The 57,671-nt window shown below is 46.9% G+C and carries 43 protein-coding genes and 1 tRNA gene (1 of these 44 running past the window's edge); 21 read left to right on the top strand and 23 right to left on the bottom strand.

From position 1 onward, the window contains the following. The coding region annotated (locus tag DESPODRAFT_RS07280) for an IS66 family transposase (RefSeq protein WP_004072469.1) crosses the window boundary (this coding region is incomplete at its 5' end): on the top strand, positions 1-624 show 624 of its 1,011 nt. The annotated region extends 387 nt beyond the left edge of the window. A gap of 479 nt (positions 625-1,103) precedes the next feature. Here the strand turns inward: DESPODRAFT_RS07280 and DESPODRAFT_RS07275 are convergent. From DESPODRAFT_RS07275 to DESPODRAFT_RS07250, 4 genes are all read right to left on the bottom strand, one after another. After that, a complete protein-coding gene (locus tag DESPODRAFT_RS07275; protein ID WP_216594046.1) occupies positions 1,104-1,349 on the bottom strand; it encodes a DUF2442 domain-containing protein in 246 nt (81 codons plus the stop codon). 41 nt (positions 1,350-1,390) lie between these two features. After that, positions 1,391-1,651 (bottom strand): DUF4160 domain-containing protein, encoded by a 261-nt coding sequence (locus DESPODRAFT_RS07270; RefSeq protein ID WP_004072467.1) that lies wholly within the window; start codon positions 1,649-1,651, stop codon positions 1,391-1,393. 1,929 nt (positions 1,652-3,580) lie between these two features. Continuing rightward, positions 3,581-6,304 (bottom strand): beta strand repeat-containing protein, encoded by a 2,724-nt coding sequence (locus DESPODRAFT_RS07255; protein ID WP_004072464.1) that lies wholly within the window; start codon positions 6,302-6,304, stop codon positions 3,581-3,583. 102 nt (positions 6,305-6,406) lie between these two features. Then, on the bottom strand, positions 6,407-10,384 hold the full coding sequence (locus DESPODRAFT_RS07250; protein ID WP_004072463.1) for a DUF4214 domain-containing protein: 3,978 nt from the start codon (positions 10,382-10,384) through the stop codon (positions 6,407-6,409). 489 nt (positions 10,385-10,873) lie between these two features. Here DESPODRAFT_RS07250 and DESPODRAFT_RS07240 point away from each other — a divergent pair, with 489 nt between their 5' ends. After that, positions 10,874-11,743, top strand: coding sequence for a class I SAM-dependent methyltransferase (locus DESPODRAFT_RS07240; RefSeq protein ID WP_004072462.1), 870 nt, complete (start codon positions 10,874-10,876; stop codon positions 11,741-11,743). A 41-nt stretch (positions 11,744-11,784) separates the two neighbouring features. On the opposite strand, the gene DESPODRAFT_RS07235 is transcribed toward DESPODRAFT_RS07240, so the two are convergent. The 8 genes from DESPODRAFT_RS07235 to DESPODRAFT_RS07200 form a co-directional block, all read right to left on the bottom strand. Beyond that, the gene (locus DESPODRAFT_RS07235; protein ID WP_004072461.1) at positions 11,785-12,156 is read right to left on the bottom strand and encodes a GxxExxY protein; all 372 of its coding nucleotides are present in this window, start codon (positions 12,154-12,156) and stop codon (positions 11,785-11,787) included. Between the two features lie 42 nt (positions 12,157-12,198). Further along, positions 12,199-13,557, bottom strand: a complete 1,359-nt coding sequence (locus DESPODRAFT_RS07230) for a hypothetical protein (protein ID WP_157488438.1) — start codon at positions 13,555-13,557, stop codon at positions 12,199-12,201. 315 nt (positions 13,558-13,872) lie between these two features. Then, complete coding sequence (locus DESPODRAFT_RS07225; RefSeq protein ID WP_004072459.1) at positions 13,873-14,982, bottom strand: glycosyltransferase; 1,110 nt, start codon at positions 14,980-14,982, stop codon at positions 13,873-13,875. Positions 14,983-15,129: 147 nt separating this feature from the next. After that, on the bottom strand, positions 15,130-16,437 hold the full coding sequence (locus DESPODRAFT_RS07220; RefSeq protein WP_004072458.1) for an HlyD family type I secretion periplasmic adaptor subunit: 1,308 nt from the start codon (positions 16,435-16,437) through the stop codon (positions 15,130-15,132). Between the two features lie 2 nt (positions 16,438-16,439). Further along, entirely contained in the window at positions 16,440-18,110 is a 1,671-nt protein-coding gene (locus DESPODRAFT_RS07215) for a type I secretion system permease/ATPase (RefSeq protein ID WP_004072457.1), read from the bottom strand. Continuing rightward, on the bottom strand, positions 18,094-19,752 hold the full coding sequence (locus DESPODRAFT_RS07210; protein ID WP_004072456.1) for a type I secretion system permease/ATPase: 1,659 nt from the start codon (positions 19,750-19,752) through the stop codon (positions 18,094-18,096). Before DESPODRAFT_RS07210 ends, DESPODRAFT_RS07215 begins: the two co-directional genes overlap by 17 nt. Continuing rightward, the gene (locus DESPODRAFT_RS07205; RefSeq protein WP_004072455.1) at positions 19,749-21,413 is read right to left on the bottom strand and encodes a type I secretion system permease/ATPase; all 1,665 of its coding nucleotides are present in this window, start codon (positions 21,411-21,413) and stop codon (positions 19,749-19,751) included. Before DESPODRAFT_RS07205 ends, DESPODRAFT_RS07210 begins: the two co-directional genes overlap by 4 nt. Before the next feature lie 3 nt (positions 21,414-21,416). Beyond that, a complete protein-coding gene (locus DESPODRAFT_RS07200) occupies positions 21,417-21,641 on the bottom strand; it encodes a hypothetical protein (RefSeq protein WP_004072454.1) in 225 nt (74 codons plus the stop codon). A gap of 232 nt (positions 21,642-21,873) precedes the next feature. Here DESPODRAFT_RS07200 and guaA point away from each other — a divergent pair, with 232 nt between their 5' ends. From guaA to DESPODRAFT_RS07185, 3 genes are read left to right on the top strand one after another with little or no spacing between them, the layout of a single operon-like run. Continuing rightward, positions 21,874-23,403: a glutamine-hydrolyzing GMP synthase gene (gene guaA / locus DESPODRAFT_RS07195; RefSeq protein WP_004072453.1), complete on the top strand. Its 1,530-nt coding sequence runs from the start codon at positions 21,874-21,876 to the stop codon at positions 23,401-23,403. Positions 23,404-23,416: 13 nt separating this feature from the next. Next, positions 23,417-24,475, top strand: coding sequence for a hypothetical protein (locus DESPODRAFT_RS07190; RefSeq protein WP_004072452.1), 1,059 nt, complete (start codon positions 23,417-23,419; stop codon positions 24,473-24,475). 3 nt (positions 24,476-24,478) lie between these two features. Next, positions 24,479-26,071 (top strand): SidJ-related pseudokinase, encoded by a 1,593-nt coding sequence (locus DESPODRAFT_RS07185; protein ID WP_004072451.1) that lies wholly within the window; start codon positions 24,479-24,481, stop codon positions 26,069-26,071. Here the strand turns inward: DESPODRAFT_RS07185 and DESPODRAFT_RS07180 are convergent. Further along, positions 26,041-27,195 carry a lytic transglycosylase domain-containing protein gene (locus DESPODRAFT_RS07180; RefSeq protein ID WP_157488437.1) on the bottom strand — a complete coding sequence of 385 codons (1,155 nt, stop codon included), beginning with the start codon at positions 27,193-27,195 and terminating at the stop codon, positions 26,041-26,043. The two genes, DESPODRAFT_RS07185 and DESPODRAFT_RS07180, sit on opposite strands and share 31 nt — an antisense overlap. Before the next feature lie 313 nt (positions 27,196-27,508). On the opposite strand from DESPODRAFT_RS07180, the gene DESPODRAFT_RS07175 reads away from it, so the two are divergent. The 7 genes from DESPODRAFT_RS07175 to DESPODRAFT_RS07145 all read left to right on the top strand — a co-directional run bounded on the left by DESPODRAFT_RS07175 (position 27,509) and on the right by DESPODRAFT_RS07145 (position 35,876). After that, a complete protein-coding gene (locus DESPODRAFT_RS07175; RefSeq protein WP_004072449.1) occupies positions 27,509-28,285 on the top strand; it encodes an inositol monophosphatase family protein in 777 nt (258 codons plus the stop codon). A 22-nt stretch (positions 28,286-28,307) separates the two neighbouring features. Continuing rightward, positions 28,308-28,556 (top strand): hypothetical protein, encoded by a 249-nt coding sequence (locus tag DESPODRAFT_RS07170; protein ID WP_004072448.1) that lies wholly within the window; start codon positions 28,308-28,310, stop codon positions 28,554-28,556. Continuing rightward, positions 28,553-29,407: a ribosome biogenesis GTPase YlqF gene (gene ylqF, locus DESPODRAFT_RS07165; RefSeq protein ID WP_004072447.1), complete on the top strand. Its 855-nt coding sequence runs from the start codon at positions 28,553-28,555 to the stop codon at positions 29,405-29,407. Before DESPODRAFT_RS07170 ends, ylqF begins: the two co-directional genes overlap by 4 nt. Next, entirely contained in the window at positions 29,388-31,445 is a 2,058-nt protein-coding gene (locus tag DESPODRAFT_RS07160) for a carboxy terminal-processing peptidase (protein WP_004072446.1), read from the top strand. The genes ylqF and DESPODRAFT_RS07160 overlap by 20 nt, the downstream gene beginning before the upstream one ends. A 31-nt stretch (positions 31,446-31,476) precedes the next feature. Next, on the top strand, positions 31,477-34,713 hold the full coding sequence (locus DESPODRAFT_RS07155; RefSeq protein ID WP_004072445.1) for an AsmA-like C-terminal region-containing protein: 3,237 nt from the start codon (positions 31,477-31,479) through the stop codon (positions 34,711-34,713). 19 nt (positions 34,714-34,732) lie between these two features. Further along, a complete protein-coding gene (locus tag DESPODRAFT_RS07150) occupies positions 34,733-35,185 on the top strand; it encodes a regulatory protein RecX (RefSeq protein WP_004072444.1) in 453 nt (150 codons plus the stop codon). A 274-nt stretch (positions 35,186-35,459) separates the two neighbouring features. Then, complete coding sequence (locus tag DESPODRAFT_RS07145) at positions 35,460-35,876, top strand: PilZ domain-containing protein (protein ID WP_004072443.1); 417 nt, start codon at positions 35,460-35,462, stop codon at positions 35,874-35,876. 61 nt (positions 35,877-35,937) lie between these two features. Here DESPODRAFT_RS07145 and DESPODRAFT_RS07140 read toward each other — a convergent pair whose 3' ends face one another. Continuing rightward, entirely contained in the window at positions 35,938-37,848 is a 1,911-nt protein-coding gene (locus tag DESPODRAFT_RS07140) for a peptidylprolyl isomerase (RefSeq protein ID WP_004072442.1), read from the bottom strand. Positions 37,849-38,020: 172 nt separating this feature from the next. Between DESPODRAFT_RS07140 and DESPODRAFT_RS07135 the strand changes: the two genes are divergently transcribed. After that, a tRNA-Ala gene (locus DESPODRAFT_RS07135) sits at positions 38,021-38,096 on the top strand. Between the two features lie 470 nt (positions 38,097-38,566). Here DESPODRAFT_RS07135 and DESPODRAFT_RS07130 read toward each other — a convergent pair. The 4 genes from DESPODRAFT_RS07130 to DESPODRAFT_RS07115 all read right to left on the bottom strand — a co-directional run bounded on the left by DESPODRAFT_RS07130 (position 38,567) and on the right by DESPODRAFT_RS07115 (position 42,446). Beyond that, positions 38,567-38,827, bottom strand: coding sequence for a glutaredoxin family protein (locus DESPODRAFT_RS07130; protein ID WP_004072441.1), 261 nt, complete (start codon positions 38,825-38,827; stop codon positions 38,567-38,569). Between the two features lie 12 nt (positions 38,828-38,839). Continuing rightward, the gene (locus DESPODRAFT_RS07125; RefSeq protein ID WP_004072440.1) at positions 38,840-40,258 is read right to left on the bottom strand and encodes a Do family serine endopeptidase; all 1,419 of its coding nucleotides are present in this window, start codon (positions 40,256-40,258) and stop codon (positions 38,840-38,842) included. Positions 40,259-40,345: 87 nt separating this feature from the next. After that, on the bottom strand, positions 40,346-41,773 hold the full coding sequence (locus DESPODRAFT_RS07120; protein WP_004072439.1) for a sensor histidine kinase: 1,428 nt from the start codon (positions 41,771-41,773) through the stop codon (positions 40,346-40,348). Next, a complete protein-coding gene (locus DESPODRAFT_RS07115; protein ID WP_004072438.1) occupies positions 41,766-42,446 on the bottom strand; it encodes a response regulator in 681 nt (226 codons plus the stop codon). Before DESPODRAFT_RS07115 ends, DESPODRAFT_RS07120 begins: the two co-directional genes overlap by 8 nt. 309 nt (positions 42,447-42,755) lie before the next feature. Here DESPODRAFT_RS07115 and aspA point away from each other — a divergent pair, with 309 nt between their 5' ends. Further along, on the top strand, positions 42,756-44,618 hold the full coding sequence (gene aspA, locus DESPODRAFT_RS07105; RefSeq protein WP_004072437.1) for an aspartate ammonia-lyase: 1,863 nt from the start codon (positions 42,756-42,758) through the stop codon (positions 44,616-44,618). A gap of 91 nt (positions 44,619-44,709) precedes the next feature. Here the strand turns inward: aspA and DESPODRAFT_RS07100 are convergent, their stop codons facing one another. After that, the gene (locus DESPODRAFT_RS07100; RefSeq protein WP_280985112.1) at positions 44,710-45,714 is read right to left on the bottom strand and encodes a YhdH/YhfP family quinone oxidoreductase; all 1,005 of its coding nucleotides are present in this window, start codon (positions 45,712-45,714) and stop codon (positions 44,710-44,712) included. 362 nt (positions 45,715-46,076) lie between these two features. Here DESPODRAFT_RS07100 and truA point away from each other — a divergent pair, with 362 nt between their 5' ends. Continuing rightward, the gene (gene truA / locus DESPODRAFT_RS07095; RefSeq protein WP_245532036.1) at positions 46,077-46,850 is read left to right on the top strand and encodes a tRNA pseudouridine(38-40) synthase TruA; all 774 of its coding nucleotides are present in this window, start codon (positions 46,077-46,079) and stop codon (positions 46,848-46,850) included. Positions 46,851-46,852: 2 nt separating this feature from the next. Here truA and DESPODRAFT_RS07090 read toward each other — a convergent pair whose 3' ends face one another. Both DESPODRAFT_RS07090 and DESPODRAFT_RS07085 read right to left on the bottom strand, forming a co-directional pair. Continuing rightward, positions 46,853-48,166, bottom strand: a complete 1,314-nt coding sequence (locus DESPODRAFT_RS07090; protein ID WP_004072434.1) for an aminotransferase class I/II-fold pyridoxal phosphate-dependent enzyme — start codon at positions 48,164-48,166, stop codon at positions 46,853-46,855. A gap of 140 nt (positions 48,167-48,306) precedes the next feature. Then, positions 48,307-48,579 carry a PxxKW family cysteine-rich protein gene (locus DESPODRAFT_RS07085; RefSeq protein WP_004072433.1) on the bottom strand — a complete coding sequence of 91 codons (273 nt, stop codon included), beginning with the start codon at positions 48,577-48,579 and terminating at the stop codon, positions 48,307-48,309. Positions 48,580-48,856: 277 nt separating this feature from the next. On the opposite strand from DESPODRAFT_RS07085, the gene DESPODRAFT_RS07080 reads away from it, so the two are divergent. Next, entirely contained in the window at positions 48,857-49,840 is a 984-nt protein-coding gene (locus DESPODRAFT_RS07080; RefSeq protein ID WP_004072432.1) for a KpsF/GutQ family sugar-phosphate isomerase, read from the top strand. Further along, on the top strand, positions 49,837-51,159 hold the full coding sequence (locus DESPODRAFT_RS07075) for an ATP-dependent 6-phosphofructokinase (RefSeq protein ID WP_004072431.1): 1,323 nt from the start codon (positions 49,837-49,839) through the stop codon (positions 51,157-51,159). The genes DESPODRAFT_RS07080 and DESPODRAFT_RS07075 overlap by 4 nt, the downstream gene beginning before the upstream one ends. Here DESPODRAFT_RS07075 and DESPODRAFT_RS07070 read toward each other — a convergent pair. Further along, positions 51,149-52,708: a penicillin-binding protein activator gene (locus DESPODRAFT_RS07070; protein ID WP_004072430.1), complete on the bottom strand. Its 1,560-nt coding sequence runs from the start codon at positions 52,706-52,708 to the stop codon at positions 51,149-51,151. The two genes, DESPODRAFT_RS07075 and DESPODRAFT_RS07070, sit on opposite strands and share 11 nt — an antisense overlap. Positions 52,709-52,946: 238 nt before the next feature. Between DESPODRAFT_RS07070 and tnpC the strand changes: the two genes are divergently transcribed. Next, positions 52,947-54,494 (top strand): IS66 family transposase, encoded by a 1,548-nt coding sequence (tnpC, locus tag DESPODRAFT_RS07060; protein ID WP_004072429.1) that lies wholly within the window; start codon positions 52,947-52,949, stop codon positions 54,492-54,494. Beyond that, the gene (locus DESPODRAFT_RS07055) at positions 54,491-55,357 is read left to right on the top strand and encodes a DUF4338 domain-containing protein (RefSeq protein ID WP_004072428.1); all 867 of its coding nucleotides are present in this window, start codon (positions 54,491-54,493) and stop codon (positions 55,355-55,357) included. Before tnpC ends, DESPODRAFT_RS07055 begins: the two co-directional genes overlap by 4 nt. 92 nt (positions 55,358-55,449) lie before the next feature. Here DESPODRAFT_RS07055 and miaA read toward each other — a convergent pair whose 3' ends face one another. Then, entirely contained in the window at positions 55,450-56,361 is a 912-nt protein-coding gene (miaA, locus tag DESPODRAFT_RS07050) for a tRNA (adenosine(37)-N6)-dimethylallyltransferase MiaA (protein WP_004072427.1), read from the bottom strand. A gap of 400 nt (positions 56,362-56,761) precedes the next feature. Here miaA and DESPODRAFT_RS07045 point away from each other — a divergent pair, with 400 nt between their 5' ends. Together DESPODRAFT_RS07045 and ahbA are read left to right on the top strand one after the other, a co-directional pair. After that, positions 56,762-57,079, top strand: a complete 318-nt coding sequence (locus tag DESPODRAFT_RS07045; RefSeq protein ID WP_004072426.1) for a TusE/DsrC/DsvC family sulfur relay protein — start codon at positions 56,762-56,764, stop codon at positions 57,077-57,079. Positions 57,080-57,181: 102 nt separating this feature from the next. Continuing rightward, entirely contained in the window at positions 57,182-57,634 is a 453-nt protein-coding gene (gene ahbA, locus DESPODRAFT_RS07040; RefSeq protein ID WP_004072425.1) for a siroheme decarboxylase subunit alpha, read from the top strand. The last annotated feature ends 37 nt before the right edge of the window (positions 57,635-57,671 follow it).

The raw sequence follows: 57,671 nt of genomic DNA, 5'->3' as shown, positions 1-57,671 counted from the left end.
ACTGAAGGTGCGCTAGTCGGAAGTTTAATTGAACACGGTTTCAACACAGACATGGTTATCGTCAGTGATGATGCCGGACAATTCAATGTTCTAATTCACGCGCTGTGCTGGATTCATGCAGAACGTTTCATCAATAAATTGATCGGTCTTACGGATAAGCAGAAAGAGGCTGTAAAATCCATCAGGTCCGACATCTGGGACTTATATGCTTCCCTCAAAAATTTCAAAGAGCAGCCGGATGACCAGAAAAAAGCCGATATTGAGGCCAAATTCGATAAAATTTTCACTCAAAAGACCTGTTTTGCTTCCTTGAACAATGCTTTGAAGCGGATTTATCGAAATAAACCTGAATTGCTCAGAGTTTTGGATTTTCCGCATATCCCTCTTCACAATAATACCAGTGAAAATGATATACGAGATTATGTCAAGCGTCGAAAAGTCAGCGGTTCAACTAGAAATGACCTGGGTCGAAGATGCCGGGATACGTTCACAAGTTTGAAAAAAACATGTCGCAAGCTCAATGTCTCGTTTTGGGATTATCTTGAAGATCGATTATCCGGCTTGAATGAAATTCCTTATCTTAGTGATCTCATCATCAACAAAGCTCTCAATTTGTCTGTTTAACTGCAATTGAATTTGGCTGACCTTTGTCTTTTTACCCGGACTTATTGAGAAGTTACGGCCCGACCCCGAATCGAAAACCCGACCTTTAATGGGTGACCTTTTATGTATGGTGTCCCCGGAATTCCTGAGGAAAGGGACCCTACTTTGTTCAAGCAACCAACGAGCGGAGGATTAGGAGATTGCATTATGCTATTAACTCCAATTAGAATCAGGACGCTACAGAGGAAGCTCTATTGTAAGGCCAAGCAGAAAAAAAAAGCGCAAGCCTTACGATGAAGAACATCGGAAAGCCGTGTACGGGAGAACCGTATGCACGGTTTGATGAGGGAGCACTGAGGATGCAAGGCCTTTGGAACACGTAGTAGCCGCGTGCGGCAAGGCGTCTCGAATATAGAAAGGGCTGAAGAAACCGGCTGAATCAGTGCTCTACTCTACCCCGAATTCCTGAACGCCAATTACATAAGGTGTCCCCCCGAATTCTATCCATCCAGATTCCATTGTCCAGAGGCTTTTATCTGCTCATACATGGCATCAGGTGCAAGATCAAGCTCCTCTGGCCAAGTGACGGCACCATATACAAGAGTTGCACGGGAAAATGTTTCAAGGTCACGTAATTTAGCAAAAATACCTGCACGATCCGAAAACAAAAATTGTTTCATATTGACGTATCCTTCCACTCCGTCAAGGAAACGGACAAAAAGCCGATAATCAGGCAGTACTTTCAACTGCTGTATCCGCCAAGGCATACATGGAGTTATAGGTGGCTCTACGAAAGAGGTTCGATTTTTTGCGGTGATTGCATTTGCGCACATTGATTCCATGCCTCCATTAATTCTGCACGATGTTCAATAGCCCATTCAAGAACCAAAACCATCGCACGTTTTGGTAAAAAACCTTTCTCAACCTCCAAAGTATGAATATTTATCAAAGCTTCATACTCAGCATACAAAGCATGAAAGTGTGGAGGTGGGTGTTCTTGCCAAAACATCTGAATAATAATCCCATAAAAAATACTAATAGTTGGCATGAACACTCCTAAAAACAAATTATCCAAAATTTAAAACTAATTGGATTATCAATTCTTGTCAAGCTGAGCTTGGCTTCAAAAAGCCATTGAGTCCATCTATGACGGTCTTTTGAAAATTTCAGCAAAAATTCCCGTTTATGGCATCGATGGGTGATATGCCAAATCTGACCTGGGAGATAATGTCGTTTTGCTCTGGTCAAAGCTTGCCTTCTAAATCAGTGTTTTTGACCCTAAAAAATCGATTATAGTCATGATATGGAGGGTATTTTAAATCAAATTTAATTTTATTTCAAGTGGTTAGCATGGCCCGACCCCGAATCGTCAAATTAAGTAAGGTGTCCGTATGCCGTAACAACTGTAGTTCTAACAGGTTAAAGTCCTGAAGGAGGAATTATCCGTACGCCTTCTTAGCACCGGGAAGCAGCGTCTGGGTAACCAGGGGTTGTAAGTTTCTTATGGGCAAAGATGCAGGCCGTAACGAAAGTGAACCTATATGTAGCCTCGTCAACTAATTGAAGATGCCGACCTTTTGGACATCAAGGGAAGGCCGTAGTGCTTGGGAGTAGAAAACGGAAATCCTTTCAGGTGATCTTCCGGGGTAGCAGGGATGGCATGTGTCGGAAGAATTGCAGTGCAGTGCGGGAGACCCAATATGGTGAAGGCACAAGGCCGGCAACTGATGGATATAAGGATATCCGAAATTCCATCGGGCTATATTGGGAGTCGGAGGGGTTCATAGTACCGTTTGAGGCTAAGGGACAACATAACCCAGGCCGAGGAAAGGGACCCTACTTTGTTCAAGCAACCAACGAGCGGAGGATTAGGAGATTGCATTATGCTATTAACTCCAATTAGAATCAGGACGCTACAGAGGAAGCTCTATTGTAAGGCCAAGCAGAAAAAAAAAGCGCAAGCCTTACGATGAAGAACATCGGAAAGCCGTGTACGGGAGAACCGTATGCACGGTTTGATGAGGGAGCACTGAGGATGCAAGGCCTTTGGAACACGTAGTAGCCGCGTGCGGCAAGGCGTCTCGAATATAGAAAGGGCTGAAGAAACCGGCTGAATCAGTGCTCTACTCTACCCCGAATTCAAGATTTGTCAATAATTTCAGACAGGACGAATAAATATGAAACTGGCTCATGTCTTTGGAGATCGATTTGGAAGGTGCAGAAACGAAAAAGCCACCACCACCGAAGTGATGAGGGCCTTTCTTAAACCGGCAATTTTAGGGTCAAAATAGGCACTTTAAGCCTCTTTTTTAGGCATTTTTATACCATATCTACTGTTATTACAGCATGTTAGTACGGCCCGACCCCAATGTGAAATCCCTATATTTTCCCCTTGACAAAACTTATCATAGATGTCCCTGGAATTCCTGGTCTGTCCCCTATTTTATGTGTAAATTCCAGAAAATGTCAAAATGTCAAGCCTGACCCCTTTCCAAGCAGGAGAGCTTTTTTCTTAAAGGTCCATTTTTGGGGTCAAAAAAGGTTGTTTAAGGCCATATTTGGACCGTACCCATGGTTTTTTATAAGTAATATAAATACTTAGCTCGGTCCGACCCCGAATCATAACTTTTTGTAAATTCCAGAAAATGTCAAAATGTCAAGCCTGACCCCGATTACGGAATTCATGTCCCCGGAATTCAAAGAAACCGGCCGAATCAGTGCTCTACTCTACCCGGAATTGTGCCCGGAATTCTCATCCGTCCCGGAATTCTTAATTGCATTGACTCTGCAAAAAAGAACCCCCGACTCCGAAGAATCGAGGGTCCTTTTATTTCTTCCACTTTCCGATCAGACCTGGGTGTTTAACAACCAGACTGGGTGTTTGAGGGAAACAGGCGACTGAGCTACTCGGCCATCCTGTTTTGCTCGGATTCCTCAAGCTACGTGGGAGTAGCGAGAGATGTCTCTTGGAGCAGAATTACGTGAAGAGCAGGTCACTAGTCACTGTCAAACCAGTACCGCCAATGCCCATCAGGATAATGGTTTCAGATGAAATTGTACCAACAGCAGCATCACCATCATAGATGACGGCTTGGTCAGCACCTGTTGCTGCGTTAACAGTAAATACGCCATTGGCATAATCACCCCGTACAAGAGCGTATGTATCATCTGCAATCGCACCAGTACCGGCGGCTGCAAAACCAGCGTCAAGCGCTCCGCCTCCACCAGTAATTGCTCCACCAACACTCGCAATAGTCAGGGTATCTGTCACGGCCCCGCCATTAGATACAGTGAATCCGGTGATTGTATCAACATCGTTTACAAATGTTAAGGTATCCCCGTCAGTAACAGTCGTACTGCCATCAGTATCATTGAACAGACCAACCATACCATCACCAGCAGCACCAGCACCAGCAGCGCCCTGAGTGATTGCATCATTACCACCACTTATAGCGATGGCATCTCCACCAGCACCCGCTGTAATGTTATCAGTGCCTGTACCATCGGTGATGGTATCATTACCAGAACCGGTAACAAGTGTGTTTGCGTTACCAACTGAGGCATTGCCCAGTTTGACAGTCGTTCCAGTTTCACCTGCTGCAAGACCGGCATCGGCGATGGTCAAGGTTACAGAGTTAGTGTTCGTAGACGTAACAGTATCAACTGTTCCAGTACCCCCAGCAGTGATGTTGGCAGTTACAGCTTTTGCACCAGTAATCGTTACATCATCAAAACCGCCTACTGTATTGACAAAATCAATTGCACTTGTTGCACCAATAGCCCCACCTGCCGCATTCAGCTCAATGGTCGATACCCCGGCAACATTGGCCGTAGTGAATTCTACTACAGCAACAACACCAGCATCATCAATGGCAGCCCCAGTTGCAGTCAAGGTCACGCTGTCAAGTTTAGTTGAAGCACCAGCTCCTACACCATATGCTGCAGTAGTAATTGCACCGTCACCAGCTGTCATAGAGACATTAGTCAGGTCTTGTGCATTGGCAATACCGCCATCAATAATGGCCCCGGTCGCTGCATTAAGTACGACATCTGTAATATCTGTTGTTCCACCCGCAGCAGCATCGGCAATCAAACCAAGAGTGACGGCACCCGTACCATTGTTATTAACGGTGAATATTTCAGTGACATCAGTACCTGCAGCGGTTGCATCAACCAAAATACCACCAGTATTCAGATTACTAGCAGCTGAAGCATTGAAATTCAATACCAAGCTATTCAAATTGGTAACTTCTAAGTCACCGCCATTCGTGGTACCAGCAGTACCTGTCATGGCACGGCCTAAGTCAATAGTAAGTTCTTCGCCCATAACATTTGTACGGTAATTCACTTCAAGATCGGCAACTCCTCCTGCAGTTGAAGCACCGAGTGAAATACCTGACTGGACATTATTTAGGGTTAAACCACCACCGTTTTGAATGTCGAATGCAATATCGCCGGAAGAGTTGGCAAGGTCGAGAGCGCCTGGCGCGACATTAGTGAAGGCAACGTTTTCAACACCAACGATTGTTGCAGGGTTAACCGCTGTTTGTGCTGCAGTTAACTTAACTGTATCATCTCCACCACCCATTGAAATTAAATTACTTGCAGCAGCGCCGATATCAACATTAAGAGTTAAAGAGTCATTCCCACCACCTGTCAGATAAGAAGCTGTTGCAGCACCTGCAGCGGTTAGTGTTACAGCCGCTGTATCACGTGCATCAATTGTTGTTATTGTATTACTAATCGGATTGGCAGTATTACCAAGGGTAACGGTACCACCACCATTAACAGTCAACATTAAAGCGCCTGGTGCTGCAAGCTGAGCAGTACTTGTATCACCTGTTTCAGAAGTCACTACAACAGCTTCAACACCAGCGCCCAGTGTAATAAGGCCACCCGTGGAGTCTTGTAACTCAATGTTTTGGGTATCATTACCACCCGCAACTGTGCCTGCAGCATAGTTGGCTGTTAACGCACTTGAATTCCCATCTTTTACAAGTGCAGCACTGCTGCCATTCAGGTTGTTAAGTGTTAAAGCACCGACACCGTCTGAGGTATAAGAGTCAACACCTGAATAGTTGGTTGTATCTACTGTAGTCAAACCAGCAAGTACTTCGAAGCTGATATCTTCGATATTAGCAACAGTAATCGTGTTGTTTAAATTACCTGTCAGCTCTGCATCCAGAGTGTCATCGCCATCACCCCCGTCCAGAGAATCATTTGCATTCAAGGTACCAAGAGAGGCTACATAAGAATCATCTCCTGTAGTACCAACGAAATCTTCACCGTTATCGGCACCAGTCGTCAGGGTAAAGGTTTCCCCGTCGGTGGGATCGGTGGGATCAGTAGGATCAGTAGGATCAACAGGATCGCTTCCAACTTCAATCACGCCGGAATTAAAAACAGCATTAAAAGTACCATCATCAAAAGTCAGCTGGGTGCCGTCAGCATCGACCTGAATAGGAACGGTAGCCACAGTTGCGCCGCCGGATTTAATCAGCAACTGGTTACCAGCCTGTTCGAAAGTGTAATCTGCTTTGTTGCCATCAAGCGTAACACCTTCAATATTCTGATCAAGCACAACGCCAGTAACACCCGCGAGAATATTTACGCTTTCATCACCGGATTTGCCGAAAACCAAGTCACCATCATTAGCGATTTTAACACCAGTTTCGTCTGCGTTGAGAAATACATTGGCCATTTTTTTCTCCTAAATTATATTTGAATTTAATTCTTATTAAGACCGAGCGAGGCATACAAAAATATACCACGCTCGGGCCCAATTATTGCTTAGCTTAAATGATTAGACAATCGTGCCTGCGCCAAATACATCTTCAAAGCTTTGAACACCTAGTAATGTCTGATCGAGAGCAGCATCTAATCCGGTCAGTTCGACAGTAGTCACGAATCCGCCGAAGGCATACTGGACATCTACGATTCCATCGGTAAAACTAGAGTTAATAACGGTTGGTGTATTGTCTGCAGGGAAGTCCAGAACATCACCGGGTTTAAAATTGATGATTTCCTGGGTGTAGGTTGCAAATCCGGCAATCTCAAAAGTGACATCGGCACCATCGGCATCAAGTGCTCCGTCTGTTGCTGTCGTAGCATTAACAGATACGGTTTCATTAGTAGGATCTGTAGGATCTGTAGGATCTGTAGGATCTGTAGGATCTGTAGGATCTGTAGGATCTGTAGGATCTGTAGGGGAACCTTCACCCAAAAGAACATCATTCATGTAGTATTCATACCAGCTGGTCGTACCGTCGCCGGTCGGGTCGTCACTGCCCAATAGATTGGCCATGCTGATCGGATCGCCGGTAATTTCGGCGCCGAAGTCGATGGTTCCGAGCAGTGTTGCGGTCTCAAAGTCTCCGTCGGCATTGTCGACATTACCATCGGCATCAAGCTCGGAAGTCAGATAGAAGACTTTGTATTCACCACGGTTGTCATTATTTTCAACGAAAACAATGTGATCCTGTACGGTACCGACAAAGTTATCGCCAAAGGGAGAATCAGCGGCATCAAGCGTATCGTTGTCAATGTCGGCATAATCTGCGGTTCCGTCATCATCGTTGATGGCAGCCAGGAAATTGGATGCGGTCAGGCCATTAAAGGTATCGTCATCATCAAACGTAGGCTTGACAATGGTGAATTCATTGCCGACCAGGTCATCACCGGCAGCAGCAGTTTCCGGACCATCGTAGGTAATCCCAATATCAACCACAGACTGGGCATTGCCTGCAGGGGCATCCGACGGATCCTGCTGGTTGTCCAGGTAATAGGTAAAGTCGAGGATATGGTTACCGGTCACGGTGCGAGCTGCGTCATCGAAGAAGTTGACAACCGTCAGATAGTTGAATTCGGAATCAAATACCAGGGTGTTGGCAGAAGCTTCGTTGGAGTGGAGCACAACGATGTCGTTACCGGTTGAGGTATTGATAACCGAATAATTTTGTTCAATGGTGGCATTGGCTGTTGCGTCGGCATTCGCAGCCAGGAACTGGTAGTCAAACTGATCGGTACTGATGTCATTACCGGTCTGGCTCAGGGAACCATCACCCAGGTTGGCAGTAGTGCCGTCGTTGAATTCAGCAATAACTTCAGCCTCATTTTCCAAATCAGCGGAGGTCAGAACGGTGGTGTTGATAATGCCCCTGCGGATGGCAGTCAGGTCGCCACTGGAAAGGACAACTTCACCAGCCACGGCATCAGCAGCCACCAGAGTCGGCTGGAACAGGTCCACGGCCAGTTCGTTGGCGCCGTCAAAGTCGGAAGTGATGACCAGGAACTGATCACTTGAGCCCAGGTTATAATCCAGCAATTCGCTGAGAACCGTGCTTTGTTCAATGGCTTCAATGATGGCTGCGTTGATGATTACCTGATCGGCTACAAAGTTGCCTGCTGCGTCGGTGTCAACCGTAACAGTGCTTTCAAACCCGGCAAAGGTAACCGTCAGTTCTGATTTATAGAGAACGCGGTCAACAAAGGGCTGTACGCCGGTGGTGGCACCGAAAGTCCATACGTCGGTAGAACCGTCAGCCGGATCAACAGAGGTGATTTCAACATAATCATCACCCGCTCCGGTTTGGATATCGAAACGCTCATAGCCGTTGATGGTGACGCGGTCTGCACCGTCACCCGTCTCAATGGAGAGGTTGTCGAGAATGAACATGGTCCGCTGGGATACGCCGTCCACACTGATAATGTCAACGGTATCATCCCCGCCGCCGGTGATGATGGCAAAGCTTTCCGGGCCTACGCCGGCAGCGTCAACCGCATCACCGTCCAAAGTCACGACAAAGGTGTCGTTGCCACTGCCGGTGGTGTAGCTGTAGGCACGGTCGTCATTGGCCAATACATCGTCAATGCCAGCTGTCGTACCATCAACCAGACCCATAAAGGTAACGTCACCACCGCCTCTGGCTTCGAGGACGATCAGATCATTGACCGCGGTTCCGGTACCCAGGATCAGATCACCCAGGAAGTCATCTGCGTCCACCAGGTCCACGGACCACTGACCGTCGAAACCATTGCGTATTGTCAGGCTGGCGTAGGATTCCCCGGCCACATAGTCTTCATGGGTCGAGATGTATACGTTTTCCAGACCATATTCCCCGCCCAATTCTTCATCGTCAGTTGTTTGTGCATTGGTGGTAATGGTACCAAGGTTGCTCGGTCTGTCTTCGGTTCCCAGAACTTTCACATAGAAATCGGGAATTGCTTCATCGTGCTTACCACCGATCATCAGATCGCCGCCGTCATTATCACGGCCAACCTTGTCCAGCTCAACGTTGATGGCAACGGGGTTTTCATCAACGCCTTCCTCATCATCCAGACGCCCGTAAACGTTAAAATCGCCAGACAGGTCTTCTACCCAAAGGAATCCGACAGACTCAAGGCCTGCAGTGCTCTGGGACGCAAGAACGATGGCCGGAATCAGAGAGGAAACACTGCCGTCATCCAGGAAAGTGGTCCTGGTGGTGGTGTAATCTACGGTGAGAGTCGTGTCGGCCGGGACGTCGCCTGAAGCGATCAAAGCCTGGAGCGAACCCTGCAGGGCAGCAACAAAATCATCGTGATTGAGAACGCGTTGGGACATGTCCGCAGTGGTCAGCAAGTCCTGGTCAAACTCAAGAACCAGTTCTTCACCGCCGTCAATCGTAAAACGCAACCCGTTTGTGTTAATGTAGGCCAGCAGATCCACAGTACCGTCACCATCAACGTCGGTATTGTTCATATCGGCATCCTGGTCCAGCAGGTAGTAAATGGCCGCGGACTGGACACTCTGTCCGGAAAGCAGGTAGTCTTCGTCAAAAAGCACTTTCAGGTCAGAAGCGTCACCATCGTGATTGAAGTTGTCGGTGTGATCCATGGTAACGGTGATGGTATCGGTATTCCGGGCAACGCCATCGGATGTCAGGGTGGTCAGGTTTTCGATAACCAGATCGCCGTCTGAGTAGGCAGAACCGATGTGGTCGACATCGGTGATGTTTTTGGCATCGACCGTAATAGTCGTGTGGCCGTCCAGGACATCCATGGATTCAAACTGGATATCTTCAACATTCTGAATATGCGGCTGAATATCCATCGTGTTATCACCGGTCACACCGTAGTATTCAGGAACCAGTTCCGCATAAAGAGAATCGGTGCCGGCACCACCGTCGAGACTGTCAGCAGTGGAGAGGGAGTTTGACACGCCGCCGGCCCAGGGGTTCTGGACGATGGGGGCTTCAAAGGTATCATCGCCTGCGCCGCCGGTAATGTCATCCGTGCCTGCGGTAAAGGATTTTTCAACGTCAGGATCCAATATGTGATCAATTTCATCTTTAGCAGCTTCTACACTCTCATCCGTCTCGTCTATGTCGATAAGGTAGTAAGTAGTCTCTTCTCCACCCTGGTCCGCGTAATAGAGACCGACTTTTGTCTTATTGGCCAATATCGCAGCATCGACACCTGTTGCGCCGTTCGCTACGGCCAGAATCATTTCAGCCTGGGATACAGTACCCTCATCCAGGGCTGTGGACCAGTATTCAAGACCGGCTTCAGCCGGCTCGCGGTTAAAAAGGTTGTCAAAAATTCTGGTAACAAATTCCTCACTGGAGATCGGTTCCCCGTCATCCGTATAGATGGCCTGGGCTTCAGGCTGATCAAAAAAACTGGTGGCAATCTGTTCAATGGTAAAGCCACTTCCTGCCCAATAGTCAAGACCCGCGTCAAGTGGGGCTCTGTTAAATGTAGCCACATATATTTGTGCAACCTGCTCTCTTGTTACTGCCATTCTTTTTCTCCTAATTTAAATAATTGACATTGTGCCACCGGAAAAGTGGTACTAACACTGCCCGAAATAATAATACGAAAGAAGTATAAGCAAATAAGATACCATCGTCAACTATTTTCGATCGAACCTGCGGCGAATTTCCCGTATGATGCTTTAGCCGCGCTGCCCTGCATACCTTCATCGAATTTAATAATTTTAAAAAAAACAATGAAATTGACCTATGGCGTTTGCGCATAAATTAAAATTTTTGGTCATATGTACACAGATATGGTTTAATTTAGCCTATACCTGATAATCGGCTTACTTGAAAAACGCACACAAAGACACAACGCTTTTATTTGGTTTTATGACCCTTTGTGTCTTGGTGTCTTTGTGTGAGAACCCAGGATTGCCGACAAAAGTGGCCGGGGCTTGAGTTTTATCTGCTTTGCTGTTATTGACAAACAAAGCAATCATGAACCAATATTTTCGGGGATGACGTTTTTCATCATGTTCGCTAAATTTTATTCCATTTTAAAAAAGATAAAGGGGACCGCATCCCTTGACAGGCTCAATGAACTGACAAACCCGGACAAATGGGACAATCCGGCGTGGATGAAGATCCACCGGGAGCTTGAGTCCTATGCCGTGGATAAACACTGCTTCAGTGATACCAAGGCGTATGCCTATCGAAAGGGCTGGGAATGGACCCAGTGCCTCTGGGGCCTGCACACCCTTGGGGCCATTGACAAAAAAGCCAAAGCCCTTGGCGTGGGTGCCGGCCATGAGCCGGTACTCTATTATCTGACCGACCATATCCGGGAGGTGGTGGGCACGGATCTTTACGGCAATGACGACTGGACCAACAATGCCGTAGGCGGAAACGAGGCTGATGCCGCCGTTCTTGAGGACGCAGATGCGTTCTGCCCCCGGTCCTATGAAAAATCCAGGCTCAGGTTGATCAATATGGACGGCACGGATCTTCAATTTAAGGATGAACACTTTGATTTTGTGTGGTCCCTGTCATCCATTGAACACTTTGGCGGGCATGCCAGGGCAAAGCAGGCCATGACGGAGATGGCGCGGGTGACAAAAAAAAACGGTATTGTGGCCGTTGCCACGGAATTCATCATCACCCCGGACTGCAGTGATCACCCTGAATTTTTCACAAAGGCGCTGTTTGAAAAATACATTCTCCATGCAAGCCCCCGGCTTAAACCGGTGGAGGCCATGAATTACCGCCTGCCCCCGCTGGAGTACCTGATTGATCCCATCATGATCCACCTGAACGGCGATGTCCACAGAACCCGTCATCATATTATTCTTAATAACGGCCATGTGCAATGGACGTCCGTTATCTGTTTTTTCCGTAGGGTTTAGATATTTTTTTTACCACGAAGGACACGAAGGGCACGAAGAAATTATAGAACGAATCTCTTGATGCTGTGCTTTAACATTTGGGTATTAAAATTAATTAACAAGCCTGTTTTGATACGGGCTAATTTCATATATGTCAACAGTTGAGCCGCATGGATTTTGTTTAGTTGTTCAACGCTTTTCAATTCAAGGATAAACTTGTCTTCTACCAACAAATCAACCCGATATCCACAATCAATGCGGACACTTTTATAAATTACAGGAAGAGGGTGTTGCAGTTTGAAGGATATGTTATCTCTACTTAATTCATGCGCAAGGCATTGTTCATAGGTAGACTCAAGTAAGCCCGGGCCAAGCTCCCGATGAACCTCAATGGCGTAACCGATAACGCGATTAGATAATTCATCAAATTCCATTCTTTTCCATTCTTCGTGCCCTTCGTGATCTTCGTGGTGAGTTTAGGGCACATCGGGCGTGGGCGTGTGAGTCAATTTAACAAATTGATCGGTAGTGATAAGATAATTCCCATCATTGCCTTCCCAGCTGACCGGAACCCCGTCTATTGTTGCTGTAAAATAATACTGCTGATTAGCGGGCAGTTCCATGAAAAAATGCCCGGCATTGTCGGTAACAGCACTTTGGATTTCTTGCTCTTGCATCTCATCATCATAAACCTTTACAGTTTGTTTAATAAGCTCATATCCCGGAGCGTAAAGGCCCTTTCCGTCAATATCCGAAAAAAGGAGACCATATATCCTTACAGTTGTCGCATCCTCACTGCCTGCACTTTCGTTGTTGCCAGCATTCAGGTTACTCTTACCCACGACAAAGGACAAAATTGAGAACCCGATTTCACCATCACCATCACCGGGCTGAAAAGTGCTGCTGGAGCCAACATCCTGAATACCGTTTGAAAAAACAACGAGACCCTGGGGCCAACTGGCAAGTTCTTGAAACAGCAAAGAGAAAAAAAGAAATTCCACAGGCTGGCTCCATTCTTCTTCAGAGCGAATCGCCACCTCAGAGCGAACAACTTCACCTTCATAACCATGACAGTTACCCGTTTCAGGGTCCGTCTCTGCCTGCGATGCTGATACGCTCAAGTCGGCATTAAAGAAAAGCGGCTCATACTTGCCGGCAAACAGATCACAGATGCCGGAATTAAGACTGAATACGTCTGCCTGATTCATTTTGGTACCATTATATTCATACGTCCATATATTATTCGGATTAGACCGTACATCGTTGATAAGGTTCAACATCTGAATTTCAGATACCAGCTCGGCAGAGCGAAGGCAAATAGCAACAAACCACGCATTTCCCGATCCCACCTTTCCGGCTGATATGGCAATACCGGCAGAGGAATAGTCTTTGGACAAAATATGATCAAACGACTCGTTATCAAGTTCTTTTTTGAAAAGATAATTTATGACGATTATAAAGGCTTCCTCCCGGGACATAAAATTAAAAAACGAGACCACGCCGCCTGTGGATGCGGTTAAACGATAATAAGGGGGGGCCTCGGATACTGTGATCTCTTCACCGGCCATCAATTGGCTTTCATCTTCAGCCATGGCGGTTAACCTCTCATCCAGCGTATAGCGCGCAAAGGTTGTGTCAGGCTTAATCCCCTTGGCTTTTAAAAAATCTGGGGTACATTCCAGATGCTCAATGGCGTAATTGTAAGGGGCGGTTCTGATTTCATTGATCCTATCCAGAAAATATTGATCGTCTTCAGCGGACAGCGCTGCAGCAGGGCCGTAAACACCCCAGAAAACCATTGCCGAAATAAGTGTGTGTATAATATGTATTTTCATAATGCTAAATGAATTAGCAAAATATATGCCATACTGCATTATCCATCTGAAATATCACTTAAATTAAAAATATAAATCAATTGAGAGAAGCGACAGTTGTGCTTTTTTTATGTTTTACCTTTTTCTTAACACCCCTGTTTTTGGGTATATAAAAATCGTGTTGACAAATCAGGTTCTGGTCATATCTGGCCGAGATTGGCCATCGGCGTCTTTTTTCCAATTACACCACGAAGAGCACGAAGGACACGGAGGATGATTGTACCCGGAGGTTTTATTCTTCGTGTCCTTCGTGCTCTTCGTGGTAAAATAAAACACTCAAAGTAAAGACCTGTAGATCCCAAGATATTTATCCCCCTGGGCCCTGGCGGTAAAATTGTCCAGGTAGTGGTGAAAGGCATTTTTTGAAAACCGTTGGGCGCAATGTTCATCGGTCAGGATTTTATCCATGGCCCGGGCCAGGCAAAGATGGCATCCGGCCTGGACCACAAAGCCGGTATGATTGTGCCGGTTCACAATACTTGTACCGGTACCCAGTTCGGTGGAGACCAGGGGTTTTGAAAAATAGAGCCCCTCCAAAAGGATCTGGCCGAAGGCTTCAGCCGGGGCGGTCGAGGGCAGAACCACCAGGCCGCAGTTTTCAATTAAAAATTTCAGATTGGCGTCACTTTGAAACCCCATGAGATGAACGTTGCTGATCTTCTCGTTTTGGATCCTGGCGTTAAGCCGGTCAAAAAGATCCCCTTTGCCCACGATGACAACATGGTGCGTCATCTGTTTTGCAGCATCCAGCAGGATATCAAGCCCCTTGTACCACCTGAGCATCCCGGCAAACAATGCGTAATTTTTGTATTTGCCGACAAAGGCCTCAACCTCCCGGTCCGGCCCCCCAAGTCCGGCAAAGCGATTTTTATTCACAAAGTAAGAGACTTCATGAATTTTATCCTTGAACTGCGCCAAATAGGGGGTGGTGTTGAAAAGGCTTTTACTGGAGATGCAGACGGCATCCATCTTCCCCATAAACCGGGCCACAAAGGGCAGGTAGAGCCGCTTTAAGGTCCTGGCCTTGTGGATATCACAGTGAAAGGTCACCAGGGCAGGTTTTTCAATGCGGTGGCAAAGGGCGACAAGCTCTGCCGTGGGCCAGGGAAAATGAAAATGCAGGATATCCGTATAATTGCAGATCCGTTTAAAGGAACGGGCAAAACCCATACTGAAAGGGTTGGACAGCAGGTCAAAGGTTTTACGGTAAAACCGTGCTGTGATATGGTCAGGGAAGGTCACCGTATAATTGCCGGACCCCACAGAGACCACCTCAACCTCAAACCCGTTTTTTGCCGCATGGCTGCCGTACTGTCTTATCGCCTCTTCAAGCCCCCCGTTGGTTTCGGGGAAATAGGTCTTAAAAATGTGGGTTATTTTAGGCATGGCCTATTGCTTATTTTATTTTACCACGAAGAGCACGAAAACCGCGAAGAGTGAAAGCATTGGGTATAATCATCCTTCGTGTTCTTCGTGCTCTTCGTGGTTCTAAATATAAATTAAAGTTGTTAATGATCACACAACCTATGGCCCTTATTCACGCATGGCTTTGTCAACATTTTCAAGCAACGGATCTAAAAGATAGCTGATCACTGTCCGGCTTTCGGTCGTGATATAGCAGGCAGCGGGCATGCCGGGCGACAGATAGGCGTTATGGGCCTTTAAATCCTCTTCATCCACCAGCACATGGACTTCATAATAGGACGTTTCCCCATGGGGGGTCTGCTGGCTCATTAAATCCGGGGAGACATAGGTCACCTTTCCCCTGATGGGGGGGGTGGATTTTCTCTGGAATGCGGCCAGCTGCACCTTGGTCGGCTGTCCCTTTTGAACACTGATAATATCCTGGGGCCGGACCTGGGCCTTGATCACCATACTCAGATCCTTGGGTACTATTTCCAGTAAAGGCATTCCGGGCTGGATCACACCGCTGTCCTCGGAATGAACCTGTATGTTAAGGACGACCCCGCTGACCGGAGCCCGGACCTCGAGCCGATGCTGGGCATCAAGCATCGGCGTAATCTGGTCTTTCAAGTCAAAAATCAAATCGGTCACCTCGCCAAGCTTTGAAACGGCCGCATCCGTATACTGGTTCTCCATATCTGCAATACGCAGTTTATATTCCTCAATCATCTGGGTAAACTGGGCAATATCCTGCTTTAATTTACCTTTTCGCCCACGGTACTCGGAAAGGCTTCTTTCAAGCGTCAGAATATCGGTTTTTCCCATGTATTTTTCCGCCAGCAACGGGCGCTTGCCGGCTAAATCCTCTTCAAGATTCCGGATAATTTCCGTCACACTTTTTAGCTCTTCTTTGGCGCCTTCAATCTTGTTTTTTGTCTGACTGATCTGGGACTGGTACAGTTTTGTTTTTCCCTGCAGATCGGAGCGCCTGGAGACAAAAATATCCTGTTCCGAGGAAAGGATCGGGGCAATTTCCGGGTCGTCCTTCAACTCATCCAGGGCTTTGGGCCAGGAAATTGACGGTTTCATACCCGCCTCGGCCCGAAGTCTGGCTGCTTCGGCTTCCTTGGCCCACAACCTTCCCTGGAGCAGTTCCACATTGGAACTGACCTGGGAGCTTTTCAGCTCAATGAGCACATCACCCTGGGCAACTTCGTCCCCCTCTTTTACAAAAATTTTGTTGATGATCCCGCCTTCAAGGTGCTGAACCATCTTTCTTTCACCGAACACATTTACCACGCCCGGGGCGATCACTGCCCCCTGGAAGGGAAAATAAACAGACCAGATCACAAGGCCGCCGAAAAAAAAGGCAATAACCAAAAGACCTGCAATGATATACTTTGAAGGGTTTGTATTTAATACCGGATCTTGTTTCATTTCTATACTCCTGCCGCCTGCTGGGACTGTTTATTGTTGGCAAGTTGATTTAACACCTCTTTAGCCGGTCCGTACATGGCCGTTTGCCCCTCCTTGATCATGAGAAGCTTGTCCATGTTCACAATCAGATTGGGCCGGTCCGAGACCATAACGGTGGTCACATTTTCCTGCTTTAAATGTTTAAGGGCGGTAAGCACCATCCTGAGCCCCAGGTCATCTAAATGGGTGTGGGGTTCATCCAGAACCACGAATTTTGGGTCACCGTAGAGGGCCCTGGCCAGGGAAATCAGTTGACGCGGACCTGCGGCAAGGTTCTTGCCGGTTTGATCAATCCGGGTTTCATACCCCTGGGGAAGCTTTAAAATCATCTCATGGACCCCGGCCTTTTGGGCGGCTTTAACGATTTTTTCAGAATCCATCACCTCAAACCGTGAAATGTTTTCCGCCACAGTTCCGGGGAACAACTCAGGTGTCTGGGGCATGTAGCCAAGATATTGCCCCAGCTCCTCCTCCGGCCAGTGGGAAAGTTCCGCCCCATCCAGCCTGACCTTTCCCGTCAACGGCGGCCAGATGCCGAGCAGCACCTTGCAAAGACAGGTTTTTCCCGATGCACTGGGCCCGAAAACACCAAGGGTTTCTCCCGGCTCAAGGGCCAGGGAAATATTATATAAAACCGTTCTGGCATCAAGGGAGAGGCTCACGGCTTCTGCCGAAACCCGCCCCTCGGGGGCCGGCAGGGAGAGCTTGGGGTTGGATTCCCGGGTGTTGACAAATTGCTTGAGGCGCTTATATGCAGCCACGGCTTCAACAGCCGTTTTCATATTCAGCAGGCTGCGTTCAAAGGGATAAAAAAGCCGTGCAATAATCATGACACCGGCAAAAATACCCCCCTGGGTAATTCCGTGGCTAAAGAACACAAAAGCCCCGGCCGTAAACACAGCCGTCATCACTGCCATCTGAAGCAGACGGATAACTGCGCCAAAGGCAGAGTGAAACGCATCCGCCTCCGACCTTGCAGCCAGGGTCTTTTCATACCGGATCCTGTATTGTTCCATGGCGGCGGAAAACATTCTCATCCCTGAAATCAACTGGGCATGGCGCAGGCAGTTGCCGGCAAAATCGGCTCCGGCATGAAACGTGACATCGGCCACGGTATAACGCTTTGTTTCAATTCGTTTGAGCAGGAGCTGAAACAGGGTAATCAAAAAAACGCCGCCAATGCTCACAAAGCCCAGCAGGGGATGTATCAGATAAAGGACTGCCAGATAGACCAGCACCCAGGGCAGATCCAGAAAATTTAAAATATGCCCCCTGGCAAAGGCATCCCTTAACAGCTCAAGATCCAAAAGCCCCCGGGTATACCCTGAACGCTTAATTCCTGCGGCATCCGCCTGCATGCTTTTAAAGACATAAGGCATCATTCTCTGGGCCAGGTTATTGCCGGTCTGTCCCAGCACCCGGGCACGAAAATAATCGATCAGGGCCACTATGACAAGGCTGATCATTATACCGGCAGCCAGGGTAGAAAGACTGGCCGTACTGAAACTGAACAGCACTTTGTCGTAGATGACCATCATATATATGGGCAGGGCAAGATAAATCAGGTTCATACAAAGCCCGAAAACCCCGACGATTATAAAGTATTTTACCCATGATTTAATTATGTGTTGCATTCACGCCTCCCATTAACTGTCCAACAACCGCATCCCTATCTCCGAAGCGCACCTGTTGTCCCTGCTGGAGTACTAGGATTTTATCCACCGTATATAAAAGGTTTGGCTTATGTGTAATCATGATTGTTGTGGCACCCATTTGTTTAAGATTTTTTAATGCCTTGATCAAGGCCTGCTCTCCTGCCTCATCCAGGTTGGAATTGGGTTCATCCAGAATCACCAGTTTTGGGGTGCCGTAAAGGGCACGGGCAAGGCCGACCCGCTGGCGCTGTCCCCCGGAAAGACTTCGCCCCGCCTCCCCGATATCGGTATCATACCCCTGGGGAAAGGTTAAAATCACCTCATGGGCACCGGCACGCTGTGCGGCCTGAAGTATCTTTTCCCCGTCGGCCTGCCCCATTCTGGCGATATTGTCTTTTACACTGCCGGCAAACAGCTCCACATTCTGGGGCAGATACCCCAAATATTGCCCGATATCATCATTGTCCAGCTCAAATACATTTTTGCCGTCCAGTTCCACCACGCCGCTGTCAGGTTTCCACATCCCTAAAATCATCCGGCACAATGAGGTTTTACCGGCACCGTTGGGCCCGACCAACCCCATGATCTCCCCGGGCTTCAACGCAAAATCAATATGGCTGAGCACCTGGGTTTCGTTTATGGAAAGGCTGACATCCGCCACATCCAGGGCCCCGGTTATTTCACCGACGGTGTCCGGCTTTTGCTGGGACTTTTTTAACAACGCGGATAGATTATCATAGGCGGTCCTCGCGTCGGAGGTCTGCTTCCAGGCGGCAATGGCCTGGTTCACCGGCGCCAGGGCCCGGCCCATGATAATTGAAGCAGCAATGATAACGCCGGGGTCACTCTTGTTGGCCAGCACCAGGGCTGCACCGACCCCATATATAATGACCTGCATGAGAATGCCGAAACTCTGGCTCACCGCCCCCAGAATATGCCTGACATTCCCGGTTTTGTCGTGGATCTGAATCTCCTGGTCATTGATTTGGCAATACCTGCTCGCGGCATTGCCGGTCATCCCCATGCTTTCAAGCTCCCGGGCCGTCCTGAAACTGGCTGAGACCCACTGCACTCCTTGGTTTTTTAAAATTTGGGCCCTGGCCGTATCTTTTTGGGTCAGGCCCGACTGCAGCAGTCCGATGATAAAGACCACAACCGCACCGCCCGTGGCTGTCAGGCCAAGCAGGGGATGTACAAGGTAAATCACCCACAGATAAATAAATATCCAGGGCAGATCGAAAAAAGCAAAAATGGAATTGCCGCCAAGGTAGTTGCGCAGGGTATTAATGTCGTTGAGTCCCTTGGTGTACCGGTCGCTGTCGGCACGGCACAGATCCTTGAGCATTGCCTTGAGTACCCGCCGGCTCAAAAGCTTGTCCAGCTGAATCCCGGCCCGGACCAGCAGGCGGGACCGGCAGAACTCAAGCAGCCCTAAAACCACAAGGGCTGTTAAAGCGATGGCCGTCAAGGCATAAAGCGTGGACATGCTGTAATTGGCCAGGACATTGCGGTAAACCGCCAGCATGTATAAAGAAAAAGTCAAATAGAGGGTGTTGATAAATATGGAAAAAAGTCCTGCAAACACAAAATATTTAAAACAGGAGCGCAGATAAATAATCATAGGACAGCCTGCTTCCCGGACAGTTTTGCAAACACCGCATCCTTTGGGCCGAACATGGCAACCTGTCCGGCGTTGATGACCAGCACCTTGTCCATGGCGTGCAGCAACTGGGGTTTATGGGAAACCATGATGCAGGTGCAGTTTCGGCGCTCTTTCATGCCTGCCAGTATGTTTACCAGCAGCTGTTCTCCCTGTTCGTCCAGGTTGGAAGTGGGTTCATCAAGGACCAGGAGCCTGGGGTTTCCATAAAGGGCCCTGGCAAGACCCACCAGCTGTTTCTGTCCTCCGGAGAGCCGGACCCCCTTGTCCCCTTCAAGCTGGGTGGAAAGCCCCTGGGGAAAACTGTCCACCAAACCCTGTATGCCGCAGGTTTGTATGGCCTGTTCAACCCTGTCCATATCAACAGGACCAAGCCTTGCGATATTCTGGGCCACAGTTCCCGGGAACAGCTCAATCTCCTGGGGCAGATACCCGATGTAGGGCCCCACCTGGGCCTTATCCCAGGAAAAAATATCTTTCCCGTCCAGATAAACCTTGCCGCCAAAGGCGGGCAAAATGCCCAAAAGCAGACTGCACAGGGTGGTTTTACCGGCGCCGTTGGGTCCGATAACCCCGAGAAGCTCCCCGGCCGGCAATTCAAAGGAAACTGCTTTGAGCAACACCCGGCTTGGGATTCGATAACCGGCACCGGCAACACATACATGGCCTTTGGGGGGCGGCAGGGGCATGCCGGGGACTATTCTGTCCAACATGCTTGAAAAACTGCTTAACCGCAGGTAGGATTCCTTTGCCGTGGCCGTCGTACGCCAGGAGGACATGAACTGCATCAGAGGCCCGAATCCGCGTCCCATGATAATGGACCCGGCGACCATAAGCCCGACATCAAACCCCTCTTTTATGGCATAAATGGCGCCAAAGCAATAAATCAAGATCTGGATAATGTTCTGCAGGGGCTTGATCATGGACTGAATGGTGCCGGCATAATAGCTTGATTTTGTCTGATTGATCATCACCCGGTTATTTTTCTCAACAAACCTGTCGGATATATCCCTGATCATCCCCATCCCGTTGATCACTTCGGCATTTCTCATAAAAGAGTCCACAAACCGGTGGCTCTTGATGTTCAGTTGCCCCGCCATTTTCATGCTCTTTCGGATCAGCAACTCCTGCAATATGCTCAACCCGACCATGATAAGGGCGCCCGAGGTCGCAATAATGCCCAGCACCGGGTGAAACAGATAAATAAGCGCCAGGTAAAAAGGGGCCCAGGGAACGTCAAACAGCGCATAGATGGCCGGTGTGGAAAAATAATTGCGCAGCACTTCAAGATCGTTCAAGCCGATCTGGTAAGCGTTCTTACCGTTCAGCACAGATCCTTTGACCATACCTGAATAAACCTGTTCCCTCAGTCCCAGGCTTAAATCCTGGCCTGCCACGGCCAGAAGCCTGGACCGCAGATATGAAAAACACCCGAGTACTGCTACGGCCATAAAAGCGACGACCGTGATATTTTTAAGAGAGAGCAGACTGTATGAAACAACAATATTGCCGTATATGGTGAACATGTAAAAGGGAAAAGTTAATTGAAGAATATTTACAAAACAGCTTAAAAGCGCGGCAAAGGTAAAGTATTTCTTCCATTTTTTTAAAAAGGCGGCCATAGGTTAAATTTGATTCCTGCGCCCATCAAGGCCCATCCCTTCAAAACCGTTTGCATCAATATCGTCACTTGTCCACAGCGCAGGATCTTTTTCGGACACGGGAGCCTTTTTCATTCTACCGGTGGGGTCCAAGGAGTCAAACAGAACATAGATGGCAAAGAGCAGCACAGGTCCCAAAATAATATAGAGCAACATCACATTAACGGCGATCAACGGTCCGGTACCCACGATACGTTCTCCTTTTATCTGAGTCGTGAGTTTTGAGTAGTGAGATTTAAAACAGGCTGTTTTCCTCAATACTCAATACTCAATACTTTTTTGTCTCACTCAAATCAAACCAGATAGTCTAATACAATTTTACAAAAAGTCAATGATGCAGGGAAACCAAAAACAACTTGCAATTTTCCCATGTTTATAGGAAAATTTGCCGATTTAAATCTAATCATTTCAGGAAATGCCCATGATCATTGTTATTGATTTCGGATCCCAGTTTAACCAGCTGATTGCCCGGCGTGTCAGGGAAAATAATGTCTATTGCCAGGTGGAACCGGCCAATATCCACCTTGACAAATTAAAGGAGCTTGCCCCCACGGGCATCATTCTTTCCGGCGGCCCCTCATCCATTTATGAAGAGAACAGCCCCACCATCGACGCCGGTATTTTTGAGCTGGGCGTACCCATCCTCGGTATCTGCTACGGCATGCACTACATGGTGCATACCCTCGGAGGGACCATTAAACAGGCAAGCAAAAAAGAGTATGGCTTTGCCGAACTGCGCATTAATCCTGGCAACCCGCTGTTCAAGGAGATGGATGACAGCTTCCAGTGCTGGATGAGCCATGGCGATTCTGCAAAAGCCCTGCCCCAGGGGTTTGAGATCACCGCGCAGACCGACAACACCCCCATTGCCGCCATTGCCGATTACGCAAGAAAACTGTTCGGCCTGCAGTTTCACCCGGAAGTGGAGCACTCCATTAACGGGGCTGCCATGATCCGCCATTTTCTTTTTGATGTCTGCGGATGCCAACAGAACTGGACCATGAAATCCTTCAGTGAAGGCGCCATCGCCCAGATCAAGGATGCGGTTGGGGACAAAAAAGTGATCATGGGCCTTTCCGGCGGGGTGGACTCTTCCGTTGCCGCCACCCTGATCCATAAAGCCGTGGGAAAAAACCTGCACTGCATTTTTGTCGACAACGGGCTTTTACGCCTCAATGAAAAAGAACAGCTTGAGGTCAGCCTTCGGGCCAACCTGAACATGAACATCAAGTTTGTGGATGCACAAGAAAAATTTCTAACCGCACTGGCCGGGGTTACGGACCCTGAAAAGAAAAGGAAAATCATCGGGAAACTTTTCATTGATGTGTTTGAGGCCGAAGCCAAGAAGGTTGACGGTGCGCAGTTCCTGGGCCAGGGAACGTTGTATCCGGATATTATTGAATCCAAATCCGCCTTTGGCGGCCCCACGTCGGTCATCAAATCCCATCACAATGTGGGGGGACTGCCCGAACAGATGAATCTGAAGCTCATTGAGCCGCTGCAACTGCTGTTCAAGGATGAGGTCAGAAAACTTGGCCTTGAACTTGGCATCAACGAGGATCTTGTCTGGCGCCAGCCCTTCCCCGGCCCCGGGCTTGCCATCCGCATTTTAGGGGAGATCACCAAAGATCGCCTGGATATTCTTCGCAGGGCCGATGACATACTTATCCAGGAAATCAAACAGGCCGGCCTTTACCGGAAATTGTGGCAGTCCTTTACCGTGCTCTTGCCGGTCAAAAGTGTCGGTGTCATGGGAGACAAGCGTACCTTTGCCAATTGTGTTGCCATTCGTGCGGTCACATCCAATGACGCCATGACAGCCGACTGGGCAAAACTGCCCCACGATCTTCTGGGAAAAATTTCCAACCGCATTATTAATGAAGTGGACAAGGTCAACCGTGTGGTTTTTGATATCACCTCGAAACCGCCCGGCACCATTGAATGGGAATAACAGCCAACAAATTATGAATGAAAAAAGACTCGGGGACTATCTGAACCCGGAGGATGATGAATCTTTTGAGGATGATCGGCCGGGCATTGGAGGCGCAATTTTCCAGCAGGAAGCCAACACCCTTCAAATAGAAAAATTATCCCAGCGGGTGACCATCATCTCCGTGATCATCCCCTGCATTATTATTGCCATTTTGGTATTCGTCTACATGGATATCACCGAAAAGGTGGTGGATGTGGACCAGACCCAGGCAAACCAGATGGCACGGGTCTCCCAGGATCTTGACATCAAACTCAATGCATTGGACGTACGCATTGCCAAAGCCACCCACGAGTTGGATGAAAAGCTGACAGCCCTTGAATCCAAACGCAAGGCCCTTGAGAACCAGACAGCAAAAATGTCGGCAGCCAAGGTGGATCGTAAAGCCATGGAAGCAGCCCTTGCCAAGCGGGATAACCGGATTCAGTCCAATGCAGACCAGGACAAGTCCACCCTGGCGGCCATGGAACGGATTAACCGGGAACTTATATCCGCCATTGATAAAAACAGTTCGGATACTAAAGCGCTCTCCGGACAGATCCAAAAAGAGTTCCACCTGTTTAAGGAAGAATTTGGCACAAAACTGCTTGAATTGTCCGCCTATGAACAAAAGATTGCACAACTGGTTAAGGAGACAGGCCTGCTGGGCAAAAAACTTGATGCATTGCAAAATGAGACGGCAGCATCCATAGACAAACGCCTGGACAAAAATTTAAGTCTGCTCAGGCAGGATATTGAAAAGAATTTAAGTCTGCTCAGGCAAAATTTTGAAAAACAGATTGCTGACGTCAAAAGACGGGCCGATGCAGCAGAAAAGGCAGCGGCAACAGCTGCTGCTGCTGCTGCTGCTGCAAAGTCCACACCCAAACAACTCCCCCCAAAATCAATAAATCAGGTCCGATCAACGGTAAAGCCACAAGTCTCTTCTCCCAACCCCCTGCCGACACCTACCCGGAAAACAGAGACACCGGATCTGCCGCGCCGAACGATTCCCGGCACAGGGAACATTTCAGAGCAGGATATTTCGCAGTAAAGTATGAACCACGCCCCACCCTCCAGTGCGCGTATCCGCGAAGAACGTCTTCTTATCAATCATTGCCGGGATTTTTCAGCGGCGTACATGGGTATCCAATATATTGGCTGGCAGGCGGTGGATTATCCGCACACGATTACTCATCAGACCCTGGATGCGCTCTTCTCCATATTTGAAACCGCCGAATTTGAAAAGGCAAAACAAGCCTTTTTTTTATATCATGAGGCGGCCTGCACCCTGGTGGAGATGGGCAGGACAATGGAGAACGAAATCATCAGGACCATTGTGCCAAAACTTGCGATGCTTCTGGTCAAAAGTTCAGGAAACCGTCTTCGTGCCCTAAGCCAGGCCCTTGGCAGGCTTGCGGATAATTGCCCGGCACCGGATACACCATCTTTTCCAAACACCATCACGCCGTTGGACATTCAATTTTCCAGCCTTGTTGAAAAATTTACACCCCCAGGGATGGCATTGCCCACAGAGATGCAATGGACCTGGAAGGGCAGAAGCCTGATCGCCCGGACAGAAACAAAAATCATGGGCGTAATCAAATTCGCCACAACCCTGGACAATATCAATGAAATTCACTGGGAAGCGGTTTGGATGGAGTGGTTTTCCAAGAATCCTTCAGGTGCTGAAAATCTTGTTCCCAAACCGGTCTGCATCCGGGACAGATATCTATTTAACATCACGGATGAACTGCCTGAGGCAAGCCCGGGAACACGATACGGATCTGCCTGCATCGTCTTTATCCCCTGCCCGGGTTATTATGAATACCCCAATTTAGAAGGTTCGGACCGGGAACAAATCCAAAGATCATTTTTCAAATCATCCCTTGCCCTGGGCAGACTTTCATCCCAGGGGCTTTTCCATACGGCGTTGATCCCCTTGTTCCATAACCGGGTTCAGCAGGATCGAAGAAACGACAACGGCAGATACTTGTGGGAACATGCCGGGCGCCTGGACCAGTGGCTGAACTCCAGCCTGTTCCCCAATTTTGCCGCATCCGGGTTGCGGGATTTTGAACATATTGCCTGCCAAACAAAGCGATTGGATCTTGAACATTATACCGGGGAATACCTGCTCAGTTTTATTCTGGTGGCAGGCTCCTGCTTCAGGAACAAAGCCCCGCACAGAAGGGGAACAGACAATAGTCAACCCCATGTGGATACCCGGGATCTTTTTTGCCCGGATCTGTTTGAATCGCTTTTAACGGGCGTATGTGAACACTATTTCAAAGGCCTGACCGAATTTGAGACCTTTGATCCGGCCCCGTTTAATATACCGGCACTGATTGAAAAGCTCATTGAAAAAATGGGGCGTGATGAACATATGCAAGAAGCGTTACGGGTACAGGACCAGTTGGCGATGGACGATGAACAGTTTGAACAATTCCTCACGGAACGGGGTGTTACCGACATACCGGCCAAAGGGGAAAAAGATATTATACTGATTACCGGCCCCCATCTCGGCGAATTCAACCAGCCCATCTCCATACCGGAACTCATTGAGTTTCTGTTCAAATTTTCCGCATTCTGCGTATCGTCCCTTTTTTTAAAAAAGCATCATTGCACACGCAATTTATCTCCGGGATGAATGTGATGTTTCTTTGACAGCTTGTTAAGGTTCTGCAACCCGGACAGAGATGTATTATATTTTCTTGCAATGGCGGAGAGGCTTTCACCGGCTTTCACCACATGGTACCTTGAACTTGAAGAAGATAACTGCGTTTTGGGCAAGGTATTGTAAAGGGGGTAAAACTTTTGATTAAACGCCTTATCCTTCCCCTCGGGTACAAGAAGCGTGCTTGTGCCTTTCTCCAGAAAATATCCCCGAATATGGGGATTATAATCCTTGATGGTTTTAAATGAGATGCCACAGGCCTTGGCGATCATGGTTAAAGGCACAACATCTGTTGTGGAGAGTTTGATTTCAGAAAACGTAAATACCGGATAAAGATCCTGGGGCCCGAGATGAAACCCATAATCTTCGGGATTAGACATAATCAACTTAACGGCAACCATTTTCAGGATATACCGCTGGGTCTCCAGGGGCAGGTAAAGGGAAAAGAAATCCCGGGTCTCCTGGAACTCTATGGCCTTGCTCAGACCGGATTCACCCATGTTATATGCGGACATGGCCAGAAGATACGAGCCAAACTGGGAATAAAGTTTTTTAAGATAGCGGCAGGCCGCCCGGGTGGCGGAAAACATGTTCCGGCGTTCATCGACGTCTGAATCAATGCGCAATCCGTATTGCTTACCTGTGCTTTCGATGAACTGCCAGTACCCAACCGCGCCCTGATAGGATTCTCCATAGGAGAGCAGCGCACTTTCCACAATAGCCAGATATTTTAAATCCAAAGGCAGTTTTTCCTGCTTTAAAACGCTTTCGATGTGCGGAAACCACCGGTGGGCCCGTTTGAGCCACAGCATCACCTGGGGACGGTCCCATACGGCCAGCATCATCTCTTTTTCAAGCCGCTCTCTGACATCTTGATCTGTATAAGGTATTTTTTCCCCGCAAAGACGGATATCACCGGAAAAACGGACCGCTTCCACCAGGGAGGGAATGTGCGAGCTTACCATGGGTGGTGCAGCTTCGGGGAGTCCAGATTCGGGTGGTGCAGCTTGGGTTGGTCCGGATCTATCTTCTGCAGCCAGTGTAACATGTGCAGCAAAAATTGCCAGAAAAACGGTGAAAACAAAGAAGTATTTCATGATATTTGCGCCATAGTGGGTGGTCAAGGCCATAGTTTCACGGGACTGTGAAACCGATCAAAAAACATCAGATATGATCATCTCATTTCACACTTTAAAAATCAAGACCCGGAAAATCAAGCTTGGCATGTTAACCCTGTAACTTCAAAGCAATACTGTTTTATTTTTCAATGGATGTGCCGGGTATTTTCAAATGCAATCTAATATGCCATAATACCTGATCTTAATTTTACAGATCTTAAATTGATCTTAAATTTTAATGATATAAATTTTATAATTATTTAAAAAAATGAGTTAACAAACGGTTGATATCTTGATTTCATTTATAAAAAATTTGGCCCTGGAAGCCGGCAGGCTCTGCCTTGAAGGCCAAAAAAACTTGTCTTTGCATGACCTTGAATTCAAATCAGAAAAAGATATTGTCACGGAAACGGACAAAAAAGTTGAAGCGTTTCTGGTTAAGGCTATCCTTGCCCGGTATCCTGACCATGGCGTACTCGGGGAAGAGTACGGAGCTGTCCAGACAAAAAGCGGACTCAGATGGATCATTGATCCCATAGACGGTACCACGTCGTTTGTCCACCGGCTGCCCTTTTACAGCATCAGTATCGCCCTTGAAAAAGAGGGAGAACCAGTACTTGGCGTGGTTTATGCACCTGCTTTAAACCAGCTGTTTTATGCTGAAAAAGGCAAAGGCGCATTTGTGGGCGACACCGCAATTCATGTCTCTGAAACCAGAGAACTTGACAAAGCGGTCATGGCAACGGGCTTTGCGTGCCTGAGGGCAGGCAGGCAAAAGAACAACCTGCCGATTTTTAACGAAATTGTACCCAAACTTCGGGACATCAGGCGTTTCGGATCTGCGGCATTGGATCTTTGTTATACGGCCCTGGGCAGCCTGGACGGATTCTGGGAAATGAATCTAAATATTTATGATATTGCAGCAGGGACGGTTATTTTAAAGGAAGCAGGGGGTGTGGTCACGGATTTTACAGGCGGCGGGCAATTCCCGGAAAAAGGCATTGCTGCGGCAAACAAGGCGTTGCACAATGAACTGGTCCGTATTCTGACAGGATTTCACGTTTTATAATAATTTTACACGTAATTTACCCATGAAACTGATTTTCACTTTCATATTTATCTTAAGCATGACCGCCGGCGGTGCCTTTGGCTATTACAGGCATTACGACTGGATTGGATATACCATCACCTTTGCCGTCAGCGGATTTATCGGCTCCAGTATCATTGCCTTGCTCTTTTCATATCTGTATTTGTTTCAAAAAGAGCATGTTGAACAGGCGCCCATACCGCCGGACAAAACAATCATTCACCAACAGGAAATTAAAAAACTAGAAAAATGAATATCCAGTGGTTTCCCGGCCATATGCTGGAGACAAAAAATCAACTTAAAAGTGCCATTGCCAGGGTGGATGCCCTGCTTGAGGTGGTTGATGCAAGACTGCCGCTGGCCAGTTCAAACCCCTTTTTAGAACGGATTGCCACGGGCAAAAACCGGATGAAGCTACTGAACAAGGCGGATATTGCCGACCCGGAGGCGACACAAGCCTGGCTTGAATACTTCAACCGGGACATTAAATGGCCGGCGGCAGCCATCTGCGCGACCCGTCCGCAAGAGGTCTCACACGCCCTGGAATCACTGGTGTCACAGGTAGACAGAAACAAGGCAAGGAAAGCCAAGGTCATGGTGGTAGGCATTCCCAATACCGGGAAATCCACGATTTTGAACACCCTGGCCGGTCGGAAAGTGGCAAAAACCGGTAATGTGCCCGCCGTTACCCGTCACCAGCAGCGCACCAGTCTTAAAGACAATATTGATATTTACGATACCCCGGGTATCCTGTGGCCGGTAATTGAACCCAGGCACCGCGGACTTGTCCTGGCTGTGTCCGGCGCGATCAGTGATACAGCCGTTGACTACCATGAACTTGCCCATTTTGCCGCACAGCTTTTACTGGAAAGATACCCGGCCTGCCTTATTGAACGTTACCCGTTTTTAAATCCCTTGCCCGGGCAAGCCCAGGCCCTTATCGAAACGGTGGGCAAAGCCCGGGGATGTCTTAAAAAAGGCGGGCATGTCGATTTTCAAAAAGCATCACAACTTATCATCAGGGATCTTAGATCCGGCAGGCTTGGCCGGATCAGTTTTGAAACACCAAAGGATATAAACGTAGATGATGACACAGATCAATAAACTTTACCATAGCCTGCGGGCTGTAGTGCTTGTTGCCGCCTTTCTTTATTGCGGGCCGGTTTGCCATGCACAGATTTCCGAACTTACATTTGAGGAGGAACAGTCCCGACAGTGTATTGCCATTGTCAATGCCCTTGAACGGGATAATGTTACCGGGAAAAAACTGGATAGAAATATGTCTGTTCTGGTATTTGACCGGTATATCAAATCTCTGGACCCGGCCAGGCATCTTCTGACCCAGGCCGACCTTAATGATTTTCAGCCGTTAAAACAGCTGATGTATAAATATCTGAAAACAGGGAACCTTGGGCCGGCCTTTGAAATTTTCAACCTTTACCAGTCCCGCAGCCAACAGCGCTTTGCATATATTCTCAAGCTGGCCAGATCCTGGCAAACCCAGCTTGATTTTGCTAAAAACGAAACCCTTGTCATCGACTATGAGCATAAACCCTTTATCCCGGACATCTCAGGCCTTGAACCCCTGTGGAAAAAAGAGCTGAAGAACCATATCATTAATTTGAAAATAAACAAAACATCGGATGAGGAAATTTCCGAAACTCTGGAAAAGATCTATTCCAATCGCTTGGCCCAGCTGTCCCAGACACAGTCCCGGGATGTATTCCATATTTTCATGAATGCCGTCACCATGTCCTTTGACCCCCATTCCCAATATTTTGCCCCGCGCGTGTCCGAAGATTTTGACATTCATATGAAATTGAGCTTGGAAGGCATTGGGGCGGTGCTGGAAAACGAATATGAGTACACAAAGGTGGTCCGCCTTATTCCCAAAGGTCCGGCAGACAAATCCCAGAAACTTGCCCCCGGGGACAAAATCATCGGCGTAGGCCAGGGCCAGGACGGAGAGATAAAAGACACCATTGGCCAGCGCATTGATGATGTGGTCAAACTGATTCGGGGACCCAAGGGTACCTTTGTGCGGTTAAAGATCATTCCTGCCAGAAAATCCAGTGTAACCGCCACCATCAGTCTCAAACGCGACGAGGTAAAACTTGAGGAACAGTCCGCCCAGAAAAAGGTGGTTGACGTGACCTCGAACGGTCAGACCTATAAGCTGGGCATCATTGAAATCCCCAATTTCTATATTGATTTTGACGCCTTTCACAGAGGCGACCCGGACTACAAAAGCACCACAGGAGACGTGATAAAACTGCTGAAAGAGTTAAAAACAGAGAATATTGACGGGTTGATTGTTGATTTAAGGGACAATGGGGGTGGGGCACTTAAAGAAGCCAATGATCTGACCGGACTGTTCCTTAAATATGGACCCACGGTACAGGTCAAAACAAAATTCAGGGTATCACGCATCTATGATGAAGATCCAAAAATTCTCTACACCGGGCCTCTTGTGGTACTCATCAATAGAATGAGCGCATCGGCCAGTGAAATTTTTGCAGGTGCCATCAAAGATTATCACCGGGGGATTATTGTGGGCACCGAAAGTTTCGGCAAGGGCACGGTTCAGGAACTCAAACCCCTGGGAGATGGACGATTGAAGATGACCTCGGCCAAATTTTACCGGATCTCGGGCAAAAGCACCCAACACAAAGGCGTTGAACCCGACATCTGGTTTCCCCAGATTTACAGGACCAAAGACACCGGAGAAAGCGCCCTTGAGGGAGCCCTGCTCTGGGACCATATTGACGCCACCCGTTATTCAGCATATAGGTCTTTGCAGCCCATGATCAAACCATTGGATGATGCCTATAAAAAACGGGCTGAAAAGTCTTTTGGCATTAAATATCTCACCCAGCGGATTCAATTGGCAGAATCCTTGAGTGAACAAAAAACACTCTCCTTGAATCTGACCGAACGTTTAAAAACCAATACCGCCTTTAATAAAGAAGAGCTGGCCCTGGAAAACGATTACCGGAAACAAAAAGGAGAAAAACCGCTGACAACCCTGGATGACATTGACCCGGAAAAAGAAGAGATCAAGGAAATACTTACGGAACAGGCCAAATACATTGCTGCCGATTTTATTACCTTGAGCCATAAAACCGGATACAAGTGGCAATAGCCTTCTCAATAGTAGATATGAATGCATCGCCATGAACAGAAAACGCATACTGCGCATTGCCGTTTTTGTTGCGGTGACCGTGACCCTTTGCGCAGCAGCTCTGCCCTTTGCCATTACCCCGTTGATCAACACGGAAGAGGTTAAAGCGCGTCTGACCAGGTTTGTTCAGAAAAAAACCGGCATTGAAGTCCGGTTTGATCAGCTATCATTTATTCTCACCCCCCTGCCGGGTTTCTGCATAACTGGTATATCGGCACAAATCGACCGCTACAACGAGATTACAATCAACAAAGCGATAGTCGAACTGGAGCCGCCCCAGCTGCTCAAATTAAAGACCGCTCTAAGACGCATCACCCTTGAATCCCCCAAACTGATTAGGAATGAGGCTGTTGCCGGAAAAAATAAATTCACAGTGCCGCCGGATCTTGCCGCATGGGTGCGGAACGGATTTGACGGATTGTTTGATCTACCCTTCGCAGACACCGATCACCTGGATATTGTCGTAACCAATGCCCAATCAAATTATTTTAGCACCATGGACTGCCGGATTCTTATGACAGGCCGGACACGGGCTGTGACGATTAAAGCGCAGATGTCGGGGCTTCGCCTGGAAACAGATCAGATTCCAATGCTTGAATCCGCAGTCAAAGGCAGAATAACATCTATTGATATCCCACACCTCTCTGTGGAGTGCCGGCATGATGCAGAGAACATTCTTGCAGGCAACCTGAGAATCATATCCGTTCAGGCCAATCTTAAAGCACCCAAGAATCACCGTGCCGAAGCAAGGAAATTCGACCTTGAATTTGCCCTGTCAAAAGAGCGGGTGAGCGCACATCTTGCACCTTTGGAGCTTGTTTATCCCAAAGGACGTGTTGGCATAGATGTATCACTTTCTTACGGCCAAGAAGCATCAAGTATTGAATTTATCGGAGAACAGATTGATATCAGCCAGACAAGAGAGGTGTGCCTGCCACTTCTCAGCGGAGTTGAGACGCCTCACATCCTGTTTGACATACTCAGATCCGGAACCGCCCCAAAAATTACGGTGGGGTTTAAAAGCAAAGAGATACGTCATCTGTTCAACGCAAAAAACCTTTTTATAAACGGCTGCGCTGAAGCCGCTACCGTTAAAATCCCCCATATTCCTGTCATTGTTGACAACGCCTCGGGTTGTGCAGAAATGAAAGACGGCATGCTGAGCATATACCCTAAAGGCGGCCGTGTGGGAAAAACCATTGTCACCGGTGGTGCCCTTGATATTAATCTGATTCATCAGCACGCAGTTCCATTTTCCGGCAGATTCCCCCTGAAGGTTGATTTAGCCGAAGTTCCCCAAGCCCTTATCTCCATATTGCCGCACACGGTACTTGCCCGGGAAATGTCAAAAATATCCGGTTTGACCGGCCGGGCAGATGCGGTTCTCGAACTGAATCAAACCCAAGCCCACAAAGAGATAGATGTTAAAGTAACAGCAAAAAACATTGAGGCAATCGGAAACTACCAGCGCCTGCCCCTGCCTGTCCGCATCGACGGCGGCGACTTTCTTTTGGACAAAAGCAAGGTTGTTCTGAATAATTTGTCAGGGGCCTTGGGCAGCAGCAGGATATCAAATTTTAATGCCGATTTTGATACCAGAGGGTCCGTACCCATGAACATCAAAAATATGGCCGCAACTATTATTCTGGAACAGGTGGCACCCCTGGTTAAACTTTTCCCCGGGGCGAGGGAAAAACTGGCCCCGGTTAAAGATTTTTCCGGAATCATGGACATTAATGACTTTGGGGTTGAAGGCCCCATGTTCTCCCCAAACCTGTGGCAGATTCACATGACAGGCCGGATGAATAAAGGGACTGTTATATTTTCAGACAATACCCAAGGGCTGTCCGACCTATTCTGCACATTCAACGCAACCCCTTCAACGATAACTGTGTCGGAAATTGCCTGTACCATTAAAGACCTCTCCTGGCTTGAAAATAACATTTCACCGGAATATACCCAAAGTATTATCCTGCCCCTGACATTGACCCGGGCACAATTTATGAGGCAGCCAGAGGCCTGTCTGTTTCAGGGAAAGTTACGCATGATCTCGGGTGCAACGGTATCCTTCATGGCAGACGGTCCTGCCGTGGACAAAATGACCCCGTCAAAGGTGCAGATAGAGGATGGAAAACGAACCCATGCCGATCTAACCTTTTACAACCAGCCGGATATGCCCAGGATTGTTTTTTACGGGCGACTGGATAAAACAACCCTGGAAAAGATGCTTCACCCTGATTCGTATCTTTACCGGAAACTTCAGGAGGCAACCGGTGACAATGCATTGACGGTTTCAACGGATAAAACAGGCGACATCACCATAACTGCAGACACGCTTGATCTTGATTCCTTTTTGCCCCTGCAGAAAACATCTGCATCCGCCCGCCCCCTGGTAAAACAAAACCGGATTTTTATCAACGTCAACACATTGAACTATGACCAGCGTGTATACCAGGGAGTTCGGGCAAAGGTGACAATTCATCAATTGTCCACGCATATCGATATTACCCATGCCCTTCTTTGCGGCCTTGATTTTTCAAGCAAAATAACCATCAATCCCGCCGGTGACAGGCCCGGGGTGTTGACTCACACGTTTTTCAATACGAAACAGGCAAAGGAGGTGTCGCTTTCAATCGGATGCCTGACAGGCACTCAAAGTGTTATTAAAGGAAGTTATACACTTGAAGGGGAACTTGCCGGCTCCGCACAGACCTTTGACATGGTGAAATCCAAACAGAACGGGCATCTTAATTTTAAGGCCCGGTCCGGCCGTATATTCAAAGCCACGGTGCTTTCCAGGCTCTTATCACTTGTCAATATTATAGGAGAAACGGACCTGCAGCAACAGGGGTTTGGATTTAAGACATTTACTGCCGATGCAGACGTAAAAGAAAGTGTGGTGCATATAAAAAATGCCGTCATTGATGCAGACAATATGGGCATCATTGCCGAAGGATGGGCAGATCCCCTAAATGATGCCCTGGATATCACCTTTCTGGTGGCCCCGTTTAAAACCATTGATACCATCATTAAATATATTCCGGTTGTAAATGTGATTCTTAACGGCCGACTTGTCTCTTTCCCGGCCAGAGCCTATGGTAAGATATCAGATCCCACTGTGGTTCCCCTTCATCCTTCCGCAGTGGGAAAAGGCTTGCTCAACCTGTTGGAGGATCTGGTCAAGACCCCTGGTCGCCTGATTGAAGGAGCGAAAGGAAATGAAAAATAGCCCTGAAAGAATATAGAAAATGAGTGTTGAAAAAGCATACCAAAAGGCCTTGGGGTATCTGTCAAAAAGCCCTAAAACAATCCGGCAGATGAAAAAATATCTGACTGATAAAGGATATGACGGCAATATTATCGATCAGGTTATTGTGCAGTTGTCAAACTTTAATTACCTTGACGATAGAGCATTTGCACGCGGGTTTATCGAAAGCCGAATCCGTTACAAACCCAAATCCGTATTTGCCCTTGGATTTGAGCTGCGCAAAAAAGGTATCGACCCGGCACTTGCTGAAGAACTGCTATCTGTATATAAAGACGAGGATCTGGCATTAAAAGCCGTTGAAACTAAAAAGCAGTCCTGGAACAGTCTGGATGAATCGGAATGCAGAAAAAAAATAATCAACTATTTGCGTTACAGAGGGTTTGATTACAGTGTGTGTCAAACTGTATGTCGGATATTTCAAACAGAGCCGTGAAGAAATACAAAGCCCACGGTCACAGAATTTTTTTTCTCAATTTAAAACTTTATTTACACAATTATTGCCAAATAAATTTCATAATAGCGGAAAAACTTTAAATTGACCCCAATAAAAGACAAGATGGGAATTTTTTTATTTATTCGCTATTTTCGTCGTTTAGGACTTCGTCCATTGAATAAAACCATAAAAAAAAATTGAGGGTATAAATATTGCTTATATAACTTAATGCAAAAAAAGAAGATTTTTAACACAGAAAGTTAAGGGTTTACTTATGGTTGGCAGAAAAAGAACCATTGAGCGTAGAAAACACAAACGGTATAAAGCGGTGGGGGGTGCCTATGCAGCCATCAGTCCCAATTCCAACAAGATTGGTCAAATCATCGACATCAGTATGGGCGGCCTGTGTTTCAAATACATCAACACCGAAAACAAATCAGAAGAACCTGTGAATAGAAATGAAGAGTCTATTTTCCTAAGCAGCATGGGATATTATGTCGGCGATCTTCCCTTTCAGACCGTTGCCGACTATGAAATAACGAATATGCCCTCATTCAGTTCAATGAAACTCAGAAAGCGCCACATCAAATTTACCGATCTTACATTCAAACAGCTGTTTGACCTGGACTATTATCTAAAAAACAATGTGTCTGAACCATTAAAATCGCTTTTGAATCAAAATAAATCTTGAATCGCCATTTATCGGTACAAAATAACAGACCAATATCTATAGATCTCTATTTCAATATTAATTAATTTATAATATCTGTATTTATCCATATTTCAGCTTTCTCTTTCCGGGCCGCCAGCCATTGAGAATAATACACCTGCTGTTTTCGGGTTTCAAGTTGCCGCTTAACCGTATCAAGATTATCGGCAATGGCAGTTGCCTCAGGCACCTGTTTTTCCTTAAGGCCGATAATATAGAATTTGCCTGACACTTCGAGAACTTGCTTATAAACAGGATTTTTTTCATCAAGGGTAAAAGCGGCTTGTGCAAGGGCCACAGATCCGGCAATACCGGGAATATCTTCAGTGCGTGTGAACATCTTACTGGCTTGGAGCTTAAAATGGTTGTCACCGGCAATTTTTTCAAGACTTGCGGCATCGCCATCCTTGCCTGCGTTTTGAAGCATTGACTCAGCGGCTTTCTTAGCTGCCTGTTTTTTCAGACCGGCAGTTAATGTAACGGCAATTTCATTTTTCACATCTTCATAGGCAAGCAACTCCGGGTCTATCTTTTCAAGCACATGCATCAGGTAATAATTGTTTCCGATTTTCTTGACTTCACTGATCTCATTATCAGCCAGGGAAAAGGCTGCGGCGGCAAACTCACCCGGATCCGAAATACCCATACCCTTAAGTTCCGTTCCCATGGCAGTAAAAGCAGGTGTGTTTACAGGCTGTTTAGCTGCAACCAGGACAACCTGTTCAAAAGAATCACCATCAAGCACTGCATCATAAGCATCCTCAGCCTTATTATATGCCAGATCCTGAAGCCGGCTTGCAGCCAGTTCCTTTTGAATCCCTGCTTTGGCGGTCTCAAAAGGCGTTATGGCTTCAGGTGTTCTATCTGTCACCTTAATAATATGCCACCCGAAACCGGTTCGTACAGGCTGTGAGATATCGCCTGCTTTCATGGCAAACGCGGCATCAGAAAAGGGCTTTACCATACTGGTTCTGCCGAATCGCCCCAGGTAGCCACCACTGGCGGCAGACGGCCCCTGAGAATAGGCTTTGGCCAGTTCTGAAAAATCTACCCCCTTGACTGCTTTCTCATAAACGCTCAAAGCCTCTTCTTTGGCCTGGGCCACCGCCTGTTCATCCGCGGTTTCATCAACCTTTATCAGGATATGACTGGCTTCAACCTGCTCCGGAGTGGTAAACCGTGCCGGGTTCTGATTATAAAAATCCCGGATAGAAGTTTCATCAATCTTAACCTGGGACTCAAAATCCCCGGGCGCAAACACGAGGAATGCAACTTTCCGTTTAGGCTCAGACATGTAAAGGTCGTGATGATTGTCATACTGGGAACGAATCTGCGCTTCGTCGGCAAAAACATCAGAAAATGTTCCCGGATCGATCATAATATAATTAATACTGGCTTTTGCATTGTTAAATGAATACCAGGCCTGGGCCTCCTGATTTCCCACGGTTATGCCATTGATCACCATGCGCAGGAGCTTGGCATTCCTGATTGTGTTGCGCTGACTGGCTTCAAAGGTTTCGGGGGTCATGGAATTCTGTCCAAGCACCCGCCTGTACAGATCTATATTAAAGACACCGTCTTTTTGGAATTCCTTAACTGACAGCAGATCCTGTTTAAGCTCTTGGTCAGACACAACAATTTTCAACTTTTGGGACTCAATTTCCAGAACCTTTTGATCAATCAGACTGTTCACTGCATGCTGCTTGATATTCAGCGACTTTATCAAGTCGTCATCCAAAGAGGTACCGAACTGCTGCTGTAGACGCTGGATCATGCCCTGATAGGCATCCCGGTATTCAGAAAAAGTAATGATCTGGTCATTCACCGTGGCCACCTTATTGTGCTTGCCGGCGTTCATACTGCCAACACCTAAAAAAACAAACACAATAACAATGATGCCCAAAAAAAACTTTATGATCCAATTTCCCGTATTTTCCCGAAGATAACGCAGCATTCCTATTCAGCTCCTTGACCCTGTTCAGTTAATTTAAAAGCATGGAATAATATCGTTTTGCTCTAACGTGTGTCAATAAATATTCTAAGCCTTCAATGTTAATTTATTTTAAAAAATATTTTTTGTATTGACACGCCATTCTGTTTCGATTATACATCTACCACTCTTTTGTGGGGCTGTAGCTCAGCTGGGAGAGCGCATGGCTGGCAGCCATGAGGTCAGGGGTTCGATCCCCCTCAGCTCCACCAATTAAAAATCATGCCACTGTTTTTATTGCAGTGGCTTTTTTTATTGACCCATCCGACAGCTTCCAGTTTTCCAATTTTTTTATACGAAAGCCTGGGTAAGTTACTCAGATCTTTCAATCTTTGTTGTGGGCTATGCCTGGCAGTCGATATGTCAGGTCAGCCCATGGCTGTTATTTCATGACAATTATCGACCTTATTCTAACGGGTTATCCCACCAGTGGGGTCTATGATCAGAGTCCGCAATTAGCAGTACAACAAAACGGGCTGCCCAGAAAAAGGCAGCCCGTTCTGCAAAAAGGAGGGAGATTTTCCGCCGGTTATAATTTATCAATAACGGTTCGTATCGCATTCGCCGCAACAGCAAAATTTCCGACGTTGGATAACACCTTAACATCTGAACCTGACCTGAACATTACACCAGTATTATCAAATGGTAATTTTCAGGTTCAAAAAGACAAAAACCGTCGGCGTCACTCTAATTTGAGGCCAAGCGCCTTCAGGTCACTGTCGATATCACGGCGACTGAAAACCTTTCCACGGCGCCACTTCCCGTCATTTTCCAGTGTGGGGACCACCCAGTCATCACCGCCGTTAACTTCGATGACCTGCTGCACCACGTCATCTGGTGCCGAATCAATGTCAACATACGTAAAATCAATTTTTTTCTGTTCCAGATAAGATACGGTCTGTGTGCAATGGGGACACCATGCTGCCCCGTAAACGGTTAACATTAATCTTCTCCTTTATCTTTCAAACCGGACCACAAATACCTGGGAGTTACCCCGTCTAAAGAGCATATGAGCGGTCTGCCCTTTCTTTATCGCCCGCAGTATTCCAGTATAGTCACTGATACCGGCAATTCTTTTATGGTTTATTTCCACAAGCAGATCCCCTGCTATCACACCAGACAATGCTGCCTGGGAACCCGGATCAATCTGGATTACCACAAGCCCTTTGATGGAGGGGGGATAACCCAGTTGCTCGGCTAAATCCTTATCCAACGGCTTAAACATAAAGCCCAAATCATCAAAGCCATCAAGTTCTTCTCCGAGCGCGGAATCTTCTATGCTATCGGGGCGTTCACCCAGTTTAACCGTAAAGGTTTTATTTTTTCCCTGCCGAACGACCTCAATGTTGACCTTGGAACCTACCCCTAAATTGGCGATGGTCATGGTCAGATCCCTGGATGAATTAATTTTTACACCCTCAACACTGATGATCACGTCACCCTGACGAACGCCGGCCTCATAAGCAGGATGATCCTCATAGGCTTTTGCCACGTAAACACCTTGGTTCGGATCCAGATTATAATATTCGCTCATCTCTTGGCTTACATCCTGGATGGAGACGCCCAACCATCCCCTGGATACGCGCTTGCCATCTTTAAGCTGATCAATGACACTGGTGGCAAGATCCGAAGGAATGGCAAAACCAATTCCCTGGCCGGATTTAACAATCGCCGTGTTGATGCCGACCACTTCACCGTACATATTCAGCAGTGGTCCACCGGAGTTACCCGGATTAATCGAGGCATCCGTCTGGATAAAATCATCATAGGGGCCGGAACCGATGATCCTGCCCTTGGCTGAAACGATGCCGGCGGTCACTGTCTGCTCAAGACCAAAGGGAGAACCGATGGCCACGACCCAGGAGCCGACCTGGGCATTCTTGGAGGATCCGAATTTCAAGGGCTTCAGCTCCTTGGCATCAATCTTTATCAATGCAAGGTCTGTTACAGGGTCTGCGCCAATGATCCGGGCATCATATTCCTGGTCATTATGAAGGATAACCTTAATCTGATCCGCATCTTTAATCACATGATTATTGGTCACAATGTATCCTGCCTTATCAATGATAAAGCCTGATCCAAGGCTGCTTTCCGTACGATTCCTCGGCAACCCCTCAAAGGGACTGAAAAAATCCTCCAACCCCGGCTGATTACCGAAGGGCGAACCGAAAAAATGCCGAAAAACCCGGCCGCCCCCCTTGATTGTCTTTACAGTCTGGATATTGACCACACCAGGTTTGGCCTGTTCGGCCAGTTGTGAAAAATTTACGGGAACCATTTGGGTTTGCGCGCCTGACACTGCAGGGAAGGCCCAAAGGCCAAAAAGCATCAGACATAGAGTAATCCTTCTGATTTTTTTATCCACAGGTCTCATTTTTTATATCTCCTTTAAAATTATATTAATGTATTTCACAAGGTTGCTTTATGGACGTAAACAAAGAATAAAACACAAAGATAATTTTTAAATGATCTCAAAATTACGATGCGGTAATATTACGATAAAGATACTTCCCCCATCTTCACCGGGTTGCACTGAAATTGAGCCGGCGTGCTGTTCTATAATTGTTTTGGCAAGACTTAAACCAAGCCCTGTCCCCGGCGTTGTCCTGGAAGATTCTTCCCTGAAAAACCGCTCAAAGATCTTTTCACGATTTTGTGGATCAATACCGGGCCCTGAATCTTTAATTTGAATTTCAACCAGCTCTTTGCCCCAGGTCTGCAGCGTCAAATGAACACTGCCTTTTTCAGGGGTATATTTGATGGCATTATCAATCAGATTGGCAAAGGCACGCTGGAGCATTCCGGCATCCCCCTGTATCCACAATGCCTTGTCCACCTGCTGGGTAAAGGTAATCTGCTTGTCTTCAGCCAGCGGGACAAACAGATCCCAGGCGTCAATGATCATTGCACTTAAATCCACGGGTACGCATTCAAATTCAGCCTCCCCTGCCTCGGCCCGGGAGATCACCAGCATGGTGTTGATCATGTCCAGCAGACGGTCTGATTCTTCAATGGTGTTGGCGGCCATGGTCCGGTAGGACTCGATATCCTCCGGGGTCTCCTGAATCAATGCCAGTTCCGCAAATCCCCGGATCCGAGTCAGCGGACTTTTAAGGTCATGGGCAATATTATCGGACATCTCCCGCATACTTTTTACCAGGTCTGAAATCCGGTCCAGCATCCGGTTAAATGTCACAGCCAGAAGATCAAGCTCGTCCCGGCTGCCGGATTCAGGGACCCGTTCATTCAGATTGGATCCTGTTATGGTACTCGCTGTCGCCCTGATGGCCGCAACACCGTAGAGGGCCTCCCGAGATAAAAACATGCCCGAAACAGCTGAAAATAAAATCACAAACCCCATGGAAATGGAAAATATTTTCTTAAACCCTGATAAAAACCGGGAATATGCATTCATGGCAAGACCGGTATGTAAAATAACATTGGAACCCACAAAGGTATACATCATTCTGGCTTTCAGTTCCTGGCCTGCAATGTGAACCGTATTAAACACCGTAATCCGGGACTCCATAAGCCGGTCCACCATATCCTTATCTATTCGAACATCTTTCCAATAGGACATGGAAGAAGATGCAAAGACCTCGCCAGTGGGATAGAGCAGCCTGAAAAAAATCTGCTTTTCCCCTGCCGCCTGGGCTTCAATCACGGCCAGATTCTGGGCCCCAACAATTCCGCCTCGGCTGATAACCGTACGGAAATATCCCGCCTTGTCCATGAGTTCCTGATCCACCTGGTTGATGATGGTCTGGGTGGCAAGAAAATAGAACAGGCCAAACGCCACACAGGATGAGATGGAAAAAATACCTGCATACCATACCGTCAGACGAAAGGCGATGCTCCTGAAAAAACCGGTGCGGAAAAACTCAGGCATCTTCCGCCTTTAATACATAACCGGCCCCGCGGACCGTATGGATAAGCTTGCTTGAATATCCCTTGTCTATCTTATCCCGCAATCGGCAGATACGGGCTTCCACCACATTGGTCATGGGGTCGAAATTATAATTCCAGACATGTTCCATGATCATGGTTTTGGAGACCACCCGCTCCCGGTTGCGCACCAGATATTCCAGCAGGGAAAATTCCAGAGGCTGCAGTTCGATAAACGTATCTCCTCTTCTGACCTGACGTTTGACAATATCCACACTTAAATCCGCATACGACAGGGAGACGGGTTCGGTGCTGTTTCCGGCCCGGCGGATAAGTGCCTGGACCCTGGCCAGCAACTCTGAAAAAGAAAAGGGTTTCGTCAGGTAGTCATCCGCCCCGGCCTCAAGGCCTTTTACCCGGTCCCCCACCCTGCCCCGGGCGCTAAGTACGATAATGGGTGTATTTTTACCACTGGCCCGCAATTTTTCTATGAGGGCAAACCCATCCATACCCGGCAGCATGATATCGATGATCAGGGTATCAAAATCCGCACCTATCGCCATATCCAGGCCGTCCGGTCCTGTACCGGCCACATCCACGGCAAACCCGGATGCCTTTAACCCCTTTTCAACAAACCTGGCTATTTTTTCATCATCTTCAACCAAAAGCAGTCTCATGGCATTGTCATCCTACTTTAGGGATAATATTGATAAATGCCCTGCGACCGGCCACTTCAAACCAGAACTCTTTTCTATAATGCTTCATAAATTTTTCCTTGCTACGTTGGGTTATTGTGTTCTTTTGAAAGACGGGTTAAAATATATAGTTAAAGAAAATATTATTATACCCTTTACTGATTAATCAATACCGGGGCTATTTTTTCGCTTCTTTGTGGTAACATAATTTTGTTGAGTTACTCAGGAACGTAAAAAATACGTTCTCCAATTTCCTCTGCGCCTTATCTCAGTTATTGGTAGGAAAATTTCATGTTGATAAAACAAAATATTATCAAGCTGGCCGCAAAAGCCACAGGTATCACTGAAAAGGATCTTGCAACTTTTTTCACCGAGAGCCACGAGCAGGTTTACCGGCCCAATGAATGGCTATTCCACGAATCAACGCCCCGAAGATGGGCTGGTATTATCCTTGAGGGAGAAGTGGAACTGGTGCGTGGACTGCATGGATCTTCACGCAAAGTTGGGTCCATGGGTGCGGGATCCATGATCAGCGAAAGCGCTTTTCTGGGAGATGATTCCCACGTCAATGGTGCGTTTACCCGAAATGGTGTGAAGATCTGGCAGATATCACGGGAAAAAATTGATGCATTTAGAGAAACTGAGCCCGATCTTTTTTACAGGATCGTTTCCCGGATTGCGGTCAGCATTAATCGACGCATGCGCATACTTAACGATAAAATTTTTCAAAACAAGAAAACTGATGACACGGTCACAAGCGGATTTCGCCTGGAACATGACTCTCTGGGAACACGTGACATTTCCAATGATGTATATTATGGCGTGCAGACCCAACGGGCCATGGAAAATTTTGCCATCTCCGGCATACATATCAATAATTTTGAACACATGATCGAAGCGCTGGCCATGGTCAAAAAGGCTGCGGCCATGGCCAATCATGAATTGGGCAGGATTCATCAGGGCAGGATGGAAGCCATAGCTCAGGCCTGTGATGAAATTCTGTACGGCAAACTGCACGACCAGTTCACGGTTGACATGTTTCAGGGCGGTGCCGGCACCTCCACCAATATGAACGCCAACGAAGTGATTGCCAATCGCGGTTTGGAAATCTTGGGTTATAATAAAGGCGAGTATCAATATCTGCATCCCAATGATCATGTTAATTGCTCCCAATCCACCAATGACATCTACCCAACGGCAATAAAACTGGCGGTACTGCTCGCCAAAAAAAATCTGGTCCACGCAATGGAAAAACTGCGCAATTCGCTGGAAAGAAAGGCTGAAGCGTTTAAAGACGTACTCAAGATGGGACGCACTGAAAATCAGGATGCCGTTCCCATGACCCTGGGGCAGGAATTCAGCGCCTATGCGGTTATGATTGACAGCGCCATCAATTCCATCGAACAGGCAGCCGAGGCATTCCGGGATGTTAACATGGGGGCAACAGCCATTGGTACAGGCATAAACAGTCCGCCAGGTTATGCCACTCTGGTGGTTAAGAAGCTTACCCAGGTCAGCGGTTTTCAGTTGCGAAGGGCCAAAAACCTGGTGGAGGCTACCCAGAATGCAGGTATTTTTGTTCATATGTCTGCCAATCTCAAACTTGCAGCCGTACAGATTTCAAAAATCTGTAATGATCTGCGCTGGCTCTCTTCCGGTCCCCGCTGTGGTCTGAATGAAATTAATCTGCCCCCCATGCAGCCTGGATCTTCCATTATGCCGGGCAAGGTAAATCCGGTTATCCCGGAATTGATGAACCAGATCTGTTATCAGGTCATGGGATACGATATGGTTGTATCCATGGCAGCCGAATCGAGTGAATTGGAGCTGTGTATGGCCGAGCCAATCATTGCCTTTGATCTGCTGCACGGCATGATGATCCTTAAAAACGGCTGTATCACGCTGGTTGCACGCTGCATTGAGGGCATTGAAGCGAACCGTGATATATGCCAACATTATGTTCAGACCAGCATCGGATTGGTCACGGCCTTGGTTCCGGTAATCGGTTATGAACAGTCAGCGTCCATTGCAAAGGAAGCGCTCAAAACAGGTGGGAGTGTATATGACCTGGTTTTGAAGAAAGGGCTGCTTACCCGAGCGCAACTGGATGACATGCTGCGTCCTGAAAATATGACCGACCCCAGGGAAATTTAAAACAATTACAGCTCGAACAGGTTCGTGCTGATATAACGTTCCCCCGTGTCATCGGCCTTGATCCGTGATCCGGACTGGTTTGGTTTTGCCTTTAAGACTGCATATGCACAATCACGCGCCCCTTATTGCCGCCTGTGAGCATTTTGTCAATCCGATTGTCCAGCTCATTGAGCGTAACCTCTTCTACAACTGTTTCCATTTGGGTAATCTGCCATTCTTTTGAAAGCTTGTCCCATGCATTTCGCCGAACCGCCATGGGGCAATTCTGAGAATCAATCCCCACCAAAGTGACACCACGGAGAATAAAGGGGTAAACATTGATGGGCAGATCCGGAGAGGCAACGTTTCCGCAGGTGGTCACCACGCCTTTGGCGTTCATGGATTTAATGGTCGTGGCCAGGATATCACCGCCCACAGCATCGATGCCTCCGGCCCAACGTTGGGAAAGTATTGGTCGGCCGCTGGTATCCACGGCATCCTCAATGGCAATAATACGCTGGGCGCCAATGGATTTCAGGTAATCGGACCGGTCTGTTCTGCCGTTAACGGCAGCCACGGTATAACCCTGTTTGGCCAAAATCGATACGGCAATGCTGCCGACACCGCCGGTGGCCCCGGACACCAAAATTTCACCATACTCGGGCAGCACGCCATGGTTAACCAGTTGCAGTATGGACAAGGCAGCTGTAAATCCGGCCGTGCCATAGCACATGGCCTGCCGCAGACTCAGGCCATCGGGTAGAGGGACCACCCATCCGGCCGGAACACGTATATACTGCCCAAACCCCCCGGCCGTATTCATCCCAAGATCATAACTGGTGACAATGACCTTGTCACCAATTTTAAAGGCGGAATCCGTACTTTCCTCCACTATACCTGCGGCATCAATTCCGGGTGTATGGGGGTATTTCCTGGTAACGCCCTTATTTCCACTGGCCGAAAGCGCATCCTTATAGTTCAGTGAAGAATAATAAACTTTAACAAGCACATCCCCTTCAGGAAGATCTCTTATCCGGCGCTGAACGATTTCACGGCGATATTGTTTATTCCCTGCTTCCGAGACCACCATGGCCTTGAATGATTTTTCCATCATCATAGATCTCCTTTATGCCCTTCCCATGGTCTTTATAGTTTGGTCAGAATATGTTTAATTTTATCCACAGGCCGTTCAATGGTTTCCACACCGGCCAAATTCCGTTCCCGCCAAATTTTACGGGCCTGGCGGAGCATCGAAGATGCTGTAAACCAACGCCCTGTAATTTTCAAGAAAAAACATATCCGTCCCTAATTTTACTAAAGTTGAAATTTCTGGAGAGCCATGGGTTCGAATTGACAAACATGATTGGGCAGATTATTTGTATGTCCAAATATCCAGAGTATAAGAGACAAAATATGGAACCATCTGAAGATAATTTTCTGGATGCTTGTCTCTTTTTTTTAAAAAAAAGGCCATACCGCATGATGCCTAAGAGAGTTGAAAATCCGGATAACCCGATAAAAAATTTCAAAATTATAGTGGCCTATGACGGTACCGATTTTTTCGGGTGGCAGCGCCAGACTGATAAACCCACCATTCAGGGGGAACTTGAACGTATAGCATCCATGATTCTAAACCAGGACATTAAGATTCATGGTTCCGGACGTACGGACGCAGGCGTTCATGCCCGGGCCCAGGTGGCCCATTTCCATGCAAACACCCGTCTTGCCCCTGATATCATTCAAAAAGGGATAAACAGCCTTATGTCCGCACCCATCGTGATCCATGACTGCCGGTTTGCAGCGCCTGATTTTCATGCCCAGTACCATGTTCGTTCCAAAGAGTACCGCTATTACATATTAAACAGAGACATTCCCGCTGCCATTGGTCGGAATTATCTGTGGCATGTCAAACCGTACTTGGATATTGATATTATGAATCAGTGCTGTGAATGCCTTGTGGGCGAACACGATTTTAAAGCCTTTGAAAATACCGGCAGTCCCCGATCTTCGACCGTAAGAACGGTTTTCAGTGCAAGCTGGGCAAACAAGCCTTACGATCGGCTGGAATTTTGTATCTGTGCCACAGGATTTTTAAAAAACATGGTCAGAAATATAGTGGGTACCCTGAAAGATGCCGGCACAGGACGAATCAATCCGGAAATATTCAATAAAATACTCTATTCGTGTGAACGCCCCCGTGCCGGTGCGACAGCACCGGCACGGGGGCTGTTTCTGCATCAGGTAAATTATTAAAATTACTTTCTCAGATCATTAATCCCTGAAAGAATAATGTCAAATAAAGTTTTCACATCCTTTTCCTCCAGACATGAAAACGCCACCCGAAGATTGTCTTCTCCAATGGAGATCAGACCAGTGCCATAGTTGTCAAGCAGATGAAGCCTTAACGCTTCTGCATTCACACCCTTAACACGAATGCACAGGAAATATCCTGAATTAAACGGATAAACATCGAATCCGTCTGCATATTTGGGATCTTTGAGCACCTCTTTGATGGCCATAGCCCGGGATTTGAGCAGGTTAAATTTCTCCTGTTTGAGATTCTTATAATTTTCATCTTCCATGGATTTGATGAGAATGGTCTGACTTAAATGGGAACAGTTTGAGATATTGCCCCGGATGCATCCGGCGGTCTTTTTTTCTAAAACTTCATATACCCCTTCAAGGTTGGTATCTGCGGCAACCCCGTAAGTGATAAACCCGGTTCTGAATCCCATTACATAATCTTCCTTGGTCGGCCCGTCGAGCTTAACAGCCAGAAGCCGATTCGTTTTACCGGCAAGTTTAGCAAACAAGGACTGTTTAAATGTCTCCGGTTCGAAAAACAATCCAAAATAGGCGTCATCACAGGCTGCCACCACATTGGTACCCTTTTGTGCCACATCAATGAGAATTTCTGCAACACGGTCAGCCTCCTTCTCGTTCAGGGCATACCCGGTTGGGTTGTGAGGGAAATTCAGCATGGTAACAATCTTGTCATTAAGTGCAGCCTGTTCCCTGATAACACGCTCAAAATCATCCAGATTAAAACGGGTCAATGCATCGTCATAGGATTTGTATGTAACAAACCGGGCACTATTGCGGACACAGAAGATCATGTTATAGTTGCCCCATAACATGTCCGGCATAACAATAACATCATCGGCATTTACCCACATGTCCGAGAATATGGAAACACCGTGGGTGATGCCGGATGTGACGATGGGCAGACTGACGACAGTTCCCTTAAGTGAAGGACTTTTAACATACATCTCCTTAAGCCATTTATTTCGCAGTGCCGGCAAGCCGAATGAGGAAGCATAGGGCAGGTAATCATCCGGTTCAATTTCTGTGATGTATTTGGTCACGCAAGTAAGACTTAAAACGCAGCTGCCCTGCCTTGCGATACCGATGGTGGCGTTGACCTTGTTTGCTTTTTCCTTTGCCTCAGCGCTCTGGGTTAAAATACCTTTTGGGAAAAATAGTTTTTTTCCCATGTTAGAGAGCATTTCATATACATGGGGGGCGCCTTGCTTAATGGTGTTATTCAATTCCTGGGCAATGGGATTCATGATTTAACCTGTATATTAAAGTATTATCCAAATTCAATTAAGATGAATGTGGCACCTAAAAAAAGAAAAAACCCTGCAGCCAGACCTCAAGAAAGTCCAAGGAAAACTGCAGAGTTTTTACGTACATTGAATCGGCTGTGCTATCTTCGTTTGGATGCCTTGATGGGGTTAAGTTTCTGTTTTTTGGTTTCGGTAGCGGTTTTAACATGGGTGGCCATGTTGCAGGTTCCGTTTTTCCATTTCAGGGACGGATCAGGTGCGACAGTACAGTAAACGCCGGTGGGAAACTCGGCACTTTTCTGGCATCCTTTACATTCATCAATAATCGGAAGGCAGTAACCTTCGTTATAGCTGCAGCCTTGGGCGGTCATGAAAACACACTCCTGACCTTCTCTAACAGTTGTACAAATCATAATCGTCTTCCTGTTCTTAATTTTTATATCATTTGACATTAGTATTTAATATTCAAAACAAAACCGATTTTATATAAACCGGGAAAAATAAACCGTAACCAATTATCATAATGGTCCTTCAATTGTCAACCAATTATTTTTAAACACATATTTGTTCGACCGTATATTAGGGTTCTGTCACTTGTGGGCAGGTCTTTTCTGATGTATAACATGAAAACGTAATACGCCATAACCTTAACCATATCCAGTCAAAAATAATAGTAATCCGGGAAAACCAATGATCATAGACGATGCTGTTGAAGTTCTTAAAATGGAAGCCCAGTCGCTTCTGGACCTTATTGAAAAATTAAATATGGATTTTCAAACCCTTGTCAATGCAATTTGCAATGCAAAAGGGCGGGTAATTATTTCGGGAATCGGAAAATCCGGTTTAATCGGAAGAAAAATTGCCGCCACCTTAAGCAGCACAGGAACCAATGCCATGTTCCTTCATCCGGTTGAGGCGGTTCACGGTGACCTTGGCATGGTCGGTCGTGATGATATATTCATTGCCATCTCAAATTCCGGTGAAACCGGGGAACTTAACCAGCTTTTGCCGGTGATCCGGGAGGTGGGCTGCAGGATTGCAGGCTTTACGGGAAAGCCTGAATCCACCATGGCTGGATTCTGCGACATGATCATAAACACCGGCGTAAAAAAAGAGGCCTGCCCTTTAAATATGGCGCCGACCTGTTCAACCACGGCCCAGTTAGCCATGGGGGATGCCCTGGCTGTTGCCCTGATAAAAAAGAAAAATTTTAAAAAGGCCGATTTCATGCGTTCTCATCCCGGCGGTGCACTGGGACAGCGTCTGTCAGGTAAGGTTAGCGAACTGATGCTTGAAAAATCAGGCGTGCCTTTTGTGCAAACAGGTGCCACTATGGCCCAGGCCCTTGCCTGCATGGATATTCATCGCCTGGGTGCTGTTGTTATACTTGATTCGGATGACAAACTTATGGGAATACTTACTGACGGAGATGTCCGGCACTGGCTTGCAAAAGGGGGCGGCACAGCCGAGACCCTGCTTGTGGACGAAGTGATGACCCGCTCCCCAAGGCATCTATCCCCCGATTCTTATCTGTATGATGCCCTTAATTTAATGGAAAAATATGAAATTACGGTTTTGCCTATCCTTGGGGAGAAAGACTGTCTTAAAGGATTGTTGCATCTCCACGATATCCTGGGAAAGGGAACCTTTAAATTTAATGGAGGCAATCAATGAAAAATATGAACATCAACACCACCATTTCCGTTTTAGGTCCTGCCCGGATCCCATCCCCACTAACTTCCCAGGGGGTGACCCGTGATGGTAAAACCCGGTTCATGAAAGATGAGTACAGGATCAGCGTTGATGTCAGGGTTGATCGTGTTGCCGGAGAAAACAAAGACAGTCTGCTGAGTTTTGAACAGGCCGGCCCCCGGGAAAACATTTACTTTGACCCCAGCAAACTTAAATGCGCGGTCGTCACCTGCGGGGGGCTGTGTCCTGGACTGAACGACATTATCCGGTCGCTGGTGCTTGAATTGTACCATGTGTATGGCGTCAAAACTATTTATGGTATTCGCCACGGGCTACAGGGATTTATCCCTAAATACGGCCATGACCTGATTGAACTTAATCCTGAACGGGTATCTGGCATCCAGAATACCGGTGGGTCAATGCTGGGCTCTTCCCGGGGGGGACAGGATATCGGGGAAATTGTGGACTGCCTGGAACGTATAGGGGTGGGGCTGCTTTTCATGGTAGGAGGCGACGGGACATTAATGGCCTCCAAGGCCATTGGAGATGAAATTTTAAACCGCAGATTAAAGATTTCCGTGGTTGGCATTCCAAAAACCATTGATAATGATATTTTCCTGGTTTCCCGTTCCTTTGGTTTTGATTCAGCCGTAGACGTGGCCACCCTGGCAATCAAGGGAGCCCATAACGAAGCCGAGGCCTATCCCAACGGTATCGGCCTGATCAAGCTCATGGGCAGGCATTCGGGATTTCTGGCCGCCACGGCAGCCCTTGCCCAACCTGACGCCAATTTTGTGCTTATTCCCGAAGAGGAGATACTGCTGCATGGGGAAAACGGGCTTTTGGCTGCTGTGGAGCGGCGTCTGGCACTAAGAAAGCATGCGGTAATCATTGTCGCCGAAGGGGCCGGCCAAAATTTTTTTGAAGACAAGGATATTGAGCATGATGCCTCGGGAAATCTAAAGCTCAAGGATATCGGTCTATTTTTAAAGACAGAAATCAGTACCTATTTTAAATCCAAAAACATCCCAATCTCTTTAAAGTACATTGATCCATCCTACATCATCCGCAGTCTGCCGGCCAATGCCAATGACTCGGTGTTCTGCGGACTTCTGGCAAGGGATGCCGTACATGCGGGCATGGCCGGAAAAACCAATTTGCTTATCAGCTTCTGGAATAATAATTATGTGCATATACCCATGGATGCCTCAGCCGGACAGCGCAAAAAGATGGATCCGTCAGGCAGGCTATGGCAGTCGGTTCTTGAATCCACAGGCCAGAATTTGCTCTTTAACGGTTGATTTCCACAAACTGATCATCCTTCACGGTAATCAGAAACAACTCCTTGTGCGGGGTGCCGGTCTCGTCAAATTGTGTGCGGCCGGTGGCCCCGTCAAAAATAAAATTCCCTTGTAAAACTTCCTTAAGTTGTTTCCCTGAATTAACGTCGTCGGCATTGGCTGCCCTGAACAGAATTTGGGCCGTATCATAGGCAATGGCCTCAAGGAAGCCCGGGGATTCCTGATATAACGCCTTGAATGCCTTATCAAACCATACGCTTTCAGGATTGGCGCTGCCGGAAAAATATCCGTCGCAGATGACGGCATTTCTATTATACCTTCGGGTCTCTTTTAAAAGGCTGTCCTGATGCCACAGGTTGGTCCCCAACAGGGTAAACCCCCGGGCGTCATGGTAGACAAGCTGGGGGAGTATCAGATTTATTCTGGAGACCGAATCAGGAATAAACAATGCCTGGAAACTTAACCCTGTGTTCCGGATCAAATTTTTGATGGAAGCTGAAAAATCAGTTTTGTTGCCGTCGTATGCCTGGACTGCGGTTAATTGGCCTCCAAACCCATCGACCATCTCCCTAAACACCTGCATATATCGGTGGCCATACGGATCGTCAGGATATAGGACAGCCGCACTTCTCAGTCCCAGTTCATGAAAAATATAGGTACCCAAGGCCTGAACCTGCATTTCAGGGGTTATGAAATTTGTAAATATATAATCCCCATATTTGGGAAATTCAATTTTCTGGGTCAGGGCCATCATTGGAATACCAAGAGCCTGGGCCTTATCAGCCACTTGCTTTGAAACAAAAATAGGGCCCAGAATGGAAAAAACATTCTCCTTTCCAAGCTGCTCTACACACATGGCAGCCTGTTGGGGATCAGACATACTGTCCTTGACGATAAGGCTTAAACCCTTGATACCGAATTCAGATAACCGTGCCAGGGAAAGCTCTATTCCTTTCATGACCTTTTGTCCGTAAAGTTTATATCTTCCGGACATGGGCAAAATAATGCCTAGTTTCTTTTTGTCAAAGGATCTGGCACCCATGTCTGCCAAAAGTTCCTTTATCTGCGCGCTCCTGGGATGATCGGGATATTTTTCAAGGAAAGCATTCAAGACCATTGCAGCATTGGCATAATCTTCGTGCTGAGCAAATCTGTAACCCTCCCAGTAGTCTAAAATATCCCGGGGGATAGAAAGATTTTTTATATCTGAAAATTTCCGAATCTCTACAGGGTCTGTTTTTGATAAAAGTCTTTCAATATCATCAAGGATAATCTTTTTAAAATAAATATATTGGCCTGTCTCAAGTTTTTGGGTGAGATTAAAGGCATAATTGTATATGATCAGGGCATCCTGGACAGCGCCTTGTTCGCTTAAAATTCTGGCCTGACTGATAAGTTCCGGGACAGTTTCCTGCGGGGCTACAGATTTTTGTACCGGCTTAGGAGAAGAAGGGAGTGAAATGACATGTTTGGAACATCCGCAAAAAAAAGAAAGCACAATTAAAAGACAAACAGAAAATACAAGTTTTATGTGTGTTGTGTAAGTCATAAAGCTACCATTTTGTAAATATTCGGGTTAGTAATAATTTTTTCTCCCATCTCAAAAAAAGCGGGACACTATCATAAAATATTGATACAAGAAGAAGCATGGTATCTTCTTGTCAAAAAATATCAGCAGTGTGCATGCATCAAATTGATGGTCAGACTATTGATCTGCAGGCTGATTCACAGCCATATATTTCAATCCCAGAGAGCGAATATCTGGAATTAAGAAACCAGGTGGGGTATTGGAAAGGCATGCACCAAAAAGCTCTTTTGCGGGAAGAAGGGCTCAAGCAAGAAATAAAGAAAAAGATGGCCAAATCCGGGATACTGAAAAACCGATTATTTGGGAAAAAACCGAAAAGAGACCTTCAAAAACAGAAAAAGCCAATCCAAAATCAAATGAAAACAAAAGGCCTCGTGGTCAACAACCTGGAAGTGAAGGTCACGGCCTGACAGAGCGTCCTGATCTTCCTGTAGTATACGAACAAGCTTGTTTTCCCCAAAATCCAGTATGCCCTTGTTGCGGGTTGCCCTATACACTTGATGGGAGTTCAGGACCTGAAACCCAAATTATTGAGGTTGACGTCAAAGCCTACACAAGGAGAATTGTCCGTCAGACAGGAACAAAAATATGCTCGTGCAAAGGGGTGCCTCAAACGATTACTGCGCCAATGCCTCCAAAGCTGATGCCCAAAAGCCCATACGGAATTTCAATCTGGGCAGACGTTTTGTTGAACAAATTTCGTTATTGCCAGCCGACCAATCGTCTTTTAAATCATTATGAGGAGCTTGGTTTACCCATTTCAGCCGGTACAATTTCAGGCGGCTTGAACAATCTCAAAGAATTATTTGAACCCATCTGCAACAGGCTTTACCTTCAACAAATGACCGAAGACAGATTCCATCAAGATGAAAGCAGCTGGAAGGTTTTTGAAGAAATTGAAGGTAAAATCGGAAATAAATGGTGGTTATGGGTCAGTCGTTCTGAATCCGTTGTCTATTTCCTGATTGCGCCGGGACGAGGTGCAGATATTCCGATATCATATTTTAAAAATACCCGGAAAGGTAAAATCATTGTTGTCTGCGACCGATACAGCGCCTATAAATCACTGGCTAACAAAATGCCTTTCATTATTCTGGCCTTTTGTTGGGCACACGTCCGCCGTGATTTCCTGGATGCAGCCAGGAAGTATCCGGAATTGGAAGAATGGGCGTTTTGCTGGATTGAGAAAATCGCACAGCTGTATCATATAAACAACCTTCGTTGTGCAGCCTTTGATAAAGCATTACCTGTGCAATGGCAGTCGGAATCATTCAAAAAGCGACATGAATCTGTGATTAACAAGATGAATGAAATGACGCAGGACCGAGATGCATTTATAGAATCACACAATCCCGATGACCCTAATTCCACCCTGTTATCCAATGCTAAATACAAAATTTTGAAAAGCCTGAAAAACCATTGGGACGGATTGAGTGTGTTTGTTGAACACCCGGAAGTCCCCATGGATAATAATAAAGGTGAAAATGCCATTCGGAATCCAGTAACAGGTCGTAGAAATTTTTATGGTTCAGCAAGTGTATGGAGCGCTCAACTGGCAGCAATGATGTTTTCACTTTTTAAAACCTTGGAGTTGTGGGGACTGAACTGTCACCACTGGTTAAATTCGTACCTTAATGCCTGCGCTCTAAACCATGGGAAAGCGCCTGAACAATTATCACGGTTTCTTCCCTGGGAAATGGATAAGGCCCGCCTGGAGAAATTGTCAAAACCGATAGATACCTCATGATCCGATACTGTGGCCGGGATTTTACCCGAACAGAAATAACACAGATCAAGGCTCTCATAAAAAACAATCCCCAGTTCAACCGAACGCGACTTTCAATAGAGGTGTGCCGGATTCTCCAATGGTTCAAACCGGATGGAAAAACCAAAGATATGTCGTGCCGTGTTGCTATGCTGAAGATGGAAAAGGATGGGGTGATATGCCTGCCGCCCTCTACTCAAAAAACAAAGCGTGACCGACGCATTAAATTAACGTCAGCTACGGATCCGCAAAGCCGGGTTGTCTGTCCGGTTCATCGTTTGCCGGAACTTAATTTGCAGATCGTTACCAAAGCGACATCTGGTTTGTGGAATGAATACATCGAAAGGTATCATTATCTTGGGCATAAGCCGTTGCCAGGTGCCCAACTTCGATATTTCATTACTGCCGGCGAACAGATCGTTGCCCTGGCAGGGTTCGGTGCAGCGGCATGGCAAACCGCACCAAGAGATCAGTTTATTGGATGGACTCATGATCAAAGAAAGGCAAATTTGCATTTGATTGTGAATAATGCCAGATTCCTTATTTTGCCATGGATTCAATCAAAAAATTTGGCATCCAAAGTTCTCTCATTAATCACACACCGACTCCCGGATGATTGGCACAACAAGTATAATATCCGGCCTGTCCTGCTTGAGACGTTTGTTCAAAAAGATCGTTTCGCAGGGACCTGTTATAAAGCCGCAAACTGGCAAATTGTTGGAGAAACTAAAGGGCGGGGTAAATTAGGTGCTAACCCAAAGAAAGGGACGGTGATTGTTCCCATCAAAGATGTTTGGGTTTATCCTCTGGACCAGAATTTTAGGACGTTACTCAAATCAACTTAAAAATGACTAACCCGAATATTTACACCATTTTGGGGTCTTGTTGTTTAAAACCGTCTCTTTATAAAAAGATTCAATATTATCAAACCAGGAGGTTATGTCAAAAAGTCTTTGGCCGTTTCAATGGCGTTTTGCGTCTCTTCGGCATTAATCCAAATCAGATTCTTTTCCTTGTTAAACCAGGTAAACTGGCGCTTGGCATATCTGCGGGTATCGCGTTTAAGCAACCGGACGGCCTCTTCAAGGCTTATGTCTCCTTTTATATACATCCCCATATGCCGGTAGCCGATGGACTGCATGGATTTCAATTCCAGTGAATACCCCTGGTTTACAAGATTTTTCACCTCATCAAGCAGACCCTGGGCCATCATCATATCCACCCGCTGATTAATCCGGTCATATAATAATTTTCGGTCCATATAAAGGCCAAAGGTAAGGCTTTGGTATCGGTCTGACTTAAAATCATGGGTCTGCCGGCACTGGGAAATGGGAACCCCTGTGGTTAAAAACACTTCAAGCGCCCTTACAATTCTGAATCCGTCATTGGGATGAATCTTTTCTGCAACCTTTGGATCACATTTTGTCAATTGTTCATGAAGAGCCGGTGCCCCCTTTTCCTCAAGGGCCTGATTCAGTTTTTCAAGGGTTGCCGGGCAAGCCGGTTTCCCTCTGAAGAGGCCGTGGAGTAAGGCCCTGATATAAAGCCCTGTCCCGCCGACGACCAAAGGCACCCGACCCCGTTTTGCAATGTCGGAAATAGCCTGGTCTGCCAGGAGAGTAAAACTTTTTGCATCAAAATTTTCCGCCGGATCAAGAAAGTCAACCAGATGATGTACGGCAAGCCGCCTTTCCCTTTCATCGGGTTTGGCAGTCCCAACATTCATATATTTATAGATCTGCATGGAATCTGCACCAATAATTTCGCCATTCAGTTCCTGGGCCAGGGCAATGGCAAAGCCTGTTTTTCCGATGCCAGTGGGGCCGCATATGGTAATAATTTTTGTCATGCAAAAATAGTTTTTATTTGTCAGGGATTGTATATAAAAGGGTTATGGTTATACCAACTAAGGTTGACAATATTCAGCGAAACGTTTTATATCATGGTTTTTGAAAAATGAGAATTAATTAAAGCTATTACAGACGCGATTGATTCGAAAGCGAACTGATGTGCAAGGATAGGCTTATTTTTACACTTGAACAGGTTAATTTGACCCCAAACGGTATTAACCACGCAGGGTTCGGATACATTTTTTTTTACCGAACGGCTGCTATTCTTTGTTGACAAGGATACAATGCTGAGATAAGGTAAGCTTCCAATTGTAAAAGCGACTTTGATAGTGAAGACGGTTTGTCTTAAGATAGGTTAAACGAGCAGGTATAACAAACTTTTTTAGGAGGATTGATTAAATGGCAACACTTGAATTCAATGGGAAAACATTCGAGATAGATGAAGACGGATTTCTTCTTGACTACAATATGTACAATGAAGAATGGGTAGAATATGTAAAAGGCCAGGAAGGCATCGACGAGATGACTGAGGAACACTGGCAGCTTGTTAAAGTTCTCCAAGACTACTACGAGAAAAACGGCATTGCCCCCATGGTTCGTGTTCTTTCCAAGCTCACAAAGTTCAAACTGAAACACATCTATGAACTGTTCCCCTCCGGACCAGGTAAAGGCGCCTGCAAGATGGCCGGTCTTCCGAAACCGACCGGTTGTGTATAGTTAAAAAATAGTTTAAATTTTTAACTTAATATTGATAAAGGCCCTGTTTAAAACTAAACAGGGCCTTTATCTTTTTTTACAATTTTGGAAACTTTCCACCCAATGATAGAAGACCAGACAAGCAAAGACATACTTAACCGGATTCAGGCTGACTTCCCTATTCATCCAAGGCCCTACAAGGTTTTAGCCGAAGAACTGGGGCTAAGTGAAGACCAGCTCATCGATAGAATAGAGCAAATGAAACAGGAGATGATTATCCGCAGAATCGGAGGAAATTTCAGTCCCGACCGTTTAGGTTTTTATTCCACCCTGTGTGCGGCCCGGGTGGAACCTGATAAAATTGAACTGTTCACTAGAACCGTTAATGCCTTCAGCGGCGTTACACATAATTATCAAAGGAATCATCAGTACAATATCTGGTTTACGTTTATTGCGCCTTCAGTCCAAGAAATTAAAGAACGCCTTGAAACCATTTCACAAAAAACCGGAGTGACCGAGATTCTTAATCTGCCGGCCACCCATGTATTTAAAATAGCAGCTAATTTTAAAGTCTGACCTGTTCATGAAACTCGAGACAAGAGGCAAGCAACAA

The organism is Desulfobacter postgatei 2ac9, assembly GCF_000233695.2.
In the GTDB taxonomy this organism is placed as follows: domain Bacteria; phylum Desulfobacterota; class Desulfobacteria; order Desulfobacterales; family Desulfobacteraceae; genus Desulfobacter; species Desulfobacter postgatei.
Note: the sequence above shows the minus strand (reverse complement) of the source record. Positions and strands in the feature narration are given on the sequence as shown.

Coding starts and splice junctions, on each gene's coding strand:
- DESPODRAFT_RS07270 (WP_004072467.1), bottom strand. CDS start 1,651: ATGCCAACTATTAGTATTTTTTATGGGATTATTATTCAGATGTTTTGG.
- DESPODRAFT_RS07255 (WP_004072464.1), bottom strand. CDS start 6,304: ATGGCCAATGTATTTCTCAACGCAGACGAAACTGGTGTTAAAATCGCT.
- DESPODRAFT_RS07250 (WP_004072463.1), bottom strand. CDS start 10,384: ATGGCAGTAACAAGAGAGCAGGTTGCACAAATATATGTGGCTACATTT.
- DESPODRAFT_RS07240 (WP_004072462.1), top strand. CDS start 10,874: ATGTTCGCTAAATTTTATTCCATTTTAAAAAAGATAAAGGGGACCGCA.
- DESPODRAFT_RS07235 (WP_004072461.1), bottom strand. CDS start 12,156: ATGGAATTTGATGAATTATCTAATCGCGTTATCGGTTACGCCATTGAG.
- DESPODRAFT_RS07230 (WP_157488438.1), bottom strand. CDS start 13,557: ATGAAAATACATATTATACACACACTTATTTCGGCAATGGTTTTCTGG.
- DESPODRAFT_RS07225 (WP_004072459.1), bottom strand. CDS start 14,982: ATGCCTAAAATAACCCACATTTTTAAGACCTATTTCCCCGAAACCAAC.
- DESPODRAFT_RS07220 (WP_004072458.1), bottom strand. CDS start 16,437: ATGAAACAAGATCCGGTATTAAATACAAACCCTTCAAAGTATATCATT.
- DESPODRAFT_RS07215 (WP_004072457.1), bottom strand. CDS start 18,110: ATGCAACACATAATTAAATCATGGGTAAAATACTTTATAATCGTCGGG.
- DESPODRAFT_RS07210 (WP_004072456.1), bottom strand. CDS start 19,752: ATGATTATTTATCTGCGCTCCTGTTTTAAATATTTTGTGTTTGCAGGA.
- DESPODRAFT_RS07205 (WP_004072455.1), bottom strand. CDS start 21,413: ATGGCCGCCTTTTTAAAAAAATGGAAGAAATACTTTACCTTTGCCGCG.
- guaA (WP_004072453.1), top strand. CDS start 21,874: ATGATCATTGTTATTGATTTCGGATCCCAGTTTAACCAGCTGATTGCC.
- DESPODRAFT_RS07190 (WP_004072452.1), top strand. CDS start 23,417: ATGAATGAAAAAAGACTCGGGGACTATCTGAACCCGGAGGATGATGAA.
- DESPODRAFT_RS07185 (WP_004072451.1), top strand. CDS start 24,479: ATGAACCACGCCCCACCCTCCAGTGCGCGTATCCGCGAAGAACGTCTT.
- DESPODRAFT_RS07180 (WP_157488437.1), bottom strand. CDS start 27,195: ATGAAATACTTCTTTGTTTTCACCGTTTTTCTGGCAATTTTTGCTGCA.
- DESPODRAFT_RS07170 (WP_004072448.1), top strand. CDS start 28,308: ATGAAACTGATTTTCACTTTCATATTTATCTTAAGCATGACCGCCGGC.
- ylqF (WP_004072447.1), top strand. CDS start 28,553: ATGAATATCCAGTGGTTTCCCGGCCATATGCTGGAGACAAAAAATCAA.
- DESPODRAFT_RS07160 (WP_004072446.1), top strand. CDS start 29,388: ATGATGACACAGATCAATAAACTTTACCATAGCCTGCGGGCTGTAGTG.
- DESPODRAFT_RS07155 (WP_004072445.1), top strand. CDS start 31,477: ATGAACAGAAAACGCATACTGCGCATTGCCGTTTTTGTTGCGGTGACC.
- DESPODRAFT_RS07150 (WP_004072444.1), top strand. CDS start 34,733: ATGAGTGTTGAAAAAGCATACCAAAAGGCCTTGGGGTATCTGTCAAAA.
- DESPODRAFT_RS07145 (WP_004072443.1), top strand. CDS start 35,460: ATGGTTGGCAGAAAAAGAACCATTGAGCGTAGAAAACACAAACGGTAT.
- DESPODRAFT_RS07140 (WP_004072442.1), bottom strand. CDS start 37,848: ATGCTGCGTTATCTTCGGGAAAATACGGGAAATTGGATCATAAAGTTT.
- DESPODRAFT_RS07130 (WP_004072441.1), bottom strand. CDS start 38,827: ATGTTAACCGTTTACGGGGCAGCATGGTGTCCCCATTGCACACAGACC.
- DESPODRAFT_RS07125 (WP_004072440.1), bottom strand. CDS start 40,258: ATGAGACCTGTGGATAAAAAAATCAGAAGGATTACTCTATGTCTGATG.
- DESPODRAFT_RS07120 (WP_004072439.1), bottom strand. CDS start 41,773: ATGCCTGAGTTTTTCCGCACCGGTTTTTTCAGGAGCATCGCCTTTCGT.
- DESPODRAFT_RS07115 (WP_004072438.1), bottom strand. CDS start 42,446: ATGAGACTGCTTTTGGTTGAAGATGATGAAAAAATAGCCAGGTTTGTT.
- aspA (WP_004072437.1), top strand. CDS start 42,756: ATGTTGATAAAACAAAATATTATCAAGCTGGCCGCAAAAGCCACAGGT.
- DESPODRAFT_RS07100 (WP_280985112.1), bottom strand. CDS start 45,714: ATGATGATGGAAAAATCATTCAAGGCCATGGTGGTCTCGGAAGCAGGG.
- truA (WP_245532036.1), top strand. CDS start 46,077: ATGATGCCTAAGAGAGTTGAAAATCCGGATAACCCGATAAAAAATTTC.
- DESPODRAFT_RS07090 (WP_004072434.1), bottom strand. CDS start 48,166: ATGAATCCCATTGCCCAGGAATTGAATAACACCATTAAGCAAGGCGCC.
- DESPODRAFT_RS07085 (WP_004072433.1), bottom strand. CDS start 48,579: ATGATTTGTACAACTGTTAGAGAAGGTCAGGAGTGTGTTTTCATGACC.
- DESPODRAFT_RS07080 (WP_004072432.1), top strand. CDS start 48,857: ATGATCATAGACGATGCTGTTGAAGTTCTTAAAATGGAAGCCCAGTCG.
- DESPODRAFT_RS07075 (WP_004072431.1), top strand. CDS start 49,837: ATGAAAAATATGAACATCAACACCACCATTTCCGTTTTAGGTCCTGCC.
- DESPODRAFT_RS07070 (WP_004072430.1), bottom strand. CDS start 52,708: ATGACTTACACAACACACATAAAACTTGTATTTTCTGTTTGTCTTTTA.
- DESPODRAFT_RS07055 (WP_004072428.1), top strand. CDS start 54,491: ATGATCCGATACTGTGGCCGGGATTTTACCCGAACAGAAATAACACAG.
- miaA (WP_004072427.1), bottom strand. CDS start 56,361: ATGACAAAAATTATTACCATATGCGGCCCCACTGGCATCGGAAAAACA.
- DESPODRAFT_RS07045 (WP_004072426.1), top strand. CDS start 56,762: ATGGCAACACTTGAATTCAATGGGAAAACATTCGAGATAGATGAAGAC.
- ahbA (WP_004072425.1), top strand. CDS start 57,182: ATGATAGAAGACCAGACAAGCAAAGACATACTTAACCGGATTCAGGCT.